The sequence below is a fragment of the Lutibacter flavus genome (genome assembly GCF_900188355.1).
Taxonomy (GTDB): domain Bacteria; phylum Bacteroidota; class Bacteroidia; order Flavobacteriales; family Flavobacteriaceae; genus Lutibacter; species Lutibacter flavus.
In genome coordinates, this window is record NZ_FZNX01000002.1 from 115,343 (window position 1) to 173,013 (window position 57,671).

General features: G+C 30.6%; 37 protein-coding genes (1 of these 37 cut by a window edge). 7 read left to right on the top strand and 30 right to left on the bottom strand.

Annotation, left to right across the window (positions count from 1 at the left end; translation table 11 throughout):
* Positions 1 to 118 precede the first annotated feature (118 nt).
* The 11 genes from CHB63_RS06710 to CHB63_RS06760 all read right to left on the bottom strand — a co-directional run bounded on the left by CHB63_RS06710 (position 119) and on the right by CHB63_RS06760 (position 28,951).
* Positions 119 to 2,719 carry a M14 family zinc carboxypeptidase gene (locus CHB63_RS06710; RefSeq protein ID WP_089377689.1) on the bottom strand — a complete coding sequence of 867 codons (2,601 nt, stop codon included), beginning with the start codon at positions 2,717 to 2,719 and terminating at the stop codon, positions 119 to 121.
* Between the two features lie 17 nt (positions 2,720 to 2,736).
* Positions 2,737 to 8,733: a LamG-like jellyroll fold domain-containing protein gene (locus CHB63_RS06715; RefSeq protein ID WP_089377690.1), complete on the bottom strand. Its 5,997-nt coding sequence runs from the start codon at positions 8,731 to 8,733 to the stop codon at positions 2,737 to 2,739.
* A 440-nt stretch (positions 8,734 to 9,173) separates the two neighbouring features.
* A complete protein-coding gene (locus CHB63_RS06720; RefSeq protein WP_089377691.1) occupies positions 9,174 to 14,231 on the bottom strand; it encodes a LamG-like jellyroll fold domain-containing protein in 5,058 nt (1,685 codons plus the stop codon).
* A 168-nt stretch (positions 14,232 to 14,399) separates the two neighbouring features.
* The gene (locus tag CHB63_RS06725) at positions 14,400 to 19,286 is read right to left on the bottom strand and encodes a LamG-like jellyroll fold domain-containing protein (protein WP_089377692.1); all 4,887 of its coding nucleotides are present in this window, start codon (positions 19,284 to 19,286) and stop codon (positions 14,400 to 14,402) included.
* A 113-nt stretch (positions 19,287 to 19,399) separates the two neighbouring features.
* Positions 19,400 to 21,853, bottom strand: coding sequence for a TonB-dependent receptor plug domain-containing protein (locus tag CHB63_RS06730; RefSeq protein WP_089377693.1), 2,454 nt, complete (start codon positions 21,851 to 21,853; stop codon positions 19,400 to 19,402).
* Positions 21,854 to 21,855: 2 nt separating this feature from the next.
* The gene (gene recO / locus CHB63_RS06735) at positions 21,856 to 22,572 is read right to left on the bottom strand and encodes a DNA repair protein RecO (RefSeq protein ID WP_176420289.1); all 717 of its coding nucleotides are present in this window, start codon (positions 22,570 to 22,572) and stop codon (positions 21,856 to 21,858) included.
* Between the two features lie 2 nt (positions 22,573 to 22,574).
* Entirely contained in the window at positions 22,575 to 24,851 is a 2,277-nt protein-coding gene (gene porZ / locus CHB63_RS06740) for a type IX secretion system anionic LPS delivery protein PorZ (protein ID WP_089377695.1), read from the bottom strand.
* A 369-nt stretch (positions 24,852 to 25,220) separates the two neighbouring features.
* A complete protein-coding gene (locus CHB63_RS06745; protein WP_089377696.1) occupies positions 25,221 to 26,552 on the bottom strand; it encodes a sensor histidine kinase in 1,332 nt (443 codons plus the stop codon).
* Positions 26,553 to 26,555: 3 nt separating this feature from the next.
* Positions 26,556 to 27,293 (bottom strand): LytR/AlgR family response regulator transcription factor, encoded by a 738-nt coding sequence (locus CHB63_RS06750; RefSeq protein ID WP_089377697.1) that lies wholly within the window; start codon positions 27,291 to 27,293, stop codon positions 26,556 to 26,558.
* A gap of 218 nt (positions 27,294 to 27,511) precedes the next feature.
* Complete coding sequence (gene trhA / locus CHB63_RS06755) at positions 27,512 to 28,168, bottom strand: PAQR family membrane homeostasis protein TrhA (RefSeq protein ID WP_089377698.1); 657 nt, start codon at positions 28,166 to 28,168, stop codon at positions 27,512 to 27,514.
* A gap of 45 nt (positions 28,169 to 28,213) precedes the next feature.
* Positions 28,214 to 28,951 (bottom strand): lysophospholipid acyltransferase family protein, encoded by a 738-nt coding sequence (locus CHB63_RS06760; protein ID WP_089377699.1) that lies wholly within the window; start codon positions 28,949 to 28,951, stop codon positions 28,214 to 28,216.
* 202 nt (positions 28,952 to 29,153) lie between these two features.
* Here CHB63_RS06760 and CHB63_RS06765 point away from each other — a divergent pair, with 202 nt between their 5' ends.
* The 3 genes from CHB63_RS06765 (at position 29,154) to trpS (ending at position 32,163) form a co-directional block, all read left to right on the top strand.
* A complete protein-coding gene (locus CHB63_RS06765; RefSeq protein WP_245856840.1) occupies positions 29,154 to 29,423 on the top strand; it encodes a GlsB/YeaQ/YmgE family stress response membrane protein in 270 nt (89 codons plus the stop codon).
* 6 nt (positions 29,424 to 29,429) lie between these two features.
* Positions 29,430 to 31,118, top strand: coding sequence for an LIC_10190 family membrane protein (locus CHB63_RS06770; protein WP_089377701.1), 1,689 nt, complete (start codon positions 29,430 to 29,432; stop codon positions 31,116 to 31,118).
* Between the two features lie 76 nt (positions 31,119 to 31,194).
* On the top strand, positions 31,195 to 32,163 hold the full coding sequence (gene trpS / locus CHB63_RS06775) for a tryptophan--tRNA ligase (RefSeq protein ID WP_089377702.1): 969 nt from the start codon (positions 31,195 to 31,197) through the stop codon (positions 32,161 to 32,163).
* Between the two features lie 85 nt (positions 32,164 to 32,248).
* Here trpS and CHB63_RS06780 read toward each other — a convergent pair whose 3' ends face one another.
* From CHB63_RS06780 to CHB63_RS06820, 9 genes are all read right to left on the bottom strand, one after another.
* Entirely contained in the window at positions 32,249 to 33,394 is a 1,146-nt protein-coding gene (locus tag CHB63_RS06780; RefSeq protein WP_089377703.1) for a glycoside hydrolase family 26 protein, read from the bottom strand.
* A 41-nt stretch (positions 33,395 to 33,435) separates the two neighbouring features.
* Complete coding sequence (gene ccsA, locus CHB63_RS06785) at positions 33,436 to 34,239, bottom strand: cytochrome c biogenesis protein CcsA (RefSeq protein WP_089377704.1); 804 nt, start codon at positions 34,237 to 34,239, stop codon at positions 33,436 to 33,438.
* Positions 34,240 to 34,242: 3 nt separating this feature from the next.
* Positions 34,243 to 35,490 (bottom strand): cytochrome c biogenesis protein ResB, encoded by a 1,248-nt coding sequence (locus CHB63_RS06790; protein ID WP_089377705.1) that lies wholly within the window; start codon positions 35,488 to 35,490, stop codon positions 34,243 to 34,245.
* A 106-nt stretch (positions 35,491 to 35,596) separates the two neighbouring features.
* Positions 35,597 to 37,087, bottom strand: coding sequence for an ammonia-forming cytochrome c nitrite reductase (nrfA, locus tag CHB63_RS06795; RefSeq protein ID WP_089377706.1), 1,491 nt, complete (start codon positions 37,085 to 37,087; stop codon positions 35,597 to 35,599).
* The gene (gene nrfH, locus CHB63_RS06800; RefSeq protein WP_089377707.1) at positions 37,080 to 37,694 is read right to left on the bottom strand and encodes a cytochrome c nitrite reductase small subunit; all 615 of its coding nucleotides are present in this window, start codon (positions 37,692 to 37,694) and stop codon (positions 37,080 to 37,082) included. Before nrfH ends, nrfA begins: the two co-directional genes overlap by 8 nt.
* Positions 37,695 to 37,716: 22 nt before the next feature.
* Positions 37,717 to 38,955 (bottom strand): alginate export family protein, encoded by a 1,239-nt coding sequence (locus tag CHB63_RS06805; RefSeq protein ID WP_089377708.1) that lies wholly within the window; start codon positions 38,953 to 38,955, stop codon positions 37,717 to 37,719.
* Between the two features lie 143 nt (positions 38,956 to 39,098).
* Positions 39,099 to 40,136: an NADP(H)-dependent aldo-keto reductase gene (locus CHB63_RS06810; RefSeq protein ID WP_089377709.1), complete on the bottom strand. Its 1,038-nt coding sequence runs from the start codon at positions 40,134 to 40,136 to the stop codon at positions 39,099 to 39,101.
* A gap of 62 nt (positions 40,137 to 40,198) precedes the next feature.
* Positions 40,199 to 41,515: a gluconate:H+ symporter gene (locus CHB63_RS06815; RefSeq protein ID WP_089377710.1), complete on the bottom strand. Its 1,317-nt coding sequence runs from the start codon at positions 41,513 to 41,515 to the stop codon at positions 40,199 to 40,201.
* A 206-nt stretch (positions 41,516 to 41,721) separates the two neighbouring features.
* Positions 41,722 to 42,909 (bottom strand): phosphoglycerate kinase, encoded by a 1,188-nt coding sequence (locus CHB63_RS06820; RefSeq protein WP_089378117.1) that lies wholly within the window; start codon positions 42,907 to 42,909, stop codon positions 41,722 to 41,724.
* Between the two features lie 145 nt (positions 42,910 to 43,054).
* On the opposite strand from CHB63_RS06820, the gene CHB63_RS06825 reads away from it, so the two are divergent.
* Genes CHB63_RS06825 through CHB63_RS06835 form a run of 3 tightly spaced genes read left to right on the top strand, consistent with a single transcriptional unit; the run spans position 43,055 to position 45,130 of the window.
* Complete coding sequence (locus CHB63_RS06825) at positions 43,055 to 44,197, top strand: DNA polymerase III subunit (RefSeq protein ID WP_089377711.1); 1,143 nt, start codon at positions 43,055 to 43,057, stop codon at positions 44,195 to 44,197.
* A gap of 2 nt (positions 44,198 to 44,199) precedes the next feature.
* On the top strand, positions 44,200 to 44,595 hold the full coding sequence (locus CHB63_RS06830; protein WP_089377712.1) for a hypothetical protein: 396 nt from the start codon (positions 44,200 to 44,202) through the stop codon (positions 44,593 to 44,595).
* A gap of 10 nt (positions 44,596 to 44,605) precedes the next feature.
* Positions 44,606 to 45,130, top strand: a complete 525-nt coding sequence (locus CHB63_RS06835) for a hypothetical protein (protein WP_089377713.1) — start codon at positions 44,606 to 44,608, stop codon at positions 45,128 to 45,130.
* 77 nt (positions 45,131 to 45,207) lie between these two features.
* On the opposite strand, the gene CHB63_RS06840 is transcribed toward CHB63_RS06835, so the two are convergent.
* The 9 genes from CHB63_RS06840 to CHB63_RS06880 form a co-directional block, all read right to left on the bottom strand.
* Positions 45,208 to 45,717, bottom strand: a complete 510-nt coding sequence (locus tag CHB63_RS06840; RefSeq protein WP_089377714.1) for an OmpH family outer membrane protein — start codon at positions 45,715 to 45,717, stop codon at positions 45,208 to 45,210.
* 229 nt (positions 45,718 to 45,946) lie between these two features.
* Complete coding sequence (locus tag CHB63_RS06845) at positions 45,947 to 46,807, bottom strand: class I SAM-dependent methyltransferase (RefSeq protein ID WP_089377715.1); 861 nt, start codon at positions 46,805 to 46,807, stop codon at positions 45,947 to 45,949.
* 63 nt (positions 46,808 to 46,870) lie between these two features.
* On the bottom strand, positions 46,871 to 48,742 hold the full coding sequence (gene mnmG, locus CHB63_RS06850) for a tRNA uridine-5-carboxymethylaminomethyl(34) synthesis enzyme MnmG (protein ID WP_089377716.1): 1,872 nt from the start codon (positions 48,740 to 48,742) through the stop codon (positions 46,871 to 46,873).
* Positions 48,743 to 48,776: 34 nt separating this feature from the next.
* Positions 48,777 to 49,190, bottom strand: a complete 414-nt coding sequence (ybeY, locus tag CHB63_RS06855) for an rRNA maturation RNase YbeY (protein ID WP_089377717.1) — start codon at positions 49,188 to 49,190, stop codon at positions 48,777 to 48,779.
* A 1-nt stretch (position 49,191) separates the two neighbouring features.
* Positions 49,192 to 52,512 carry a DUF4175 family protein gene (locus CHB63_RS06860; protein WP_089377718.1) on the bottom strand — a complete coding sequence of 1,107 codons (3,321 nt, stop codon included), beginning with the start codon at positions 52,510 to 52,512 and terminating at the stop codon, positions 49,192 to 49,194.
* Between the two features lie 48 nt (positions 52,513 to 52,560).
* Positions 52,561 to 53,205, bottom strand: a complete 645-nt coding sequence (locus CHB63_RS06865) for a response regulator transcription factor (RefSeq protein ID WP_089377719.1) — start codon at positions 53,203 to 53,205, stop codon at positions 52,561 to 52,563.
* 8 nt (positions 53,206 to 53,213) lie between these two features.
* Positions 53,214 to 53,990: a sensor histidine kinase gene (locus CHB63_RS06870; protein WP_141107279.1), complete on the bottom strand. Its 777-nt coding sequence runs from the start codon at positions 53,988 to 53,990 to the stop codon at positions 53,214 to 53,216.
* 3 nt (positions 53,991 to 53,993) lie between these two features.
* Positions 53,994 to 54,632 (bottom strand): hypothetical protein, encoded by a 639-nt coding sequence (locus tag CHB63_RS06875; protein ID WP_141107280.1) that lies wholly within the window; start codon positions 54,630 to 54,632, stop codon positions 53,994 to 53,996.
* A 5-nt stretch (positions 54,633 to 54,637) separates the two neighbouring features.
* The gene (locus CHB63_RS06880) at positions 54,638 to 55,069 is read right to left on the bottom strand and encodes a hypothetical protein (protein ID WP_089377722.1); all 432 of its coding nucleotides are present in this window, start codon (positions 55,067 to 55,069) and stop codon (positions 54,638 to 54,640) included.
* A 489-nt stretch (positions 55,070 to 55,558) separates the two neighbouring features.
* On the opposite strand from CHB63_RS06880, the gene gltX reads away from it, so the two are divergent.
* Positions 55,559 to 57,088 carry a glutamate--tRNA ligase gene (gene gltX, locus CHB63_RS06885; protein ID WP_089377723.1) on the top strand — a complete coding sequence of 510 codons (1,530 nt, stop codon included), beginning with the start codon at positions 55,559 to 55,561 and terminating at the stop codon, positions 57,086 to 57,088.
* A 128-nt stretch (positions 57,089 to 57,216) separates the two neighbouring features.
* On the opposite strand, the gene CHB63_RS06890 is transcribed toward gltX, so the two are convergent.
* Positions 57,217 to 57,671, bottom strand: the 3' portion of a protein-coding gene (locus tag CHB63_RS06890; RefSeq protein ID WP_089377724.1) for an acyl-CoA thioesterase. The gene runs 91 nt beyond the window's last position; 455 of the gene's 546 nt are visible here — the last part of the coding sequence; its start codon lies beyond the right edge, outside the window; the stop codon is at positions 57,217 to 57,219.

A 57,671-nucleotide genomic window follows, 5' to 3' on the forward strand; every position in this document is an offset into this window, starting at 1 on the left:
TTACAAAAAATAAAATAATTTAAACTATTAAATTTCAATAATTTAAATTACAAAAAAAGAAGGTTCCTGAGTTTTAAAAATCATATCAGAAACCTTCTTAAATTTATGTTTATAATAGTTATTGAATAACCAGTTTTTTTGTTGACTTTCCTAAATTTGTACTTACGGTTACCATATAAATACCTGTTTTAAAACCTTGTGTGTTAATTGTATGAGTTTTACTGTTATAATTCTCTATGATATTACTATACAGTTTTTGACCTAAAGTATTTGATATTACAATATTAAATGCTTGAATTTCATTAGGTACTTTTAACCTAACTTCACCAATATTTGATGGGTTTGGGTATAGTTGAAATGCACTTAAAATTTCATCTTCTATACCTAAAGAAGCATTAACTGTTGCCGTTAAGGAAAAATTATCAAAAGCCATATCGCTTCTAATTCCATCCCCTGTTATCCCAGAAATTTTTAACTTGATTACTTTACCGCTATAGGCACTTAAATCTATTGGTGTTGCTGATAAAGATACCCAACTATTAACACTAGTACCTGTTTTTTTAAATAATGTGGTGTATTCAACATCATCATCTGCTCTAACCTCAACTATTAATGAAGCTTGATCAATCTCAGATCCATACCAATAATAATCGAATGAAAACTTAGCATCAATATAACCAGATAAATCAAAACAAGGACTGTTTAATTCTGCTAAAGCATAAGTTGGAGTGGGAGAAGAAGATTCAGTAAACAAATAGTAAGTACCATTAGATGCTCCTGAAGGACCTGTAGAACTTGTTGGTGTTGTACCACTTCTAGTTAACCAGTTTATATCATCACTGGTGCTTTGTGTCCAAGCGCCCAAAGTATTTTCAAAACTTTCAGAATATGGGTATGAAACTATTGGAGTAACGCAGGTTAAAAAATCTAACGTAGTTAAAGTAGAGCTACTGTAAATTGAATTTTGAGACCCGCAAGTACTTCTAACCTCTATATCATAAGTAGTATCAGGACTTAAATTCGATAAATCTATAGTATTATTAGAAACGGTTTGTTCAATCCAACTAGAAGCTCCTACTCTATATCTAAAATCATAGGTGTTTGCACCTGTATCATCCCAAGATACAGTTGCACTAGTTAAAGCAATATTGGATTTTGAAATATTTGTAGGATCAGTTGAAACATAACCAGAAGATGGTGTTAATAATATATCTCCTAAATCAACTCTAGCTCCGTCTGCAATAACTTGACTTGGTAAAGTAAGCGATTGATAGCAATCAGCTTCAAATAAAATATTATAACTCCCCGCATTAATTGGTCTATAAAAATCACCTAAGGGTAACTCCGTTTCAACCCAAGAACCTAAGGCATCATGACCAACTAATGTTATTTTTGCCTTTATAGGAGTACCTGTGTTTATATCTTTAACAATCCCATGAAATCCATAGGAACCCTGTAAAAAATAATCAACTAATGCATCTCTATTATAATTCCAATGGTTTTGAATTTGAGTGGTTGGTATAATTTTCGTATTACTTAATTCAATAGTAACCTCTTTAGCATGTTTTTCAAAATTCATATAATCTTGTCTTCCTCCAAAAACTGTGTACCAATCAGAGCCGTTTGTTACTCCTGGCCATGGAGAATTGGTATACACAGCATCCATATAACCGGCAGCACCATCAGCCTGACAATTAACAGCATATTCTTTACTTATCAATTTATACCAATCATCATCAGGATGTCTAGTACTCGTATTGTCCCAAGGAAAATTCACAACTTCTGTCCCTCCATGAAAATTTGCAGAAATCACAAAATGATTATTATCTGCTAATTTCATAAAAGCAGTAGTCTCCACTTGATAATCGTAACCATCATAATGTGGTCCGGCAACATTATCTGGATAATTTCTATTTAAATCAACACCTTTTGCATTATACCTTCTTGAATTAGATACTGATGAATTATCGTCACTTAACCAATAAGTAGCATCTGGATTTGCTAATGGATTAATCCAAACTTCACTGTTTTCTAATAAGTTTTTTATTCTAGCATGATCAGTATGAGAAGTATTTTCATATGCTGTAATTAAGTAATCTATTAGAGAAAGCATCATTGGATAACCGGCAATTTCATCACCATGCATAGATGAAGTGTACATAACACGGGGTTCGACCTCTCTTGTTGGAGCATTATCAGATAATTTAATAAATAGTAATCTTTTATCACCTCCCGATACACCTTCAGTTGTGCCTCCGATATCTACTAATTGCGCTATAGCAGGATGATCAGTTGCAAAATCCTGCATTTGTTGTTCATATTGAGCATATGTTGGATAGGCCGTTAAAGGAAATGACAAAGCATATGCGGCATTTTTTCCAGAAACCCCTTTTTTATGAATTTTCGGATCAAACATTACAACATCCTTAGGTTCATTTAGTTTTATATCAACAGTAAAAGGTAAATTAAATTCTAAGAATTTATCAAATTCCTTTCTATTAGATATTGCATTTATTGTAAATGGATTTTCATGGTTTTGGCCATGATCAAAAGAAATTATATTTGCTAATTGTTGAATTTCATCAATATTATTTGCGGTAAAAGTAAAGGCTAGTTCACCTCTTTCATTCAAGTATTTGTTTGCTAATTCTTTATTACTTTGTGCGTTTAAAGATAACACACCTATTAGGTACAATACTAAAAGGAGCTTATTTCTCATTAATTTAGAGTTTTATATTATTCAATTATTATTTTTTTGCTAATGGCACCATCTGATGTATTAATTTTAATAATATAAGCACCTGTTGCTGCTTTTACAGGCAGTGAAATAAACCTTTCATCTAGCATATTTTCCCAAGAGTTTATTAACTGGCCTAAATAATTATATAAATTAACACTTTCAATTTTTGTATCTACTATTTTTCTTATTTCTAATTCAGAAATTGAATTATTCATACGGGTATGTATTCCTTCAATTAATGTGGTTTCTTGAAGCGTTCGCAATCTTGGTTTAAAAACCAATGAAAAACGATCTAAATATTCTCCTGTCTCTAAATTTATTTCAAAAGTATTTTGAGTAATATTGTAGGTTTCACCATCCAGATTATCTTTAATATAAAGTTCAAAATTATCATCTATATTTTCAAAGTCATCAACTTTTATACTTGCTAAACCAGATTCACTAATAGTAATTCCAATAGGTAATTCTTGATCTTTATTAAAATTGCTCACTCCCTGAATAACAAATTTTGCTCCATCAAAAGTCCAAAACATATCGTCTTTTCCAAGATCTCCTATAAGGGCATCGTATCCAATATCAAAATTATTTGTAGTGTTTTCATCAACTCCTACCAATAACTGACGTTGATGTCCCTTTGGAGAATTAAAAAGTAAGCGAATTTTTTGTCTTGTATCCTCATTATCTTTATAAGTTGTAGTTTTTGCTGTCTTATTTTTTGTGCTCCCTTTAAAAAATAGTGATCCAATATTACTACCTGTAAATCTCTCTAATTCAAACTTACGTTGGCTATTTTTAAACTGAATATTTCCCCCAGAAACTGTTGCAGTTGTTCCACCTAAAGCTGGATCTAAAAAAGCATGCACAAAAAATCCTTGATTTACCGGTATGTATCTTTCTGGAAATCTACTACCTACGGTATTATTATCATTAATACGAATATCATTAGATACGGCTTCAGCACCTCCTATTAAAGTATAGGTAGCATAACCACCTACATAATCTTGTAAATTATGGTTGGTTTTTGCAAAATGATGCCAAAAATACAAAGCTCCATTAAAAACATTAACTGTATTTCTTCCAGCTCCATCACTAATATTATCTAAAATAAACTCATTTGCATCCAAAGCAGATGGATATGGATTCCCTATTAATCTATCAAATCCATTTGTAAGTGGTAAGGTGAAATCACCATTATAAGGCTTTCCTGCGAATGAATAATTAAAATTATCTGTATTCGCTGAAGCACCAGACACCCCTTTCATGGTGAATCCTTCACCAGGCAGCATTGTGGTAGTTTCATCCATTGGACCCCAAGCATCGTAATCATCACTAATTCCATGAAATTTCCATAACCAATACCTACTAATAATTAGAGGTGGTGGTGTATTTCCATCTGCAGCAGCATAAGGGCTCAAATAAGTAATTGCCGCAGGAGTAGCTGCTGAACCATCAAATAATACGTCTTCTACAGTATAGTTTATGTTTGTGCTTCCAGCTCCTTTTGGACTTACAGAAGAACTCCAATAATTGTAATTATAACTACTTGCAGTACCTTGTTGGTCTCGTTCTAATTCCCCATTAGCTCCTGCTACTAAATCACTGTTGGTGGTTTGGATTAACTGTGATCCACCTTCTAAATCAATTTTACCATCTAAACCTAAATAATGCGTTACAGTTATTCCATTTCCTGTATCGGTTCCATCTGACATTGTTGTGGTTCCTTCGGAAGTTAATTCAAAAGTATCATCTACAATTAAACCTAAAACATTTCTATTTCCATAATTTGCGCCTGACAATGCTGTATTATTCATAGTTACATTAGAACTTATTTGCACAATATTCCAATCAACAGTATATCGATCATCTTCATCAATATCAAGATCCCCATCACGGTCAACTGTTGGAGCAATTATAGACTTAGCACCTGGTATTGTTTGAACATCACCGTTCGCCCAGGTTGTATCGGTATCCCAACCTGAATCTGCAGAAGAGACATAAGGTAACGGTGCGGTTTGTCTGTCAACAGTATCTAAATTTCTTAAAGCTCCTTGATTTCCATTACCAGACATATCATTTGTATTGGTATAAGTGTAGATAGATAATGGGTAATATCCTGCTAAAGCAGACCAAGGAATAGGGTTAATTTCATTTTTTGTAATAGTGGTTGGTATTACATAACCTTTTATTAATGGTAATGGTGATAACCCAGTTGTAATATCTTTATCAACCAATTCTTGATTCATTATATATCTTAATTGATCTACAGAAAGCGCAATATCCCAAACTCTAACTTCATCAATATTTCCTTCAAAAAAAGCTTCTGGTGTATTTTTACCTGCCGCAGCTATAAAAAACGATTGTGTCGTATCAACAGGTGCCGATAAAGTCGCTGTTTTATCTAAAACTCCATCAATATATAAGTTTGCAGTACCTCCGCTATAAATAACAGCTACTTGATGCCACTCGTCCACCGGAATAGTAGTTATTGAAGTTATTTTTTGGACTCCAGAATTACCCCAGGACATTTCTACTTTACCAGTACCATTAATTTTAAAATCGTAACCTTCAGAATAACCAGCATCTCTTTTAGAAAGGATTGATTTATTTGCCGAATTTGTTCCTCTTTTTATCCAAGCTGAAACTGTAAATTCTGAAGTATTTAAATTTAAGGCATCTTCCATATCAACATAATCTTGAGAACCATCAAAATAAATAGAACGCTCTACAACAGTTTGCGGAGCATATCCAAATGTGATGTATTTTGTGCCATCAAAATCATAATCCGTGTATAAATCCCCACTAATTTCATCCATTACTCTATAATCAGCGGTTGGACCAAAATTACCATCCGTAGAAATAAACATTAAATAACTTCCTGGTGGGCTAATGTTTCTAACAGCGCTTTTTGGTATGGATACTTTAGCCGTTGAAATATCCCCTCCGTTTTCCACAACTTTCCAAACGCGTTGCATTCCGGTAAAAAATACATCTGTTGTAAATGCAGGAGTAATACCATCACTCATGTTTACAACAATAGTGGTTGCAGCTGAATTTATATCTGCACCATTATTTCCCCAGACTAAAAACTCTTTATTATTAAATGTATTTACTGAATTGGTAGCAATGTTTTCATTATTTGTTGAATAAATATCCGTTAATCCAATAGTTAAAATCCCTTGTGTTGGACCACTTACATCAGATGCTTCATTGACACTTTTAGATTGTTTTTGATTTAATTCTGAGGCATCATCTCTACCAATTCCTGCAATATCAAAATTATACCCACTATTTACTGATTGATCCCAAATTACAGTTCCGTCTGAATCTACATAATCTTGGCTTGTACCGTTTATACCTAATGTAATTCCATATTTTACTGCTAAATACGATTGTATTCTATTGCGCTCTTGTGTTAAATCTGTATCATTTTTTCTTGTAGAATATGAGATAACTTCTACAACTCTTGCGTTTAATGATGATTCCCAGCCTTCACTACGCCCAATAAAATATCTAGTATCATTAGTATTCATCCACTCAGTAATATCATTTTGAGTGGTTTCAATATCATTTGCATTGTAATACAATTCTTGTTGAGCTAAAGTAGCATGTTCTCTTGTATTAATAATACCAACATTTGTATAACTCGATCCTGTTCCTATTTCTGCAACTGCATATCCATCACCAGCTTCACCGGTAGTGTACGTATCATGTGCATAACATATTATTTCCCCTGTTACTCTACCTGTATAATATCCAAAACCTATCCCGGTTGCATCAGCTGAGTTAACATTTAGATGTGCATCACCACAATAAACATCCATAAAACCAAAATTATTAGTAATTGGCGTTTCATCTGGAATTAAAACAATAAACATTTCCTGAGTATATAATCCATAATCACCCATCAAAAACTGACTACTTGTTGTTCTGTCATGAGAATAATCCGTGTCCTCAGTATAAGAACTATAAGGGTTATCAAATTCAACTACAGGGTTAAAATTTACGTTTTTAGTTAAATTATCTCTATAAGTAGGTGCTTGTGCTGCATAAAGAGCTCTTGCATCGCTTGCTAAACCTTGATCTTCCCATAAATTAACACTTTGTCCATCCGAATGAATACCATCATTGGCTTTCAGCCAAACTGATAGTCCAGCAGTAATACCTCCAGGAGCATAAATTGGATTTGGGTCATTATTCAAATAAACATTATCTATAGCCATATCACTTGTTACATTTGGGCCAACCACACCTTGAATTCTAATTTTTACAGTTTGACCTATATAAGCACTTAAATTTATGCTTACAGGAATCCATGAAGAATTATTACTATTTTGCACTGCTCCTGAATTACTCCATAAAACCGAAGAGTAAGTTAATCCTCCATCAGTACTAATTTCTACATTAATGATACCTGTGCTGCTACCATACATATGAAAGAAAAATGTAAATCTTGGATTTACAGTTCCTGTTAAATCAAAACAAGGGCTTACAAAATTTGCTGTATTATTTAAGTTTCCATCAGCCTCAGTATACATATAAAAACTGCCGCTAGATGCCTTTGATGGGCCTGTACTTCCCGAGGGTGTTCCTCCTGAATCTCTTGTCCAATCAAAATTATCACCCGCATCCTGTACCCAACTACCAATACCAGTTTCAAAATCTTCGGTATAGGGATATGTAGTTACTGCAGTTCCACATAAACTTGCAAAATCATAACCTCCTCCTTCAACATTAAAAGTATAAGGATTTTTTGTTCCAGAAGTATCCGTATTATTAACTGTAATTGTTGCTGATATTGTACTTGCTATACTAGGATCAAAGGTAATGATAAAAGTAGTTACGCTACTTGAAGTTATAGTTATCGGAAAAGAAATACCACTAATGGTAAAATCTCCATTGGAACTTGTAATAGATGAAATTGATAAATCTGAATTTCCATTATTTTCTATTGTAAATGTATGTGATGTTGATGCTGCCACAACATCTATATTTCCAAAATCTGTATCATCTGATATTGAAATTGCAGTATTTCCATCTGAAATATCAATAAGTGGTGAACCTCCCTGGATATTTATATTTGGCCCATTACCAACACCTTGTATATTAAATTCGTATGGGTTTTCATCTCCATCATCATTTACAATTGAAATTGTTGCAGTTCTTGTTCCTGCACCGGAAGGATTAAATTGTACTGTAAATGCTGTGCTTCCTGAAGCGGCTGCTACAGGACTTGTTGGACTTGTAGTAATACTAAAATCTGAAGCATTTGCTCCTGAAAATGAAATTGCTCCAATTGTTAGAGGGTCTGTACCTGTATTTAATATTACAAAATCTTGGGTTATTGGTGTACTTATATTTGTTGTACCAATAATTGTACCATCTGCAACAGCAGGTGTATTAGAGGCGTCTCCCGGAATTGCAATAGTATTTCCTTCAATACTTATTTCTGGATTTGAGGCTAGAATGCCATCAACTACAATATTGTCAAATCTAAAATATTCATCATTACTATTATTATAAGCTTTTATAATTATTTTTACACTTATTCCATTTAAACCTGTTTGGGAGGCTATTCTTGAATTCCAATCATTAGAATTGTTACCATTAGTGGTAAACAAAGTTTCTATACCAAAACCAGAACCTGTATCAAGTTGATAGTAAACATCAATATAATCACTCGATTCCATGTTTCCAATTTCATACAAATCAACACTTAAAGATACATTACTATAGGCTGATATATCAATAGCTTCAGTTGTAAATATTTGCACTCCATCTAAATCTTTACCTTCAAAGCGGTTTGACCTAACGTCAAACCAATCCAATCCGCCAGATGTAGTAGTTGTCCATCTACTTGCTGCTCCAACGGTTGTACCATCAACATAAGTTGAAAAATCCTCAGTCCAAATTTGAGAATATGAAACACCAGCTATAAAAAGAAATGCTAATAAAAAAACTGTTTTTTTAAAAGGTAATATAATTTTTTCAATCATAATTGAGGGGAGTTTAAAATATGACAATTACATATAAGGTTTATTTCTTTTAAATACTTATAATAAAGTGTATTAAAAGAATCTTGAGCTTTCAGCAAAAAAATGGATAAAATATGCAAATATAAACCTACAAAAAAAGTTAGGGGCGCATAAAAAATAATCAATGTTTGATATTTTATAGGGGTTAACATCTAGGGTTCAATAATTATTTACATAACAAATATACAAAAAAACAGTTATTAACAATAGTTTTTTTATATTGGTAAGTGTTTAATCTATTGCAGATGAATAAATTAAGTTTTAGATATTATAGTTTTATTGCGAGTTGTTTATTAAATCGCACCAAATATGATAAAAATCACACTTATTATATGTTTATAAAAAAAGGATTAAATTAAAATATACTTCCGTTAAGTAAATATTTAAAAAATATAAAGTGTTTAATTTTGGTAAAAATAAATGCCTGTTGATTTTTGAATTTCAAACAGTTGTTCCTGCTTAAAAGGACTAGATTTTATTATTCCGGCTTTTTGCCCAATGGAATTAAATAATTGAACACCTAATATCTCTGCTCCAATTTTATTGGTAATTTGTAGTTCTTTACTAGTGTTATTCATAAACACTAAAATACCGTTTTGTAAAATTTCTTCCTCAACAGCTAACGTATTTAGAGACTTAAATGTTAATGAAAATCTATCTTTATATTCACCAGCCGGTAAATTAATTTCAAAAGGTTGATCATTTATTTTTTTTGATTTTCCTGTATATGAATCTTTAATATAAAGCTCAACACTCGATTCAATATTTTCTAATGAATCTATTTTAATTCTTGTCAATCCAGTCTCATTAACTATCAATCCTAAAGGTAGTTCTTGATCTAAACTAAAATTATTAACTCCTTGAATTACAAATTTACTTTGATTAATTTCCCAATACATGTCTTCAGCATTAATCTCGGAAATTGGCGCGTCATACCCCAAATCAAAATTATTAGTTGCATTTTCATCAATTCCAACTACGATTTGACGGTGATAACCAGATGGAGAATCAAACATTAACCTAATTATCGGTCGGTCGTTTACATTAACCTTTTCAGCTTTCTCTTTGGATTTTAATCCTTTCATAAATACTGAATTCCCCGGTGTTTCTTTTTCAAATATTCGCTGACTGTTTTTAAAATTAATAGCTCCTCCTGACACAGATGAAATACCCGTTAAAGCCACATCCAGTGTTGCATACACAAAAAACCCTTGATTTACCGGAATATATTGTCCTGGAACTTTAGAACCTGTCGCACCAGTAGCATTAATACGTGCATCATTCGAGATTGCAGGAGCACCAGCTATTAAATTACGAGTTGCATATCCTCCAACATATGCTCCTAAATTATGCGAATCTTCTTTTCCAAAATGATCCCAAAAATATAAGGCTCCATTAAAAATATTTGAAGCTGCTCTACCGCCGCTATCACTTATGTTATCCAAAATAAACTCATCCGCATCAATTGCAGACGGGTAAGGGTTCCCTATAAGTCTATCATCTCCTAAGGCTATATTTAATGTAAAGTTTCCATTGTAAGGTCTTCCTTTAAAAACGTAGTTTTGTTCTGTAGCAATAGGAATAGAACCTGATGTTCCTTTCATAGTATAACCCTCGCCTGGTAATAAAGAAGTTAATTCATTAATTTTTATCCAAGCATCATAGTCGTCATGTGGGCCATTAAATTTCCATAACCAATAACCGCTTATTGTTATTGGGTCAGATGGTCCTGCATCTGCTGCTGTATGTGACGCTTGAAAATTAATTATTTTAGGAGTGGCAGAAGTTGTACCATCCAATAAAACTCCAGGAGTACCTCCAGCTAAACTTAATGTTTGAGAACTATTTGTGCTTTCAATTCCAGTTCCATTTGTACCTGATCCTGCTGAAACAATTGGACCTACTGAAGATGACCAGTAATTATAATTAAAACTATTTGCAGTTCCTTGTTGATCTCTCTCAATATAACCTCCACTATCTTCATCTAATATACTTTCATCTCCCTGCACTAATTGTGATTCCCCATCTAAATCTATAAAACCATCTAGCTCTAAATACCAACTTATATTTAATTCTGAATTATCTTGAATACTAAATTCAATAGGATTTGAGCTTGCGTCTTGGCTTTTTACAAAGAGTCCTAAATGTTTTTGATCCGCATTGTAGGTTATGTTTTTATGTTCAATTTTAACAATTGACCAATCATAAGTTAAGGCATCTATACCCAAAACCCCATCTGAAACAATATCAACTGCATTTGGAAGTGTGGTATCTCCTATTTGAGTAATAAATGGCAATGGAGCAGTTTGTATGTCAATAATTTTCATATTGTAAATTTTTGCTCCTGTTGCGATATCTATAGCTGGTGTAGTTAAATCATCAATAATATCATCTTTATAAGCATCCATTCTAAAATACCTTTTTAGATTGGCCCAAGGCAATATTATTGGAGTTGTTGTTGTATTTATATAATCCGTTACATCACGTGGAATAATAACTCCTCTTAGATTTCCTCCATTATCCTGTATCTCTTGGTAAATCATTTTTTGAATTTCATTTGCTGATAATGCTTTATCAAACACGCGTAATTCATCCATATAACCTTTGTAATAATTACCGCCTGCTGACGCTCTACCTATTGTAAAGTTTGATGCATCAGTAATTCCTCCTGAAGTATTGCTACCCTCTTCAACTCCATTAATATATAAAACTGTTCTCCCTGCAACTGTACTAGCCGCAATATGGGCCCAAATACCATCCGTTATAGCTGTTGTAGAAGTTAAAACTGTTCCTTCAACAACAACACTTATAGTATTTGCTCCACTATTAACTCTTAAATAAAAATCATTCTGACCAGCAACTACTCTATTATCACCAAGAGTGTTAGCACCATCTGATTTTATAAAAGACATGATTGTTGCACTTCCTGAACTAATAACATTTACATCTTCCCCATAGTCATTTCTACCGTCAAAATATAAATCTAGTTTTCTATCCAAATCTCTTGGAGAGCCAAAACCAACATCATCCGTATCAAACAAATCTACAATACCATCACCTTCTGCATCATTTGTGTCATCAATTATTCCGTCATTGTTACCATCTAAACTGGCATAAAGTGTGTGAGATATATCGAAAGTAGCTCCATTTGATGTTGTATCAATATAGTCTGGTATTCCATCACCATCTGTATCTTGAACGTAAAAAGTTGTGCCTAATCCTTGATTTTGATTCCCATATGCTGTAATATATGAAACCCCATTAAAATAGTCATAAACATCTAGGATTCCATCTGTAAAATATTCTAAAGTATTATCGGCATCAACATCTGTTTCTCTAAAAGCATCTGTATCTGGACCCTGCCCAACTCCATTTCCACTTACATCACCATCTCCATTTTGGTAATTTAAATCGCTTGAATTACCTGCACCGGATTCGTCAACATCAAATATAGAATCATTATCACTATCTAAATCTAAAAAATTTGGGGTTCCATCACCATCAGAATCTAAAATAATATGGCCTTCAATTAAATCATGCATCCCGTTCCCATTACTATCAATCCAGCCGGAAATATTTGTTAAAGTTGCTGTTCCTTCACTATAATCTCCTAAGCCAGCTTCAACCACATCTGGTATACCATCATTATCTGAATCTAGGTCAAAAACATCTGCGACTCCATCACTGTCTGTATCACAAAGAGTTTGTGAAATTACAATATCATCCAAAGCAAGATCATTTCCTAATCCTCCATTTTCATTATTATAAAAATACACGTAAAATTCATCTACATTAAACGTTAAATCAGCAGTAAATTGATGCCAACTTGCTGCTGGATCTCCATTTATTGAAGGTGGAATATCTCCAGTAACTATAGATGCCAGCAAATTATCATTTACATCTCTAAATTCTACCAAAATATCTGGTCTTCCTCTGGTAGCAATACCAGGTGCTGCCTCTGTATCCAAATTTATTACCCAAAAACTATAAGTAATTGGTACATTGGGTAATGCTCCTTTTATATTAGCAGTATAAAAAATCCCAGGTGTAAATACATCAATATTCTCAACTGCATTGAACATGGCCATTCTACCGTTGGTATCTCCAACAGTATGATCGTTTCCTGTATACCAGTATTGATCTGCCCAACTTGCAACTTCAGCATTTGGCGTTTGGTTAGTTCCATCTCCATTACCTGCAGTATAATAAACTGTGTATTCACCATCATTAAGACTGCCGTCATTTCCAGCTAGTGGAGGTAATCTACAAGGATCTCCACTTCCATCTTCATAACAATAGGATGTACTAGCAAAACCATAGGTTGTATTAATGGTGGTTCTATTTCCCGCTCCAAATGTTTCATTTAAAAATTTATAATTTGCCGAAATCGAAATTGAAGAATTTTCGCAGGCCATTTCTTCATCTATATCTAAAATACCATCGTTGTCATCATCAATATCAATATTGTCTAAAACACCATCTCCATCACTATCAAAAAAGTTTTCTTCTCCAATTATTTTAACGTTAAACTCATAAGAGCTTTCGTTTGAATCATTATTACTAATGGTTATTGTTTCTTGAAATGTAGCAATACTTGAGGGTATGCAAGTTAATGTAAATGTTGTTGTTCCACCTGGAATAACTGGTGTTACGAATGGAGTTCCAGTTATTGAAAAGACTAAACCAGATACTGAGATATTTGTTATTGTCAAATCATCACTACCATTATTTTCAATAGTAAAGGTTTTCTCTATAGGTCTTCCAACATTGTGAGCTCCGTAATCAGTATCATCGGATATATCTGGAATATTTGTTCCATCACCTATAATCGAAATGCCATTTCCTAACACATTAATTTCTGGTCCACTTGGTGCAACCCCATCAATTAAAATATTATCAAACGCAATATCACCCCTCCAACTATTTGCTCTGGTTACAACAAATCGAAATTGAACCGAGTTTCCTTGATAAGCTGTAAGGTCGATAGTTTCATTTAGCCAAGTATTTTGAGCATTTTGGCTTCCAGATCTTGTAAAGATTACCATATTCCATCCTCCACCATTTACATTAATTTCAAGATCCAACGTCCCAACATCAGTACTTGCACCACTGCTATACATATGGTAATCAAATGTTAATTGTGGACTGGTATAGGAAGTGAAATCTATTACTGGGCTTGTTAAAATTGCTATGTCTAAGTTTACTCTAGGATCTGACATTTCTGTATATAAATACCATGTTCCAGAAGATGCGTTATTTGGCCCTGTCCCCCCTGAACCTGTTGCCCCTGAATTTCGGGTCCAATCAAAATTATCCCCGGAATCTTGAGTCCAACCATCAAAATTAGTTTCAAAATCGGCGCTATAAATTACAACTTGTGAATAAGAAATAACAGGGAAAGCTATTAATAGTAAAAATACTATAATAGCTGATTTAACAGTGTGGGGTTGTATTGCCATAACGAGGGGTTTTATGGTAATGTTATCAAATTTAGTTAAAAGTTAGATGATTAACAAATATTTTGACTGTTAATTTATATTTAACTTACTGTATATTAATTATTTAATAATTTTTTGGGTAATGTAAATTTATTATTAGCATGTTGAAATAGCTGTTTTTTAAAACATTTATTCAATAATTATTTTCTTATTAATACTTCCATTTATGGTATTTATTTGAATAAAATATACACCTGTTGATAGGTTATTTATTGGTAATGAAATATTTCTTCCTTTTATATTGCTATTCCAGGTTCTCATATTTTGTCCTAAATAATTGTATAAATTAATATTTATCAACTCTGTATCTATTATTCTTTTAATTTGTAACTCGTCAATAGGATTGTTCATAAATATATGAATCCCCTCTTCTAATTCAATCTCTTCAAGTGTTTTTAAACGTGGTTGAAAAACCAAAGAAAACCTATCTAAATATTCCCCTGCCACTAAATTAATTTCAAAGTGTTTACTATTAATTTGATGCGTTTCTCCAGTCAGTTTATCTTTAATATATAATTTAACACTTTCGTCTATGTTTTCAAGTGCATCAATTTTTATAACTGCTAAACCATCAACTTCTAATTTTAAACCTAATGGCAATTCTTGATCTTCATTAAAATTATTTACTCCTTGAATTACAAACTTTCCACCGTTAAAAGTCCAAAATAAATCTTCTTTTCCTAGATCTGCAATAAGTGCATCGTAGCCAATATCAAAATTATTAGTTGCAAATTCATCCACTCCAACCAATAATTGTCTTTGAAAACCTTTTGGCGAGTTAAATTTCAACCTGATTTTGGCTCTTATATCACCTATTTTCTTAGTTTCTTTTGTCTTAGATTTTACGTTTGATTTAAAGAACAAAGCCCCATCATTGGTTCCTGTATATCCTTCTCTTACAAACACACGTTGACTATTTTTAAAAACAATATTTCCTCCATCAACAGTAGTAGTTGTACTATCTACAGCAACATCTAAAGTTGCATTTACAAAAAACCCTTGATTTGGTGGAATGTATCTTTCAGGTACTTTTCCACCCCCAACCAATGGAGTTGAATTATTAATTAGCTCATCTGTTGAGTACGCTTCTGTTCCTCCCATTAATGTATAGGTTGCATAACCACCAACATACTCAGCTAATATATGTGAATTTTCTTGTCCGAAATGATGCCAAAAATACAAGGCTCCATTAAATACATTTTTTGTATTTCTTCCATCATTAAAATTAATGTTTTCTTTAATATTATCAAGTATAAATTCGTCCGCATCTAACGATGAAGGATACGGGTTTCCAATTAATCTATCATTTCCGGGAGCAATTGCTAATGTAATATCTCCATTATTCGGTTTTCCTTTAAATACATAATTTTGCTGAGTTGTAATTGCTACATTACCAGAAGCTCCCTTCATAGTATAGCCCTCACCGGCCTCTAAATTTGTAGTCTCGTTAATTTTTACCCAAGAATCATAGTCGTCGTGAATTCCATTATACTTCCACAACCAATAGCTACTAACTGTTATGGGACTTGTAGGTCCTGCATCTGCAGCTGCATATGGAGTTTGAAAATTTATTGTTTTAGGAGTACCTGAAATATACCCATCAAATAAAAAGCCTTGAGTTGCTCCTACATAACCAATAGTATGAGCATTATTTACACTTTCAATTCCAGTGCCCCTTGCTCCAGTATTACCGCTTATTGGCCCAACTGAAGATGACCAATAGTTATAATTAAAGCTATTTGCTGTTCCTTGCTGATCTCTTTCTATATACCCACCACTATCAATATCTAAAGTGCTTCCTTCTCTTTGTATTAATTGAGATTCTCCAACTAAATCAATTACTCCATCTAATTCCAGATAATGACTAACTGTTAATCCCTGGCCGCCATTCGTTTCGTCTAAGGGGTCTGTTGCATTGGCTATTGTAATTTTTCCTCCAGTTAAAATTAGACCAAGTAAGGCTATGTCTCTATTTCCAGAGGAGATATTGTGCGATGTTTCTACAATGTTCCAATCTATATTAGTTCCGTCTAAACCAATTGAATGTGGTAAATTTTGACTCCCATTATTAGCCCAAGTACTTGTTTCATCCCAAGCTCCATCAGCAACTGAAAAATAAGGTAATGGGGCTGTCTGAGAATCAACTATTTCTTTGTCTTTTGTTAAATATTTTAAGCGTAAAAAATTTCTGGCATCAGTTAAACCTTCAACCGTTGACCCATAAAACGAATTAAAATCGTAATACGCTCTTAAATCACTCCATGGTATGGTTATTACTTCATTATTTATAATGTTTTTTGGAATTACTTTCCCACTTACCAAATCACCTGTAACTTTCTCTATTTCCTGATTCATTAGGTATCTTACTTGATTTTGAGTGAGTCCTATATCCCAAACATAAATCTCATCAATTTCTCCAAGAAATGGATTGATAATATTATTTTTATCAATATAAATTGCTCCAACTGAAAACCTATTAAAATTAGGAGAAGGAGGTTCAACTCCTTGAACTGATTTATCTAATATTCCATCCACATATAAAAATATGGATCCACTATTATATACAAAAGTTATTTGATGCCATTTGCTGTCATTTAAAATCATGTTTGAAATAAACCTTGGGGTTATATCATCATCAACCATTACTTCAATTTTGTTAGCGCTATTTAATCTTAGTTGTAATTTATTTCCCTTAGCCAGAATAGTTCTCCAATTTGCAATAGGCGCACTTTTAACCCAAGCAGAAATTGTAAATGAATTAATATTTAAATTAAGATTATATTCTCCAACTAAATAATCTTCCGATCCAATATTCATTGAGCGATTACCAGCTAATTTAGGTGCTTTTCCAAAAGTGAAAAACTTAGTATCATCAAAATCATACCAAGTTTGCAGATTGGCACCTCCATCTGATTTTAATGGAATTACATCAATAATATCAGTATCTTGAAAATTTTCAGTATCAGAAACAATTAAAACATATTCTTCATCAGAATTTTTAGAAAAACTACTAAACGCATCCGATGGAATAGACACAAATATATTTTCTACATCTCCTTGTATATTTTCTTTTGATTCCACAATTTTCCATTTACGGTCAATTCGTGTTAATGACGTTGTAATTCCTGCAGCGATTGTAACTGTATTGACATTTGCACCTGAAAAAGCACCATTATCACATCCCCAAACTAAAAAATCTCCATCTTTTTTAAACTCATTTGTGTTTTTACTATTGGTATCAAATATTAAACCTAAACCAATGGTAATTTCATTTGTTTCATTTAAACTTTTAGATTGTTTTTGATTTAAATCAGAAATTGAATCTCTACCTATCCCTGCAATATTATAATTATAACCCGCATTAAGTGATATATCCCATATTTTAGTTCCAAAAGAATTACTATAATCTTTTTCGGCTTGGGTACTTGATCCCAGTGTAATACCATATTTTATGGCTAAATACGTTTCAATTTTTGGTCTATCAGTATCAGGTACTCGTTCGGCAAAGGTCATAATTTCAGCAACTCTTCCATTTAGACTCCCTTGAACATCCAAATTTCTACCAATCCAATATTTAGTTCCTAAAACTATAGATGGTGGGCCTGGATCTATAGAACCAACATTTGCATATGAAATATCATCTATTGAAGAGGTTGTTAAAAGGTTTGAATTATATAATAATTCCTGAGCAGTTACCGGATTGGCATTATTCCTAACATTAATAATACCTGCATTGGTATAGGTTTTAGATGTGCTAATTTCCGCTTGGGCATTAAAATTCCCTGTAGTTTCAAAATTTTGAGAATAAGTTAATATTTCGTTTGTTAACCTAGAAGAATAATTCCCAAATCCAACACCTGTAATATCTCCTGTACCTCCAGTTGATAAACCTCCAAAAATAGTATTTCTACTGGTATTACTGGAAATTGGTACATCAGGAATCATAACAATAAAAATATCCTGACTGTAAAAACCGTTATTGGCGTTATACATATATTGCTCTATAGAACTTCCATTATTTTCAAATTTAATAACTGGATTAAAATTAATATTTGATGCTGCAGCATCTATATAAGTTGGCTGATTCACTGAAACTGGCTGTGATGCATCTTTTCCGTTTGAGCCCAAATCTTTCCATTCATAAACATTTGAGCCAGTAACTTTAACCCCTCGAGTTGTTTTTAGCCACAATCTAAAATCTGCAGTGATACCTCCAGGCCCTGGAATATTAAAATTAAATACCTCAGCACTAATATTAAATGTAAAAGGATTTGCTGTAATATCATTACTTGCAATAGAAATAGTTGAAGTGTTTGCCCCGGCCGTTGCCGGCGCAAGAAAAGTTACGTCAAAATAAAATGATGATCCTGATGCGATAGCATATGCAAGAGAAGCCGGTGTTGTTATTGTAAAATCTCCTAGCGAACTCGTAATGGATGTAATTGTTAAAGCGCAACTTCCTGTATTAGAAATATAAAATCTCCTTGTTTGTGTGAATCCTTCTTCCACAACACCAAAATAGGTACCATTTGCAGCCTTTGTTGTTGTATCTCCATTGTTTACATCAGCCATTGGATTTCCTCCTAAAACCGAAATTATTGGTGACCGATCAACACTCAGAGTAAATGTAAAAACCCCCTCACTTGAATTAATTGTCACCAACGTGTTATCAGTTATACAATCTGAATCATTTCTAGTAATAGTAAAATTTAAAAAATGTTTTCCATTACAACCATTAGGTTTAATATTTTCGGATAAGTTTGAGGGTGAAATTGAAAAATTGGCATTGTTTAACGTTACACTTTGAATCCTAATAGTACCACAATTACCTATAGCAGTGTTGATAATTTGAAAAGTTAAGGCATTTCCTGCAGTAATAGAGATTGTAGATCCTTGTGTTACAACCGAACCTCCTAAAATTGAAACACTCATATTCTGAGCACTTCCGTTAAATGTAAAGAAAAAAAGTGAGAGTACTTTTATATATAGTATGTTCCTCCACCTCATCTTTTTCATTCCGAAAATATTTAAAAATACTTTGTAAAGATACCGAATAAATTCTTAATCAACTAACAAACGGTATGTTATATATATTAAATAGTGATAAATATCATCTAAATGGTAAATTTTTAAAGATTTATTAAGGCGGAGATTGATAAGTTTCTACCAGGAGCACTTATTGAAGATGCAAACTCTTTAAAATGCACATCAAAAACATTATCAATATTTACAAAAAAAGTAAAACTATTACTTAGTTTATAGTTCGCATTTAAACTAAAAGTATTCCAACTTGGGCTCCCAAAATAGGTGTTTGTTAGCGGATTGTAAGGTGTTTGTTCGAGATTGTCAATTCCTTCAATTAAATTATAATCTTTGAGTCTTTTTTCAGCATTAAACTTCCAATTAAAATTAGCCTGCAATCGATTTTTTTCAAATCCCATTTCAAAATTTCCAAATAAAGGAGGGATGGATGATAAAGGTACATTAGTATCGTAGGTTTTGCCTTTTGTATAAGTTATTGATCCCTTTGTATGCCATGTATCATTTAAATTACCTTTAAAATTAAATGTGCTTCCAACTATATATGCATTATCTTTGTTGACATTAGCAACAACCTGCCCTTCTTCACCATCATACATAATGGTTGAAGCATTATTAATTTCAAAATAATCACGTGTAATATAATTATTTAAAAGTGTATAATAAATATTTAAACCTGTATGAAATTTTCTTTCATTAAAATATTTTAAAACACTTGTTTCAAAATTATAGGCATATTCCGGTTTTAAATTAATATTTGGTACCGTTACATTTCCTGATTTTTCTCTAATTTTACCAACATCATCAATATTTGGAGACCTAAAACCCGATGATATAACACTATTTAATTGCCAATTTTCAGTTGGTTTATATGCAAATCCTAAAGTAGCAGTAACAGCAGAATTATTTAACGAAATATCAAAATCTGGCAAGCTAATAAATGTGTCATCAATCCATTTTGCTTTTAAATTAGTATTTATAAATCTAGCACCCGTATTTAATGTGGTCTTTTTATTTATATCTTGTCTATAATTAACATATGAAGCAAAGCTTGTGTAAGAACTTCCACCATCAGGATAACGAGATTGAACTATAAAATCATCTGTAAAACCAAAAATTACATTGTTATAAACATCTAAAGTTTTTCCATAAGAATTAGAATCTACTTTATTATACGTTGTCTCAAACCCATAAGACAAAATTCTATTGCTACCATTAGTCATTGGAACAAAAAAATCGCCATTTAAACTAAAAACATCAACATCTTCATTTCTATATGCGCGATCTAAACTTGTAAATTTTCGTTGAACTCTCGATTCTTTAATGTTTTGAAAAGCTGCAGTTATAGTTCCCTTTTCTATCCATTTTTTATTTGGGTTTATTTTTAATTGTGATGATACTAATAAACGTTTTTGTGGTCCATAATACCATTCTGCGAACTTCAATTCTCCATCAGAATATTCTGATAGTTTGTCAAATCTATTAATGTCTGTTGATTTAGAGTATTGAAGATTAAACATTAAATCACTTGTTTTAGATATTGGGATTGCAATTTTTTGTAATAAATCTATTTGTTTGAAAGCTGTATTTTTTTGAATATTACTATTTGAATTTATTTGAGGGGTAGCGCTATAATAACTATTAGAATTGTTTGAATATTCAACCACTTTTCCCCAATCATCAAATCCATGGTTTCTATTTTCTCCCATTTTTAAATCTCCAAAACTACTATGAGAGATACTTGTAAAAGATGCCCATTTTTTGTTTTGTAATTCAATATTACCTTCTGTTGTAAATTCTTTGTTAATAGAACTAAATCTTGAAAATAACGATGAGTTTACTTGGTTTTTTTCACTTAATTTTGGAGATTTTGTATAATAATGTACAACTCCTCCTAAGGCATCAGAACCATAAACTACAGATGAGGGACCAAAAATAACTTCTGTTCTTTCTATAATATTAGGCGAAACAGTAATAGAATTTTGTAAATGACCCATTCTATAAATGGCATTATTCATTCTTACTCCATCAACTACCAATAAAACTCTATTTGCCTCCATACCTCTAATTACAGGACTTCCTCCTCCAAATTGAGATTTTTGAACTCTAACACCTGGTAAATTGGCTAATAAATCAGCCGAAGTTTGTGGTGCCAATCTTTTTATTTCTTCTTTTGATGTAATTGCAACATGTTCAGCTATTCTGCTTCTTTTCTCTTCTTCTTTTGAAGCAGATAACACAATTTCATCCAGCATTTCAGCTTTCCTGTTTAAATAAATAATAAAATCAACAACTGCTAATTCTCGTTTTAGTATCTCGTACTCTATATAGGACAAATGATTAAAGGAAATAATATCCGTATTTTTATAATTTGTAAGATCAGCGATTCCACTCTTGTTGGTATAAACAACTAAATCATTATTATCATTATAAATTGTAACATTTTCTATTGGGAAGTTTGTCCCTCTCTCTAAGACTTTAACTTTTTGAGCATTTGCCGTTAAAGCAAGTAAAATAACAAATAGTTTTCCTAGCGTTCTCATAGTTAATTAAATACAGACTTTAACACATCCATAGATTTTGGTTTTCTGAAACCACTTATGTGTAATTCGAAATATTGAATTAGTATTGAAAGTATCATTTGTCTATTTAGACTATTAAAATTCAACTCATGTAACACATCAAAATTTATGCCTAACAACCTCTTAAATTGGATTAACTTTTCCCCAGAAACAGAATTAAACTTACTTTTTTCATTAAACCTACCCTCTAACAAATCAAAGTACTGCAAATCTAAAGAATTTGTTTCAGGATAGAAGCCTAAATACTTAGTTAAATTTAATAAAAAAAGTAAATGAAAATTAGCAATACTATCATGTGTATCCAGCCATAAAAATGATGCTTCTAAATATTCGAAAAGTGATACATTTTGTTCTTCTTCCCTTATAGAATAGTATAAAACTTCCGCTAAAAATAGCGCTATTGATTGTTTTCTAATATTTGTATAAATAGAATGATAAAAATTTATAACTTCTATTTCTTTTATAGAATTTAAAGTGCCTTTATTGTTGTGATTAACTGTTAAATTTAACTGCATTAATGGTTGAAAATATGCCGTTTTAATTTTTGATTTTTTTGAATTTAAAACACCTTTTAGCATATATGTTTTTAACCCTTTACTCTGGGTATAACAAGTTGCTATTAAACTTGTATCGCCATATTTAATAGTACTAATAACTATTGCTTTGGTTGTTTCAATCATTATTAATTGATAATAGCAATTTTCGTTATAGAGGTATTCAATTTTTCGTTATCAATTAATAAAACAATATATACCCCAGAAGCAACTTTTCTACCAGAAAGGTTAGTTTTATTCCATAAAATTTTACCTCCAGATTGCTCTTGATTTTCATTTACGTTCGTTTCATAAACTAAGTTTCCAGCAGTATCAAGAATTTTTATGTTAGTTCCTTTTGGTAAATGAGTACCATTTCTTCCATCTATAGTAATAAACTCATTATTTCTAGTTGATGGATTTGGATAGGCATAAACTTCTGCTAAAGTATCTCCGTAAGCAGCTGTGTTGCTATTAAAAGCAACAATTCCCTTTGCGGTTGCAAAATAAACCTTTCCAGAATCTTTATCAACGGCAATTTTTAAAATAATATTAGATGGTAAAGGTGAATTACTTGTATTAAAATTATGTATTGTTGTTTTGCCATCGGGATTTGTTTTTAAAGCTCCACCAGTAGATGTACCGAACCATTTATTACTTGCCCCATCAATTGCAATTGAATTTATAGCTTGATCGCCTAATAGTTTTTTAGGAATTCCACTATCGTCTAAAATGATTATCGGTTCAGCGTCAACAGTATTTTCATTAAAAATATTTGCAGCATTGTAAAGAACAACCAACCCTTTTAATGTTCCAATCCATAGTCTATTATTGTCATCAACCTGTAAGGTTCTAACATTTGGATCTGGTAGAGAGCCTTTGGTGCTTTCACTTGTAAGTGCTCTTTTTCTATCACCATTTTCATTAAAAACCAATGCCCCATTTCTTCTTGTAGCAACCCAAACATTAGTTGCTTTGTCTACAATAAGCTCACCTAAACCTAGTGCGGGATTTGTCATTACCGAACTCATATCAAAACCAGACCAACTGCCATCAGCTCCATATTTTTTAATTCTTTTATCTACCCAAGCATTGGCAATCCATAAATTTCCTGCATCGTCAAAAGCAGACCCATTTATCCTGGTACGCCATTCTAATCCACTGTTTAAATGAGTCCATTTTGTAGTTACTTCATCATTTTCAACTATTATCATACCTCCACCATAAGAACTTATATACACTTTATTAATATTATTTGGATCAAAAGTTATGTTAACCAAATCTTTAAAGTTGAAATCACTATACGGTTTATAAACCCAGTTATCGCCATTAAAATGGTCAAATCCTCTCTGTCCTCCTCTTGGAGCATAGGCTGCATCGTGCCAGCCATAAACAACCCATAAATTATTTTCCTTAACTGATATTGAAAATGGAAAATTAGAAAAAGGACCGTCAGGATGAATCTCTTCAAAATTTGGCATATTTTCTAGTGAACTTTTTAAAATACCAAACTCCTGAGTTCCTAAAAATAATGTATTATCTTCAAAAAAAGCGGTGTTTAAATTATAATAAAATGGTTCGTTTGAATTAGTTTGATAACTAATTATTTCTTCCTCACTCTGGTTTAAGATATAAACATTTCTTTGGGTTGCAATTGATAAAAATTCATTAGAGGATTTTAAAGATCTTATCGCTTGTGGATACGTTTTCTGTAGTAAGATATTATTATTTAAAAATTTATACAGTTTTCTATCATTTGCAACATAAATTTGATTATTAAAAACTTCTAGTGAGGAAAAATCATCCGTAAAATAATGTGTCCAATTATTAAAATCAATTAAATTTTGGTCAGTTATATTTGAGGTATAAATTCCATTTTCGGTTGCCGCATAGATTGTGTTATCATGAATTTTAACTTGATTAACCTTTATTTCTGAAGATTGGTCTCCAATAAAAAAGGTATCTCCAAATTGCAGTTTATCAATGTCATAAACTATTATTGCAAACGAAGTTGAGAGGTAAAGTTTGTTGTTATATTCAGTAATATTATTAATTCTCTTATTACCCGAATAATTAAAATTAACTATGTCCTTTACAATTGTAATATTATTTTTGTTGTCTATAATTTCAATTAATCCGGTTTCATAGCCAATAATAAATTTATCAAAAGAATTGCTATAAAATAAAGCGGATGTAGATTCTCCCGAAAGACCATTTACTGATGAAATTTTAGTTATTTCACCATTATTTGTATCAAATGTAAAAATTGCATTGTCAACAATTGCATGAATTTTTTGTTCGGTTTTTATAAAATCTTTTACATTATTGTAGGAATAAAAATCTTCCCAATTATTGGAATAATCAATTTGCGCCCAAACGCTGTTAATCGCAAAGAATAAAACTAATATTTGAATAATTTTTTTCATAAATAAAATCAAATATATCCATTAAAATTTTAAAAGGAAAGGTAATGTTTAGATAAATTTTTAAACAAAAAAAACCTTAAACATTACAATACGTTCTTGCAATGTTTAAGGAATAAATAAATCAACCCCAAAGACTTATTTAATGTTTTTATGTACTGTGTCAAAACCCCTCTTGACAATAATACATATCAAATATACGCAGAAAATAAATTGAATAAATTTAAATAAACAAAATATTATAAAAAGTTAATGAATGGTATGCTTTTAGCAATAAATGGAAATTAAATTTTAATAAAAACAGTAATTATTAAAGTGTTTTTAAACTAACATACTTAACATCAATCTAATTAACAATAAAAATATTTTACTTTAACTATATAACAAAGGAAATTTAATTGAAACTTGTGTACCCGTTTTATCTTTAGAGGACACATCTTTAGTTGCTATGTAAACGTCTTTATTTTGATACAGCATTCTTATTCTGTTTTCTGTTGCTTCAGCGCCAAAAAACTTTCTTTTTTGACTCATATGAGATAATTGTTTCGCTTTATTTATTCCAATACCATTATCCAAAACAATACATAATACGCTTCCATTATCTTCTTTCACAGTTAATTCAATAGATTTTTCACCTTCTATTTTCATAATCCCGTGCCAAATTGAATTTTCAATAAATGGCTGTAAAAACATAGATGGAACCTTAATTTTATCTAATTTAATATTTTCATCAACGTTAACAATATAATCAAATCCGCCAGTAACACGCATTTGTTCTAATTTAACATATAGCGCTAATATATTAAGCTCATCTGAAAGTGATGAAGTAGGGCTCGAAGAACTATTTAAAATTACACGAATGAGTTTAGAAAATTTAGTAATATAGTCTGAAGCTTTTTCAACTTCATTCTTTAATACAAAATTATTAATAGAATTTAATGAGTTAAATAAAAAATGAGGATTCATTTGACTTTGAAGGGCAACCATTTTTAATTCCTCCATTTCCTTTAATTTAATTGCTAGCCTTACCTCTGCGTTTTTACTTCTTTGTTCAACTCTTTTAATTGTAAATCCAATAATTATTGAAAATATAATACATTGCAGGATAGCTCCTAGATATACAAAAAACATTGGCTCAACACCAAGTTTATAAAAGGGTTCAGCTCCAATAAAAATTTCTAAAAAACTAATATTTGCTAATAATAAATATAAAAGTGATCCTGCAACAAAGTATTTTGAAAAATTATCATTAATCTTAGTAAAAATTACATAATAAGATATTAGTGTGAATATAGATAAAAATGGTGCTACCAATGTAAATGCCTTTAATTGATACTCATAACCCATAAACAATTGAATTAAAACAAATATTGGGGCCAGAATTAAAAGTGACATTGTTTCTATTGCAAAATACCTGTCCCATTTAATAAGATGTGTTCTGGTTTCCAGTAAATTTCTTGCAAAAGCAACATAGGCTGCATAGGCTAAAAATTGAACTGAAAAATTAATGTACTTATAAAATTCACTAATCCAGCCCGTTGATATATCACCTAATAAATAAATGGTTAAGGCTAGAAGATAAAAACTGTAGTATAAATATAGTTTACTTCTATTTTGAAAAAATATTAATAAATGATAGATGAAAAGAACGAATAATCCGCCTCTAATCCATGAGTATATTTCAGAATGAAAGTCTAATAACATTCTTTAGTCCAAATAAAGTTTTTTGAATAATTCTGCTTTTCTATTTCTACTAATACTTGCGGTTAAACCATTTGTCATAATTAATTCCCCTCCTAATCCTTTTAAATATTCTTTCACATGATTTAAATTAATTAAGTAAGAATTATGAACTCTAAAAAACTGAGTGAATAAAAACTTCTTTTCAACCTCTTTTAATGTTTTAGAAACTACTATTTGTTGTTCTGATTTTAAATAAATTGTAGTATAACTTTTATCAGATTTCAACATTACAACATCATCTCTTTCTAACAAATAAACCTTACCATCTGCAGAAATATTAATTTTATCATTGCTATCATTAATATTATTCAGCAAAAACTGTAATTTATTCTCAAGTAAATCTCCTTTCTTAGATTTTTTGATTTTTTCCATTGAAGCCAATAATTCATCCTTATCAACAGGTTTCAATAAATAATCTATGGCTGAAACTTTGATGGCTTTAAGTGCAAATTCATCATGTGCTGTAGTGAAAATGAGATTAAAATCTTTATATTCCAACTTTTCAATCATTGTAAATCCGTCCATTTCTGGCATTTGAATATCCAAAAATACCACATCCGGTTTATCATTATTAATAATATCTATAGCTTCTATTGGAGAGTTACAAGTTGTAACTTCAATATTATCAATATAATTGTTAAGCTTCCATTCTAATGCTTCTAGAGCATCTTTCTCGTCATCAACAAGTAAAATTTGCAACATATTTATGGGGTTGATGTTTTAGGTTAATTAATCTGCAATATACAACATTTGAGTAAATGTTCAAAAAGTTAATTTTTTATTTTAAATACTTGATATTTTTCATTTCCATATTCATCAATAGCAGATATCATATTCAATACTTTTTTATTTGCTATTTCTTTTTCTTGAATGTTTTTAGTAGTTCCACTAACCTTAGCATCTCTAATCTAATAATATTTTTATTTTTTTATTGGTAATACATAAAAAAATACTGCCATAAAGTGGCAAAAACTCCCAATTAAAACAAAAATATGAAAAATCGCATGGTTGTATTTTATTCTTTTTATACTGTATAAAATTGCACCAATTGTATATGCTATACCTCCACCAAGAAGCCACAATAATCCTTCAATTGATAAACCTGAAATTAATGGTTTTATCGCAAATATTATTAACCACCCCATTAAAACATAGGCAATGGTGGAGATTTTATCAAATCTACCTGTAAAAAATAATTTCAAAATAATACCTGTAAGTGCTAATCCCCATGAAAGTCCAAAAATTGTCCAACCAACCCAACCGTTTAAAACTACCAAAGTAAAAGGTGTATAGGTTCCTGCAATTAAAACATAAATTGCAGCATGGTCAAAAATATTTAATCGATGTCGTAGTTTAGGTGTTTTAGAATAATGATAAAATGTTGATGCTGAATACAATACTATTAAACTTGCTCCATAAATACTAAAACTAACTATGTGCCAAGCACTGCCGTTTAAACTTGAATAAACAACTAATAATACTAATGCAATAATGCTAAGAACTAAACCAATTGCATGTGAGAGCACATTTAGTTTTTCTTCTTTTGGATCGTAATATTTAATATCTTTTTCTTCCATTTAATTACAACGAAAACAAATTTATTTAAGTACCTCAATTTAGTTTTATATGTCGGAAATTAATTCATTATAAATTAAATTGAATGTTTGCTTTTTTAATGAATCACTATTTTTAATAGTAAACCCTTCTGTTTGAATAAAACGGTGAATTTTTACACGTAATATGCCTGGGCTTCCACTAAAAAATGTATATGAAAATCTTTTTTTACAATCGTAAAATGTCATTGGCACAATTGGGATTTGATGCTCAATTGCCAATCTAAAAGCTCCGTTTTTAAATTCACTTAAAACTATACTTTCATCATCTGGTACTAATCCTTCAGGAAAAATACAAACATCCAAACCTTCACACATTCTTCTTCTGGCTTCATCAAAAACAGCTTTCCGGCTTTTTGAATCACTTCTGTCAACAATAATACAAGTTCGTTTGTAAAAAAAACCAAATACAGGAATTTTAGTTAACTCTTTCTTTCCTACAAATACAAATGGATTTTTAGCTACTGAAAGCATCACCATAATATCTATCATAGAAGTATGGTTTGGACAAAACATATAGCTCTTCGTATTATCAAGCTTTTCTTCTTCATTCAACTCTACTTTAAAACCCATTACAAAAAGAATTGTATTGGCCCACCCTCTTGCGATTTTAAAAAAAGCAGGATACAACTTCTCAGATGATGTTACAACTAATAAAACCGGGAATACCGGTACAATACTAAAAAGTACCCAGCCATAAAACCAACATCTCCAAAATATATAAAAGGGGTATTTAAATAATTTCATGTGTTTATGATTATTGTTTTTTATAAGTCACACGTTGTTCGCTATTAATGGTTTTTTTAAGCAACAAAATTTTAAACATGCTCGTTTCATAAGTTTCAAATGTATATATTTTGTTTGACAATTCAATTATTCAAAAAAGGGAGACCCTATTTATAAAATTTCTTACATTTATAAAATATTAACTATTTAACTTTAAATTATTATGTTATACTCAATTATTATTGGAGGAATTGCTGGTTGGCTTGCTGGAAAATTAATGAAAGGTGGTGGTTTTGGGCTTTTTAAAAATATTATCTTAGGGGTATTTGGAGGTTTTGTTGGGGGTTGGATTTTTAATAAATTAGGTATCCCTTTTTTTAATAATCTATTTGATGGTATTGTTGGTGATTTAGTTGAAGGTGTTATTGGAGCGGTTGTTATTTTATTTATTGCTGGTTTAATGAAGAAAAAAGAACCTGCTTCAGAAAACTAATTATAAATGTTTCTTATATTATTAAGTTGGATTTACATTTTTTTAACAACACTAAACTTTGGAATTCTATTTAAAAAAATAGTTCGGATTAAAGATTGCCATAGTGTAATTCATCACGTTTTAGGTTTATTTCTTTATACAATTTTTACAAGTATAGCGGCATTTTTTATAAGAATAAATATAGAGCTTTATGTAGCTGTTTTAATTATAAACCTAATCGTTTATTTTACAAATAGAACTGCTTTTATTAGTAATCTTAAGTCTTTCTCAAATTCAATAAAAAAACTTAGACTATTTTATAAAATAGTTTTTATTAACCTTTTTACTATTACGCTTGCTCAAAGCGCAACTAAACCATATCTTCTTGATAATGAGTCTTATTACATACAAACTGTAAAATGGATTAATGAATTTGGTTATGTAAAAGGATTGGCAAATTTGCATATATTCTTTGCGCAAAATTCAGCCTGGCATACTTTACAAGCCGGATTTAATTTTTCATTTATATCTGACCTTTTTAATGATTTAAATGGTTATTTATTTGTTTTAATTAGTTTTCTCGCAATAGAAAAAATAAACAATTATAAATCTAATTTAGACTTGCAAAGTTTAAGTTTTGGATTGATACTCTTATTTACGTTATTTTTCATGCAGTTTATAAACGCACCATCTCCAGACCTTTTTGTTTTTACATTAACACCTTTTGTATTTTACCAATTCATCACAAATTTTAAAACTATTGAAACAGATACATTTAAGATGATCTTAAGCTTGGTTCTTTTTTTGTGTTTTGTAAAAGTAACAACCGCAGTTTTAGTTGTTTTAGTTCTAATTTTATTTTTTAAAAACTTTCAATCATTAAAAAAACATTGGTTTAATTATACTTTATTATGCTCAGTTGTTTTTATTGTTTTCATTTCCAAAAACATTATAATTTCAGGATATTTACTTTTTCCAATTGATGCTATAGATTTATTTAATTTTGATTGGAAAGAGCCAAAACCTTTAGTTGAATTCTATAATTACGGAACTTATTTAGCAGGTTTTGATAACCAAGATGTGTCACAATTAACTATTCTAGAACGTTTTTGGTTTTGGTTAAATATTTCAAAATTACATGGTCTTTTTAATAAATTATTTGTTTTATTATTAACTATTTACCCTTGGTTTATTTATAAAAGTAAAACCAAATCAGCTCTAAGTATTATTTATGTTTTGGCAGTATTACAATTAATTATACTTTGGAATGGTTCGCCTCAATATCGGTTTTTCTTTGTTTTTATTATGTTCTTTTCAATTCAGGTATTTTTAGCAATCTTCAAACAGAAGAAGCTAATTTTATTTTTTGTACCGGGAAGCGTTTTTTTAAGCGCCATTCCAATATTTTTAGAAGTCAATTTAAATGCTATTACAAAAAATCCATTTGCAATGAAATTGAGCACATTTAATTCAAAAAACATACTTATTCCCGAAGGAATATCAAAAACTACAACTGTTTTTACTAAAGAAAATAGTAATGGTTTTGAATTTAATTCACCAGGTGATGATGTCTTTTTTTGGGCTACTGGAAATGGAAATTTACCTTGTGTAAACAAACAGCAAATTGAGTTTGTGAAAAATTCATACAACTATGTTCCACAATTAAGAACTACAAATCTTAAAGATGGATTTAAATCTATAAAAATTGAAGAATAAATAATGATAGATTCTCTTATTCTAAAATTTAGATAGTTAATCCTAAATATGTATTTTTGCCACAAATTTAAAATAAATGTCAAGAATTTTAACTGGTGTTCAAAGTACAGGAACACCGCACTTAGGAAACTTATTAGGAGCAATTATTCCTGCTATTGAAATGGCAAATAATCCTAAAAACGAATCATTTTTATTTATTGCTGATTTGCATTCACTAACACAAATAAAAAACGGAAAAGAATTACGCGAAAACACTTATAGCACAGCTGCTACTTGGCTTGCATTTGGGTTAGATGTTAACAAAACTGTTTTTTACAGACAAAGTGATATTCCTGAAGTAACTGAACTTTCTTGGTATTTAAGTTGCTTTTTCCCATACCAACGTTTAACCTTGGCGCATAGTTTTAAAGATAAATCAGATAGATTAGAAGATGTAAATGCTGGTTTATTTGCATACCCAATGTTAATGGCTGCTGATATTTTATTGTATGATGCGGAAATAGTACCAGTTGGAAAAGACCAATTACAACATTTAGAAATTTCTAGAGATGTTGCCAATAGATTTAATCACCAAATGGGAGATACATTGGTACCGCCAGAAGCAAAAATCCAAGATGGAACTATGTGGGTACCTGGAACTGATGGAGGGAAAATGAGTAAATCTAGTGGGAATATTATCAATTTATTTTTACCAGACAAGCAATTACGTAAGCAGATCATGAAAATTCAAACGGATTCTACCCCATTAGAAGATCCTAAAAATCCGGATACTTGTAATTTATTTAACTTATATAAATTATTAGCTTCTGATGAGCAAATTACAGAAATGAGAGCTAATTATGAAGGTGGAAATTATGGTTATGGCCACGCAAAACAAGCATTTTTTGAATTGTTAGTTGATAAATTTTCAGAAGAAAGAACACGCTATAATTATTATATGGAAAACTTAGAAGAAGTTGATAAAGCGTTGGCAATTGGCGCTAAAAAAGCCAAAATAGTTGCGTCAGATGTTTTAAAAAGAGTAAGAGAAAAATTGGGGTATTAAATAGTATTTGATATCTAAAAAATAGTAACCTATTGATTTAATAAATCAATAGGTTTTTTTATTTTAATAAGTTTTCTATAAAAAATTACTCCATCTTTATTTTATAAATATTATTCAAATCTTTCTCAAAAAGAGTGAAAGGATCGTTATAAAATTCAATAAAGTTTGGAACACTTATATGTCCTGGAAATGGAGCGTAATAATGCGTTGTACTCTTAGTATCATTTCTCCAAACCAACACATAAGAAAGTCTTAAATCATCAGTTTTCATTACTTTCAGTAATGTGTCTGTCCACCATGAAGTGTTTGGTATCGATTCTAGTCCGGTTTCTGTAAAAGCGGCCAATTTCCCTGCTTTAATTGCATAATCTGAAACTATTTTTAATTTTCTTAAAGCTCTTTCTAAATTATAACCATCTCTACCCATATCCCCATAATTATCCATTCCGACCATATCCACCCATTCATCACCAGGGTATCTTTCTAAAAACTGGGCTTCATTATTAAATTTATTATCCGGTGAAAAGGCATAAATAAAATTATGTACTTTAAGTTCATCTCTTAAATATGAAACCGTAAATTTCCATAAAGTTTTAAACTCATCAACTGAGCAATATGGTGCGCCCCACCAAAACCATTCACCATCAAATTCATGAAAAGGTCTAAAAATAACTGGTACTTGCTCTCCGTTTTCTCCTTTAATCCTATGCGCCCAATCTGCCACATCCCTTAAAATTTCCTTATATTTTTCATGGGCATCTCCTCCAGGAATAATATGTTTAACTGCCGCCACCGAAATAGAATCTCTCCAATAAAAACCTCCTTTTGATAACGGATTGTGAAAATGCCACGCTACAGTTGTAACTCCTCCTCTATTGTAAGTTTCAACTACATTTTGTTTTAAACGTTCTTTTTCATCTTCAATATCCTTTCTTGTTTTGTTGAGACCTGAAAATCCACTTAAATCAACTCCAATCATTGCGGGATGACTTCCAACAACAGATTTTACATCAGACCTGTCTTTATCTCCTACCCAACCATGTCCATATTCTGTTGCATGTTGATGTGCAAATAATGTATGATTTTTAGATAATTCGCCTAAATTATAGAAAAGTGTTTTTGTTTCTTCAGTAGCCTTTTCATCTATTAATTGTCCTTTTTGAGCCGAACCTAAAATAGAAAATATTAAAAAAAACACTAAAAGTAAAAGACGTTTTTGTAAGAGTTGCATTGTGCAAGTTTTAAAATAAAAAACGAAGTTAATCTAAAAATTTAATACTGAGTATAAGTATGTACACTTGTATTTGCAACTGGCAAATAGTTAACACCAAACCAACAAACCAATAAGACTACAAATGCCAAAGCTAAAATTGTAAGTGCTCGTTTAGAGTTCTGGGTATGAAAATAACGGTAATGAATATAAATTAAATAACCCATCCAGGTTAAAAACGCCCACACTTCTTTTGGATCCCAAGTCCAGTAATGCCCCCAAGCTTCTTTTGCCCATAATGCCCCAAAAAGCAATCCTAAAGTTAAAAAAGCAAAACCAATATATACTAAATTATCAGCTAGTTTTAAGGTTTCAATTTTGAAATTTCCTTTGTAACTATCATACAAACCTTTAATGGCTACAATACTTGATGCTGCTAAAACTGCATACGAAAATAAGTACACCAACACATGTGGTATAAACCACGGACTTTGTAATGCCGGCATTAAGGTTTTTGAATAGGTTTCCGGATTTAAGTAATTGATAGTTAAGAACATAATTGCCATAGCTATACTGTACGCTAAAAACCATTTGTATTTCCAACGAATATAGGTAACAAAACCAATTAATGGTAAAAAGGTTGCATACCAAAGTCTGGTTTCACCTAATGTTCGCATTGGTGGACGATCTAGCTCTAACCATAATTTTACAACAAAAAGAATCATAACTGCCCAACCTGATACAAATAACAAATTGGCAATTTTTAAAGCGGCTTGTTTTTTATATGAAATTAGTAAAAATACCAAACCAATAATCCATAAGATTACAATGATTGAACTATATAAAGGAAAATCTATCCAAGTCATTTTTTATTGATTTTTAGTTATTTTATTTCCCATCCAAAACATATAAACGGCTCCTGCAATCATCATAAAAATTCCAATATAGATTAGTGGTAGCCAAGGATCTTTTACAAGCTCTAAAACACTTAAATTACTCCATTTTCCCATTTTATCGTCGTAGCTTAACTGATAAATTTTCCAACCTTTGTGTTTGAATGGTTTATTAACTTCTAAAACAGTGCTAATACGTTCACCTTCTTTTGTTAAAATATCAATATCCGAACTAAATTTCTTTACTTCAGGAATGGTCATTACTACTGAATAATCTTCACTAATCTTTAGTGATTCGTATGGATACCGAAAACTTCCACTACTTATCCAAGCTGTTTGTATAGAATCATTTTCAATGTTTTTTACTGAAATTGACGCAGATGGTGGAGATCCTAATTCGTTTACTGGTTCATATCGTGCTCCAATTCTTCCAGAATTTGGCAGAAAATCGTTAATTGTTACTTCAAAATTTTTGAAATAGTAGGTTTCTCCTTTTTCAACTAAATATAAATTTTTGCCATCGTTATGTGCAATGCTTCCTGTTTTGTTATCAACTAAAGCTAATTTTGGATTGTATTCATCAATTAAAAAGTCTTTTAAATAAATTGCAAAAGGCAATTCAATTTTTTGGTTATTTATATTAGTAGCTACCCAACTTGGTTTGCCTTCATATACATCTAAAGACAATCGTTGTAAATCTCCAGTTCCAAGAATTCCTGCAATTAATGCTAAAAATAAACCAGTATGATTTAAAATAAATCCGAAATTAGACCATTTAAATTGTAGAATTCTTTTAATTGAAATTAAACCTAAACAGGTTAAAAATTGAAACAAGATTAATAAAAATGCCCAATTACTTGTAATATGATTCAAGCCTAAGTTAGTTATAATTTTACTTTCTGAAGGAACCTGAGGTATAATTCCCATTACCATTACTAAAACTGTTACTAAAACAATACTTGAAATGGATGCAGGTACTTTGGTTAACCATCTAATTAATTGGGTAGTTGTAAACCACTTGTACATTACAAATAGCAATACCACATAGCCAATTAAAAAGTACAAATTAAATGGGTATGAAAGTGTAAATGCGCTACCAGAAGTACTAAATACTTCTAAAAAAAGCCCGGTTATTATTAAACCTATTCCTATAAAAAAAGATTCAACGTAACCCCAGGGATTTTCCCAAAGATTACGTTGAATCTTTATATTATTTTCACTCATATAAAGTCAAATATAATGTTTTTTAAAATATGAGAATTTAAATGTGAAGTTTTGTAAATTTTAATCATAGACTCACATGTAAATACCAACTACTCCATACTATATTTTAATATGTTGCTTCTCTTTTTTTAGCAGCTTCTTGCCATTTAGGACGCAATTCTTTTAAGAATTTTTCTTTTTCCGCTTCTAATTTTTCCATTGGTAATCCAATGAATTTTTGAGCCGCTTCTTTAGTTTCTATTGCAGGATAAGGTACATCTCCGTTAAATCCTAAAGTCATTAATAACTTCGCTAATTTAATTCTAGTTTCTTGCGTAATGTCGATACCTTTACCAATCACTCTACCTAATTCAACTGGTGCGTGGAAAGAACCTCCGTGAGATGCTGCAGCATAATCCCATCTCCATTGTCCTAAACGAATTCCGTGTAAAATATCTTTCATTTGAGCTTCTGTAGCTCCTAACTCCCAACACTTACCAGCTTCTACGTGAGCACGAACTAATAAACGTTCTAATTGATCACGATTTTCAATGATACGATCTTGGTTATCAAATACGTTTTTGATTAACTCTTCTTTTTCTTCACGGTGACAAACCTGACAAGAATTAGCTACGTTGTTTAAAGGAGATTGAATATGGTGATCTGTAAATTTTTGTCCACCTTCAGTTTTGTAAGGCATATGACAATCTGAACATGAAACACCTCTTTGTCCGTGGATACCCATTTTAAATACTTCGTATCCTGGATGTTGAGCTTTTAACATTTTTGCTTTACTAATTTTGTGAGTCCAATCTACGTGACCAACATTGTCATAGTATTTCTCCATGTCTTCAACTGTTTGTCCTTCATCCCAAGGGAATACTAAGTAAGGAATTCCTTTACTCTCTGGAAGATTTTTATTGAAATAATATTCAGAGTGACATTGTGCACATACTAAAGATCGCATTTCATTATGAGATGCTTTAGTAATGTCCTTTCCTTGGCGCGCAAATGCTTCAATTAAAGCGGGTTGTGTAATTGTTAATTTCATTGATTTTTCACTGTGACAGTTTGCACAACCAATTGAGTTTACAATTTCCTCTCCTTTACTTGCCCATTTTCCACTATAATATTCATTAACTCCAATTTCGTTAATTAAACGTGGAACATCTGGAGATTTACATGTCCAACAAGTGGATGGCATAGGTCCATCATTTGGTCCTGTTGGTCCACCTGTTCTTAACGAATTTGAAAGATCGTCTATAGCATGTTGATGACCACGACTTTGATTGTAATCTTTTGCAAAACCATAACCAGCCCAAAGCACCACCAAACGAGGGTCTACTTCTAACATATCAATCTCTGCAGAACCATTGTATTTCGATTTAAAGTCACTTTGTTCCGTTTTAGACCAAGATTGAAACTCACGTGGAAAATTTTCTCCCCAAACTTCATTTCTAGGTTCTAATTTTTTAATTTCCACCATTGGAGTATAAGCAAATTTAGCCTCCATTTTACGCTCTGTTATTGAAGAAACTAAAAGTCCTAACAAAAACACTACTACTAAAGATGCTAAAAATAGCACCCAGTTTTTCCAAGGTTTTCTTGTGTTACTCATCTTTTTTATTTTTTTGATTATCTGATTCTTTTAAATATTTACTTAACCACGCCGGTACTGTTTCCTGATGTTCTTCGTCTATTTTACCATAATATTTTACAGAAGATAAACTATGAATGCTTCCGTGTGGCACTTCCTGGTGACAGGTCCAACATTTTCTTTCGGTCCTGTTCTCTTTATGGTCTTCAACCAAACCACTTAATCTGGCATCTGTTACTTGATCTTCGTGGCATCTAATACAGTTACTTTGTACTACTTCAACACCAGCTTCCTTCATTCTAATTACTTCAGGTTCACCTCGTGTTAAAAATACCGATGCATGATACATTCCATCCTTAGCTTTAAACAAATACTTTTTAAAGACGTTATCTTGTGGAACATGACAATCATTACATGAAGCCCATTCTCTATGAGAACTATTTTGCCAAGTTGCATACTGAGGAGTCATTACATGACAGTTAGCACACGTTTTTGGATCATCAGAAAGATATGATACCGCCTTAGATTCGATAAGTGCATACAATGTAAGTCCAGTCATAGCACCCATTAAAATTAGCACTGGTAAGCGCCATTCAGGTGGTGGAATTAATTTTTTAAAAATGCTCATAATCTTGAATTTAAGGATTCTATTATTTTGATGAAAATAATGTTGGTTTAATAGTAAGCATCAACCAAGCCCAGTTATTTCCATTACCATCTGCATTATTTTTTAATACTTCTAGCCCTTCTTTCGCAAACATTTGAGAATATCCAGCTGCAATACTTACATCTTTATTTAATTTGTGCCCATATACTAAATCAAGTTCAGTTCCTAAATTTTTATCTACACCATTTGCAATTTCTGATTGTGCTGAAAAGCTATGTAAAAAAGCTGTTAAGCTAGATTTTTCACCTAATTTAGTTCCAACTTTAGCATAAATATCAATTAAACCAACACTGTTTCCATGGTTCCCAACATAGAAATAATCCATAAATCCGTTAAATTTGTGGTTTGTTCCGTAGAAAGGTGTAAAAGCTTTGTTTTCAGAAGCATCACCATCATAATCATTACCCGACTGCATTTCAAAACCTAAACCTAAGTTTACTTTTGAAGAAGCTTTATATCCTAAATCTAATCCTACTAAATAAGCGCTTAAATCACGATCTGCAACATCTTTTCCTGTTTGCAAATAAACATTTGCATTAACACTTAAAGCATTAGATGCTTTAAAATTAAGATGAGTTCCAAAAGTTTGGCTATAACGAGTTTCTTCAGCAGCTACATTTTGTAAACCGTTGTTTAAGAATAAAAAACTTGCTTTAAAATTATTGAAATCTTTATGAAACCAAGCATATTGCATAGCTTTGTAATTTCCTGCTACGTTATAGATATTTCCAAATAAGGCTTCTCCATTTTGATTGTATGCAATACCTAAATCTAATTTGTAGTTTTCATTTCCAAATTTGAAGATTGCTGCATCATGGCTACGACCTTGTTGCGCCCAACCAACGTTTCCAAACATACGGCTATCATCGTAAATAATTTCTTGGCGACCTAATTTAACCGCGAAATTTGGGTTAAACTTTACCTGTCCCCAAGCTTCGTGTAAAGCTAAACTATTACCATTGTCTGCTAATTGTTTTACATCTCCCCATACTCTTACATCTTGCACGCTTATAAAAAATGTGTAATCTTCAGAAATAAACCAGGTGTTTAAACGAGTACGCTGTGACACAAATAACGCAGCATCGGAACCATCTGCAGTTAAGGTTTTATATCCATTTCTATATTCTGTTCTAGGTCTTAATTCACCACTAATGGTTAATTGAGCAAAACTATTTACTGCCGATAAAATAAATAAGGCAACTATTAAATTTTTAATTTTCATTTTAAGTTTGAATTAATTGTTTTAAATCAAGGACAAAAAAAGATAAAAATTAAAACATAAATTATGATTAATATCAGCTATTAAGATATTTTTATCTTTTAATAGGGATAATGTCAATAAAAGGTAATTATTACTTGATTTATTTAAGGAGCAGGATTGGGTTGAAGTTCTTGTATTTCATCTATTTTTTGAAGCGTTTCATTGGAAAGTTCCACGTGAATACTTTCAATATTTTCTTTTAATTGTTGCATTGTAGTTGCACCAATAATATTTGCAGTTACAAATGGTTGTTGATTTACAAAAGCTAAAGACATTTGAGCTAGACTTAAGCTCAACTCTTTTGCTAATTCTGCATACATTTGAGTTGCATGTATAGATTGCTCACTATTATACCTTGAAAATTGAGGAAATAATTTAATACGTGAGCCTTCAGGCATTTTACCATTTAAATATTTACCAGATAATCTTCCAAAAGCCATTGGTGAATACGCTAATAAACCAACATTTTCACGTATTGAAACTTCAGCTAAATTTACTTCAAACAATCTGTTTAGTAAAGAATATGGATTTTGAATTGTTTTACAACGTGTTAAATTATGTTTTGAACTTTCAGATAAGTGCCGCATAACACCCCAAGAAGTTTCATTAGAAACTCCATAGTGACGAATTTTTCCTTCTTGTACTAAACTGTTTAATTTTTCTATAACTTGTTGAAAATTATCTTCCCATTGCTCGTTTGGATTGTGTGCATAATTTCTTTTTCCAAAGAAATTTGTATTTCGTTCTGGCCAATGCAATTGATAAACATCTATATAATCTGTTCGTAAACGCTTTAAACTTTTTTTAATCGCATCATCAATTGCTTCATTTGAAAACCCCATGTTTTCTCTAATATAGCTAAATCCTGGACTTGGGCCAGAAATTTTAGTAGCTACAACAAGATCTTCTCTCTTTTGATCTTTTAACCAACTTCCAATAAATCTTTCTGTACTTCCTTGAGTTTCCTTTCTTCCCGGAACCGAATATGCTTCTGCTGTATCAATAAAATTAATTCCTTGTTCAACAGCATAATTTAATTGTTCATGAGACTCTTGTTCAGTGTTTTGCTCACCAAAAGTCATAGTTCCTAAACAAATTTTACTAACTTTTATATTTGTATTTGGAATTAAAGAATATTTCATAGTATATATTAAAATTTGTACTTATTTAACAAGCGAATTTAAAAAATTAAAAAGAAAAAAAACTATACAAAATTGCTTAAAATTAGAACTCCAATAATTCCAGTTACAGAAACAATTGTTTCCATAATAGACCATGTTTTTAAAGTGTCTTTTACCGATAAATTAAAATACTCTTTAAACAACCAAAACCCAGAATCGTTAAAATGAGAAAACATTAAACTTCCTGAACCTGTTGCTAAAACCATTAAACTTGGGTCTGCCCCTGTTTGAGCTATTAATGGAAAAACAATTCCAGCACTTGTTAAACCCGCAACTGTTGCCGAACCAACACAAACTCTAATTACGGCTGAAATTCCCCAAGCTAATATTAATGGTGATGCATCTAGAGTAATTAAATTATCAGCTATTATTTGACTAACACCACTTTCAATTAAAATTTGTTTTAATGCTCCTGCTCCACCAATAATTAACATGATCATAGCAATTCCTTTTACCCCTTCTAAAAGAGATTCTGAAACCTCATACATTGTTTTATTTCTACGAATTCCCAGAATATAAATAGCAACTACAACCGAAATTAGCATTGCAATAAATGGATCTCCTAAAAAACTTAAAACTTTTCCAATTACTGAATTATTATCAACAAAAAAACTAAACCCAGCTGTTACTGCTAATAAAATAACAGGTAATAATGCTGAAAACACACTTACTCCTAAACTTGGCATTTCATCTTCTTTTAAAACTCTAGGGTTAAAAAAAGCTTCCAATGGTTTTGGATTGTATTTTTTTAAAGTTCTAGAAAAAACAGGGCCTCCTAAAATTATTGCTGGAATTGCTACTATAATTCCATACAATAATGTGGTTCCTAAATCAGCTCCAAAAGTTTCTGCTAAAGCAGATGGTGCAGGGTGTGGAGGTAAATATCCATGTGTTACAGAAAGGGAAGCCAACATTGGTAAACCCACATATAAAAGCGGCAACTTTGTTCTTGCCGCAACAGAAAAAACCAAAGGAACAAGAATTACAAATCCTACGGAATAAAACATTGGAATACCAACAATAAATCCTGTTAAAACCAATGCCCATTGAATATATTTTTCTCCAAACGCATCAATTAAACTACTTGTTATTCTTTGTGCTGCGCCACTATCAGCAACTATTTTCCCCAACATTGCTCCAAAACCCAAAATAATAACAAGAAATCCTAAGGTATTTCCAATTCCAGTTTTTATAGCGTTGGTTACGGTTGAAATATCCATTCCAAGGGTCAAACCAATGATAACCGAAACAATAATAAAAGTTATAAATGTGTTGAGTTTAAAATATCCTATTAAAAAAATGAGCAAGACAATTCCAAGGAGAACAATAACTAGTGACATAAATTTTATTTGATTAGTTGGTTTAGGTTGTTAAAAATAGTATTTATTTTTTTAGAATTTCCTTTTCTTACAATTCTTGAAGGAATTTAAACTTCTCTAAATACATCTAAAAATATTTAAACAAAAAAAACCATTTTCTAAATTAATAGAAAATGGTTTGAATATAGTTTAGTCAGATTCTTCGCTAAGCTCAGAATGACATTTTTTTATTTTAAAATAGCTTCAATACCTGGTAAAGTTTTACCTTCTAGGCTTTCTAACATTGCACCACCACCAGTTGAAACATAACTTACTTTATCAGCAAAACCAAATTGTTTTACAGCTGCAACAGAATCTCCACCACCAACTAGTGAGAATGTTCCGTTTTTAGTTGCATTGGCAATTGAATTTCCTAATGCAATTGTTCCTCCCGCAAAACTTTCCATTTCAAAAACACCAAGTGGCCCGTTCCAAAGAATAGTTTTAGATTCATTTACTATTTTATTAAATAATTCTCTAGATTTTGGTCCGGCATCAACGCCTTCCCAACCATCAGGAATATTATAAATATCACAAACCTGAGTATTTGCATCGTTACTAAAATCATCAGCAGCAATTACGTCTACCGGAATATGAATTTGAACTCCTTTTGCTTTTGCTTGTTTTAAAATATCAAGTGCTAATTCTTGTTTATCATCCTCACAAATTGAATTACCTATTTTTCCTCCTTGTGCTTTAACAAAAGTGAAACTCATTCCACCACCAATTATTAAATGGTCCACTTTATCTAAAATATTTTCAATAACGGTAATTTTTGAAGAAACTTTTGCTCCTCCTAAAATTGCCAATACTGGTTTCTCACCTTCTTCTAATATTTTTTTAAGACTCACAATTTCTTGTGCTAATAGTGCTCCAAAACATTTATTTTCTGGAAAAAATTGAGCAACAATAGTAGTTGATGCGTGTGCTCTGTGAGCAGTTCCAAAAGCATCGTTTACATACACATCTCCTAATTTAGAAAGTTGCTTTGCAAAAGCTAAATCTCCAGATTTTTCTTCACCATGAAAACGTAAATTTTCAAGTAATAAAACCTCTCCCATTTTTAATTCAGCAGCAGCTTTTTCCGCAACCTCACCTACACAATTTGAAGCAAATTTTACATTTACACCAATAATTTCAGATACTTTATCAATAATATGTTTTAAAGAATATTTAGCTTCAACTCCTTTAGGACGTCCTAAATGAGACATTAAAACAACGGCCCCTCCATCTTCCAAAATTTTTATAATTGTTGGTTTTGCAGCTTCAATTCTTGTTGCGTCTGTAACATTAAAATTTTCATCTAAAGGTACATTAAAATCTACACGAATTAATGCCTTCTTTCCTTCAAAATTGATGTCTTGTATAGTTTTCATTTTCATTATATTTTGTTTAACAAAGGTAACTCAAATTGCGATATTACATAAAGTTTTTTACGAAAGCGATTTCATTACCAGCTATAAATAGTTTCAATAATTAAATATTATTCTTATTTGCCGAAAATGTTTTACTTTCGCTTTAATGAATTTTTCAGCAATTTTAGGACAGGAACATTTAAAAAGTCATTTGATAAAATCAACTGATAATGGAAGAATTTCTCACGCACAATTATTTGTTGGTAAAGAAGGTTCTGGTGTTTTGTCAATGGCAATTGCCTATGCCAAATATATTTTATGTAGTACAAGTAATGACAAAGAAGCTTGTGCAGTAAAATGTGAAAAATTAATGCATCCAGATTTGCATTTTGCTTTTCCTGTTGCCTCAAATGATACTATAAAAAGCAAACCTGTAAGTAATTTGTTTTTAGAAGACTGGCGTAAATTTATCAAAATAAGTCCTTATGGAAATTTATTTGAATGGCTACAATCCATAGGAATTGAAAACAAACAAGGTCAAATTGGAGTAGATGAAGCGGAAGAAATTGTTAAAGCCCTTCGATTAAAAAGTTATGAAGGTGGTTATAAAATTATGATTATTTGGATGGCAGAAAAAATGAATACTTCTGCTGCAAATAAACTATTAAAACTATTAGAAGAACCTCCAAAAAAAACAGTTTTTATTTTAGTTGCTGAAAACGAAGAACAAATAATAACTACCATAAAATCTCGCTGTCAGGTTTTACATTTTCCTTTATTGTCTGATGCAGATATTGTAAAAGGATTAGTTGAAAAAGAAGGTACAGACAAGCCTATTGCAGAACAAATTGCACATCAGGCAGATGGGAATTATAATAAAGCATTGCATTTATTACACAATGATAATTCTGATGAACAATTTGAACAGTGGTTTATTACTTGGATTAGAGCGGCTTTTAAAGCAAAAGGAAATGCTGCAGTAATACAAAATTTAATTAGCTGGAGTGAAACCATTGCTAAAAGCGGTAGAGAAACACAAAAACGTTTTTTAAATTATTGTTTACAGTTTTTTAGACAGGCATTATTATATAATTATAATGCAGATTCGCTGGTTTTTTTATCGCCAAAAACACCCGGTTTTAAATTAGAAAACTTTGCTCCTTTTATTCATAGTAATAATATTTTAGATATTACAAATGAGTTAAATGAAGCCATTTATCATATTGAAAGAAATGGAAATGCAAAAATTATTTTACTAGATTTATCTATTAAATTAACTCGTCTATTACATGTTAAAGAAACTACTTAGTTATGTCAATTTTCAATAATAATTCTGCTGAAATATTAATCTTAATCTTTTTTTTAGTCACTTATTGTTTATCAATACTTGAAAAATTAGCAGATTGGAAAGGAACATTAGCGTACTATACAAATCATTTTAAAAACACAATACTCCTTAAAATGATTCCTCTTCTATTAGTAAACATTTTAATTTTTGAAATTGTAGTAGTATTTTTACTTGCTGTAGGTCTCTACTTTTTGGTTGTTGATGGTGATTTTTTAATAGCAAAAGTAGCTCTGGAAGTTTCGGCAATTATATTATTACAATTTTTAGTTGGACAACGTTTAGCAAAAGATTATCCAGGAGCAATGAATATTACTGTTTACTTTATTTTAAATAGTATTGGCCTATATTTATTAACTTAAAATATTGATTATGAAATTATTAGGAATAGGATCTCGAATTAATCACCCTGAATATAGCTTGGGTGTAGTTACTAATGTAACGTCTAAACATTATTGGGTTACTTTTATAGAAAATGGTTTGGAAACAATTGATCTCGACAGCGAATTTGAAGTAATCGAAGCTGTTGAAGATGAGGTAGATACAATAAGTTTTTATGAAGTAGAAACTACATTAAAAAACATGTTAAAACAATGGTCAGATATTTCTGAAATTATCCCAATTGGAGATCGTTGGAAAGGTGGAAAGCTAATTTTAGAACCAAATGATACGAGCTTAGCAAGTAAAGAGATTCCAATAGATACTTTTTTCCATAAGATTGTTATGGTTAGAGACAGAATTAGGGTAATGGAACAAAAAATAAATTCAAGTAATTTAGATGATCAGGATAAGGTTGATTTACAACAATACATTACCAGAATTTATGGAAGCTTAACAACCTTTAATATTCTTTTCAAAATAAAAGAGCATCAATTTTCAGGAGCCTCTTCAAAATAAATTGTCATTTTAATTAAAATAAAAGCCTTTAACAAATGTTAAAGGCTTTTATCGTATTTATAATTTAAAGATTAAATCTATTCTTTAGAGAAATCTTTATTTAATATTTCTAAAATTGCACTAGTTACATTTAGATTATCGTCTCCGTACATTACGGTACCGTTACCAGATGTTCCTAAAACCAAATTCAATCCATTTGCCTTTGCATAATCAGAAACAAAACTATCCACTTTTTTAGTAATAGCTTCGCTTAATTTTTGATTTTCTTGTTGAAGTAATTGCCCTGCTTGTTGTTGTCTAGCTTGCAAAGCTTGTTGCTCTTGTTGCAATGCTTGTTCTGTTTCAGCTCTTTTTTGAGCAGACATTTTTTGGGCCTTTTGATAGTACTCTTGAACTTTTAATTGGAATGGTGCAGATACACTATCCAATTCTTTTGCCATTTCTTCTTGTTTCCCTTTCAAAGTTTCTTCTAACGCTTTTGTTGCGTCATAATCTTTCATTAAATCTTCAACATTAATGTATGCAATTTTTGTTTGATTACAAGAAGCGAATACAATTACAAAAGCTAATAATATTAATTTTTTCATTTTTAAAAATTTGATTGCTGTTTTAAAATTCCTGCGAATATATGAACAAAATAGATATTATTTATAAATAATTATAACTATTAGATTTATTTATCATCAATCAATTATTTATAATTATATTCTATTAAATTTTAATTGAATTAACGAAATAACAAGTCTTTTTATCAAAAATTAAAGCAACACTATGCTTTACGGATAAAAACCTCGTTAAAACGCCTTAAAATCGATTTTAAGTGTTTTTTATGATGTAAATAAGAGAGGAATACTCTTTTGTACTTATTGCTTTAAGATTTGACCTAAATCCAATATAAAAAGCTTTCAACATATTAGATTTTGAAGTTTTATACTTTTCACTTAATAATGAAACATAAAATGAATCGAACTTCATTGGAAGAATTTTATTCACCTTTAAATTTTCTTTTGAAAAGAGTTTCTTAATTGATGTTTTTGAAAAATGCCATAAGTGTCTTGGCACATCAAAAGCGGCCCAATAGTTTTTATAATACATAGCATCAAAACTTTTATAATTGGGTACAGCAATTAATAAAACACCATTAGGCTTTAGTAATGATTTAAGTTTGGAAATATATTTTGTTAAATTAGGAACATGTTCCAACACATGCCATAAAGTAATTACATCAAATTGTTGTGCTGTTATTTCATTTATATCAGACAAAATTATAGAAGAATCATTTTTATTAAGTTTTGAAATTGCCAATTCTCTTGCATTTAAATTTGGCTCTACTCCTATTACATTCCATCCTCCCTTTTTACAAGTCAATAAAAATTCACCTGTACCACAACCAACATCTAATATATTTTTCTCTTCCGTTTGAAAAGAATCAATCAGTTTTAATTTACTTTTTAAAGCATAGCTTTTTACAATCTGATACAATTTATCAGTTAGCGATTTTTTAGAATCTGTATGAGAAATATAAGCTGAACTTTCGTAATATTTTGCTAAATCCTGCCCTATTGGTTGAGGGAAAGTTTCTAACATGTCCAGTTCTGAATTATATAATAAATCAAATTTTTTATTTGAAACGGTATAATCGTTACACGTTAAATACAGCTCTTTTTTTAAATTCATTTCTATAAATTTCTTGAATTTTTTTGACTTTCTTAAAACGTTCCACGTGGAACGTTTTAGAAATTATCTACCCATATACACCAACAAAACAGAAATATCACTCGGAGAAACTCCACTAATTCTACTTGCTTGTGAAATGGTAATTGGTTTAATTTTTGCTAATTTTTGACGTGCTTCAATTGATAACGACTTCACTTTTGTATAATCAAAATTAGATGGGATTGATACATTTTCCAGTCTGTTTAATTTATCAGCCTGATTCTTTTCTTTTGCAATATAACCTGCATACTTTACATGAACTTCCGTCTGTTCTATAATTTCATTATCTATATTATTCTCTAAAATAAAAGCTGCAACAGATGGTATTTTTTGAATGTCATGAAAGTCCAATTGTGGTCGGGCAGCAATCTTAAACATCTTCATAGATTGTGAAATAACGGCTGTATTATTATCTTCTAAAATCGGATTTATAATACCTGGAGTTACACTAGTTTCAATTAAAAACTTTACAAATAAATCTGTTTTTTCTTGCTTCTCAATTACACGATCCATTCTTTCTTTGGAAGCTAAACCTATTTCAAAAGACAAAGGAGTTAAACGTAAATCAGCGTTATCTTGCCTTAATAAAGTTCTATATTCAGCTCTAGACGTAAACATTCTATAAGGCTCTTCTGTGCCTTTTGTAATTAAATCATCTATCAAAACACCAATATAAGCCTCGTTCCTTTTAAGGATAAAAGGTTCTTTTCCCTGAACATTTAAAGCTGCATTTATACCTGCCATTAAACCTTGAGCAGCAGCTTCTTCATATCCGGTAGTTCCATTAATTTGACCTGCAAAATATAAACCCTTTATCAACTTAGTTTCTAAAGAATGGGTTAACTGAGTTGGCGGAAAATAATCGTATTCAATTGCATAACCATATCTGAAAAATTTAACGTTTTCAAATCCTGCAACTTTACGTAATGCTTTGTCTTGAATATCTTCTGGCAATGAAGTTGAAAAACCATTTACATACACCTCAACTGTATTCCAACCTTCAGGTTCAACAAATAATTGATGACGATCTTTGGTTGCAAAACGATCAATTTTATCCTCAATAGAAGGGCAATATCTTGGACCAATACTTTGTATTCTACCATTAAACATTGGCGACCTATCAAACCCAGTTCTTAACAAATCATGTACTTCTAAAGAAGTATAACTCATATAACAAGAACGTTGTTTTTCCAAAGGTTTAGTTGAAGCTAAATATGAAAATTTTTCCGGATTATCATCACCCGGTTGTTCAATCATTTTAGAATAATCAAGTGATCTTCCATCCACTCTTGGTGGAGTTCCGGTTTTCATTCTACCTGACTCAAAACCTACTTTTACCAAGTCTTCTGTAATTCCTATTGACGCACTTTCACCAGCTCTTCCTCCTCCAAAAGTTTTATCTCCAATATGAATTAGACCATTTAAAAAAGTCCCAGCAGTAATAATAACAGTCTTTGATTTTATTTCAATTCCTAAAGAAGTTTTAACACCAACTATTTTATCACCTTCAAATAATAAACCTTTAACCATGTCCTGAAAGAAATCTACCTTTTCGGTTTGCTCTAACATGTTTCTCCAAGTTTCAGCAAAACGCATACGATCACTTTGAGCTCTTGGACTCCACATTGCAGGCCCTTTAGATTTATTCAACATTTTAAATTGAATAGCCGTTTCGTCAGTTACAATTCCACTATATCCACCCAATGCATCAATTTCACGAACTATTTGACCTTTCGCAATTCCACCCATAGCCGGATTACAACTCATTTGCGCAATATTTTGCAAACTCATTGTAATAAGCAATGTTTTCGCTCCCATATTTGCACTCGCAGCTGCAGCTTCTCCACCAGCATGACCACCACCAACAACTATAACATCATAAACTGTACTAAACATAATATTTTCTATTTTGTTCCACGTGGAACACCTATTAAGACTTTAATAATTCTAAACATTTTTCTTCTTCAGAACGCATTTTACTTTTATCTTCAGCAGACTTGTCTTTAAATCCCAAATAATGTAAAATTCCGTGAATAATTACTCTATTTAACTCACTTTCAATTGTTTGGTTGAATTTTTGAGCATTTTCAATAACTCTTTCAATAGAAATAAAAATATCACCGCTTATTAACTTGCCCAACGTATAATCAAAGCTAATAATATCGGTTAAAGTATCATGTTCTAAAAATTCTTCATTCAATTTCAACAGATACCCATCATCACAAAAAATGTAATTTACTTCTCCTTCAGTAAATCCATAAGTACTAATACATTCTGAAATCCATTTTTGAATTTTCACTTCATCCTTTAGTTTGAACTCAGTTTCATAATTAAATTCAATCATACTATTGCTCAGTTTTAAAATACTCTTGTACCTTTTTTTTATAAATAGTGCGCAAAGGTAATGATTGTCTGTTTAATATTTCATTATAATTAAAATACTGATTTTGTAGTTTTAGCTTATCAATATTTCTTTTTTCAAAAGATCGAATATTTGTTTCTGATTTACGCTTTTGATCCTCACCTTGCTCCTTCATAGCCTTTTCAAGTTTTAACAACTCATAGCTAATTTCTTGCATTTTTTGGACAACAGCATTCGTAAATCCTTTTTCTAACATTTCCTTTTCCAACGCTTCCATTTTTTTAACAACATCACCAGAACCATTACCTGCCTTTTTACCATCTTCTCCCAACATTTCTTGTAATAATTCCCTCATCTCAGCCTGTTGCTTATACATCTCATAAAGTTCCCCATTCATTTTTTCTCCATCATCACCTTCTCCTTGACCTTCTCCTTTTTTTTCTCCAGATTTATCTCCTGGCTTTTCACCCTTTTTCATTCCCTCTTTCATTTTCTCTGTTAACTCACTTTGCTTTTTAATAATATCTGGAAGACTAAAACTTTTACCTTTTCCACTACCACTTCCCATTTTTGCCGAAGCATTCATCATACTTTCCAATAAATCACTTAGCTGATTTGCTAAATTATTAACTGCAGTAACAACAAAATGCTGGTTAGAGATTCCTTGGTTAATTCTGTTTTCCGAAAAATTAAACAAGGACTCATCTATATTAAAATGAGCATCACTTACCTCCTTTTGTATATCACCACCCATTTTAACCAACCGAAGAGACAACATATAAATACTATCATCTATATGTTCAAAATATTCTTTTAAAATATGTTGGTCTTTTAAATTTTCAGGGAACTTAGGATGGTTATTATCGATATTAGAAAAACTTTCTAAAACATCTTCTTGTTTAAAAGAAAACCCAATTAAATTTTCTACAATTTTTCTTAAGTCATCGATGTTCTCATCTATCGATTCGCCCTCCATCATTTCCATAGATTGCTCCATTGATTTACTCAACTGCTTCATTTTTTTTGCAGCAGATTTCTGACTTTTTTTAGCGCTCGATTTACTACTTTTATTTTGTTCTTCACTTTCTTCAGAATCTTCCTCTTTATTTAATTCTTCAAGAGCTTCATTTAAGTCTTTATCTATTTCTTCCTTTTCATCAGAATTTTCAGGCAATTTCATTGGGCGTTTTAAATCATTATTTTGCTTGTCTAATTCTTCAAAATCTTGTTTAATCTGATCAAATTCTTTGTTAATTTCTTCTTGCTTTTCTGAAGTATTTTCCTCGTCTGCTTGTTTTGTTAATTCTTCTTCCTTCTTTGCTAATTCACTAAGCTTTTCTGAAATTTGATTTGCTTTTTGTTCAACATAAAACCGTTTTGTTAATTCTAAAATACGTTCTAAACTTTGCTCATTTCGTTTGTTCTTTTTAGCAAGTTTATTTAATTTTTCTGTAAGATCCTCCTTATTTAATTTTTTTGAAAGTTCTTCTAACTCCTTCAGCATTTTTTCTTGATCCGATAATTTTTTAGTTTCTTCAATACGTTTTTTAAGGTCTTCTTTCTTTTCACTTAAATTTTTAATATCAGGTTGCTCACTCAAATTTTGCTCTAGCTGTTCAGTTTGTTTTTTAAACATTTCCTGATATTGAGATTGCCGTTTTACAAACTGTTCCAATTTTTTAGTATCATTCCAATTTATATCAGCTTTTTTTTGCAATTCATTTTTAAACTTTTCAACTTCAGAATTAGATTGTTTAGATTTTTCCAATGTTTTTGAAAAACTACTAATGGTCTCTTTTTGTTCTTTTAATAGTTCCTCTTTTAATTCTTTCTCTGTTTTATTGTAATAATTGAAAATTCTACTCTTGGTTCTCTTAGATCCATTAACTGCATCATTATCAAAAACCTCAAAATATAGTTCGTAATTTAAACCTTCATCAATTAAAATACCCTCAGGAAAAACATAATAAAAATCTGTAAATGAACCTTTTGAAATCTCAATTGGGTGTCTTTTAGGTGCAGTTGGGTTTGATTTATCATAATACACTAACTGAAGTCTTTTTAGCCCATAATCATCACTTAATTGGCCTATAAACTGAACCGGACCTCTGCTAATTGAATCAATATCCGACTTAACAATAATTTTTGGATGTTCATCAGAAACTACATCAACTTGAAAATTCAATGATTCATGATTTTTTAAATTTTCATTTGAAGATGCAATTCTATAATTTATAGTTTTAAATAATTTTTCTGAATAGCTAAAAAAATCTTTGGTGTTTTGTTTAAAACTCGTTGAATTATTATCTTCTAAAATAAACGAAATATCAGTTGCCTGATGCGTTTCTAATTGCCAGGTAATTGTGGTTCCTTGTGGCACAACCGCATTTCCAGTATTTTGAATTACTTCATTTCTTTTACCTGTATAATTTGGATAATTAACTACCATTTTTAAATTGGTAATCACTGGCGTGGCAACCATATTTATTTGATAATTTTTTGAAACAACTCCATTGGATTCAACAAAAAATTCAACGGGTTCTTTTATCCTTGTAAAATCAAATTCAAACAAACCTAAATCCACATTCTGTAGGTAATAATTCTCATTATTAAAATGAATTTTAGCATCTTCAGGCAATGTATTTCCAATTGTTTCAATATACAAGGTAAATGGTTCGCCTTCTATCACTTCTAAAGTTTCATTTAAAATTTTAAAAGAAAACGGTGCAGGTGGCTCATATGCAGTATTGTAATGCACAACTCTCGAAAAACTATCATTTAAAATTGTACTATTTCCGGTAACATAAACTAGCAGCCAAATTACAATAGGAATTAACGCATACTTAATATATTTTTTATTGCCAGAAAAATCAATGGCTTTTTTAAATGGAATTGGCTGAAGCTCTCTAGATTTTTGTTCAATACTTGCCTCAATTAAATCAGAACTGGACTCAATATTCTTTAACTGAATCATATTCAGTAGTTTATCACTAACCTCTGGAAAATGTTTTCCAATAATTTTTGAAGCATCTATTTCAGAAATACCTGTTTTTAAGCCATAAATTTTAGAAAGTGGAATAAAAATATATTTAGCCAACAGTGTTATTTCTACTAAAATAAATACCCAAAATAAAATGGTTCTAGCAAAAGGATTTAGCCATAAAAAGTATTCTATAAAAAGGGTAAAAATTAAATATAAAAAACCCATTGCAATAAACAGCAATATCCCTTTAATAAGTTCATTTTTATAGTACTTATTAATAAACTCCTTAAGTTTTGATTGTATGTTGTTAAAATTGTCCAATTCTTTATTTAATAACCTTTATAACGGCTAAAAATAATGAAAAATACTTTATAAGATTACTATTTTTTCTTTAATAGCATATAAAACAAGGCCAATACGTGTTCTAGCCTCCAACTTTTCAAATAATGCTTCTCTATAATTTTCTACAGTTTTAGGACTTAAACACATTACATCTGCAATTTCTCTATAAGTTCTTTCCGTACAAGCTAGTTTTAAAAACTCCAGCTCTCTTTCTTTAAGTTTTATGGAATTTGGATTTTCCTTCTTATTAATAGAATTTAATAATGTATTTGCAACATTTTCAGTGTAATAAAATCCGTTAGAATGCACTTCTTTTAATGCGTGTTGTAAAATTGAAGGATGAATGTCTTTTAACAAATAACCTTTTGCTCCTCCTCTTAGCATTTTTAAAATTGTTTCTTCCTCACATTCCATAGACAACGCCAAAACCTTAATTTCCGGATGGTGTTCTTTTAACCATTGTGTAGCCTCAATACCATTCATTATTGGCATTTGAATATCCATTAAAACAATTTGAGGTTTCGGTTTTTCTTCTAAAAAATAGTTGACTAACTCTTTTCCATTTCCCAAAACAGCAATTACATTAAATTCTTCAAAATTAGAAACCAATCCATTTAGGGCTTGTGAAAAAAGTAAATGATCATCTACAATAATTATATCAATTTTGCTCATAAGGGCTTTTATTTGGGACAACTAATATATAACTTAGTTCCTTTATTTTCCGAAGAAATCAACTCTATTTTTGCTCCAATTAATTCTCCTCTGCTTTTCATATTTATTAAACCAATACCGTTTTGCTTTGAGAGGTCGTTTATATCAAAACCAATTCCGTTGTCTACTGCAATAATAGTTAATAAATCAGGGTTATAATTAAGCTCAATTTCTAATTTTTCAGCTTTCGAATATTTTAGAGTGTTATTGCAAAATTCTTGTAATATTCTGAATAAAATAATTTCCTTTTCGTTAGTTAAATTATAAGGTTCATCGGTAATTATTAACTCAGCTTCCACAAAATTTAAACGATTATAGCGATCAATTTCTAGTTTAATTGAATCTAAAAGACCTTTATTTTTTATGGTTTCTGGATTTAACGACTTCGCCAAACCTCTAAGTTCCTGTAAACTTTTACTAACAATTTCACCAGTTTCAATAATTTGATTTTGTTCTTTTTCAGGCAAACTCATTTGCACCATATTCAATTGCATTTTAGCAACAGATAATAGCTGACCAACATTGTCATGTATTTCCCAACTAATGTTTTTTAAAGCTTGCTCCTGAATTTCTAATTTAGATTTAGTAATTTCTTCATCAAACCGTTGCTGAATTTCCCGTTGCTTTAATAAAAAAGCTGTTTTTTTCTGCTGAAAATATGAGAAAAAGAAAATTAAACTAACTGCTAAAATAATTACAATTATTGTAGCAATTAAAACCATTATTTGTACTTCTTTTTGTTCCAAACTTTAATTATTAAATTCTTTTTTACTTAATATAAAACCCAATATAAAACATGTATGCATTATTAAATTAAGACCCAAAGTTATATATTGAAACATCCCATAAACCGACGTATATTTAAATAATGCCATTGCAGGTAAAAATGCTATATTATATAAAAACACTCCTAATGCTATCCAAAAGAATAATGAATTTTTAAAATTTAAAATCTTATCGTTTTCCAATACTTCAGTGAAATAAATAATAACAACACCAACAACAAGTGTTTTTGCGAATAAGTTATTCTTCATTAAAGGATATTCAAATATACCAGCATAAAATAACACATTTACTAATGTAGTTATAATGAAAATTGCAACTAAAGAATAAATTATATTTCGCTTAAATTTATTTGTAACCTGACTTAATAAAAGATAAGAAACAAATAACATATTAATAATATTCCAAAGATTATAAACAACATTATTCTTTACAATTAAAATTCTGCCAACATAAACTCCAACTAATTCTGAAAAAAAAGTATAAATTAAAAAATAAAGAAATAATTTTAAATACTTATTGTGAGAAAAATTTTTATAATTGAAAACACCCACTAATATACTCGATAAATATATTAATGGGTATGTAAAAATAGGAATTGTCATAAATTTTAATTAGGATATTCCGCTGAAGGAGGATTGCCTAGTGTGCCATCATTTAATCCATTCAAATCAGGTATATCTGTACCACCTCCTTCTGGATCTCCTAAGCCATCTTTCTGCAAAGAACCACTTTTAGGTTGTGTTGGCACAAAAAACACCGTAGATAAATCTTTCTTTGATTGTTTTTTATCTGTATTGGAATAGGCGCCAAAATAAACTCTTAACCCATTTGCATCTGGAGCATTACTCTCTACATAAGCAATATAATTTTTTATTTCTTCAAGAGAGAACCAACTTGAAATAGCATCTTCTTTTTTAGGATTACCAGACTCTTTTTTGACTATTTTATTTAAATCTTTAGAGCGTGTTTTAACAAATTGTTGATTTAATTCTTTTGCTTTGTCGGGAGAAATAAGCCCCTTGGGTAAATCTAATTTCATAATTAATTAACCTTTATTAATGTTATCGATAAAGTTACTACTTTAAATTAAGGTTAAAAAATAAAAGGGGAAATATCCCCCTGCAAAACGCGGTATTCTCCTTGGTAAAAAAACCAACAGCTAACGTACTTTTGAATACTAAGTTTAACCATCATGACCGTAAGTAAAGATTTTTTTAATAAATATTTTAAACTTCTTTTTATTGTTTTTTTCGCAATAATAATTAGTCTTAATTTTTATTTATTAAATAAAGTGATTAGTAAGTCAAGCACTGTACAACGTTTTGAAAACAACATTAAGATTTAAACTTATTAAAATATAATTGTTGATTAATTCCTCACGAAGGCTCTTTCTTTGGGCGAAGACTTAGAGCTATCAAAATCAAATATTGGGTTGATTTTAAAGGCTGCTATTAAGCAGCCTTTTTTTTTGTAATAAAACTCACTTATTTACATTGATAAATTATCTTTGCACTTTAAACAGAGAAAAATGAACAATGTTAGAGTAAGATTTGCTCCAAGCCCAACTGGACCATTACATATTGGAGGTGTTAGAACAGCCCTTTTTAATTATTTATTTGCAAAAAAATACAACGGAACATTTGTTTTACGTATTGAAGATACGGATCAAACTCGTTATGTGGCAAATGCTGAACAATATATAATAGATGCATTAAACTGGTGTAATATTCCTTTTGATGAAGGGCCAAATAAAAATGAAAAATTTGGACCTTATAGACAATCAGAACGTAAAGAATTATACAAACAATACGCTGAAGAGTTAATTGTCAAAGGAAAAGCTTATTATGCATTTGATACTGCTGAAGAATTAGATTTTCATAGAAAAGATCACGAAGAAAAAGGTAAAACCTTTATTTATAACTGGCATAACAGAGCAAAATTGACAAATTCTATTTCTTTATCTGCTGAAGAAGTTGAAAAAAGAATTGCCAATGGAGCCAACTATGTAATCCGTTTTAAAATGTTTCAACCAGAAATTGATGGTGAGGATGAAACAATTTCAACTAACGATTTAATTCGTGGAAATGTATCCTTTAAAAAAGAAATTTTAGACGATAAAATTTTATTTAAAAGTGATGGAATGCCAACGTATCATTTAGCAAATATTGTAGATGATCATTTAATGGAAATTAGCCACGTAATTCGTGGTGAAGAATGGTTGCCTTCTGTTCCTTTACATATTGCATTGTATAAAGCTTTTGAATGGAAAGCTCCAGAATTTGCGCATTTACCTCTAATTTTAAAACCCGTTGGAAAAGGAAAATTGAGCAAAAGAGATGGGGATAAATTAGGCTTTCCTGTATTTCCTTTAGAATATAAAAACGAAGAAACCGGAGAAGTTTCAAGAGGTTATAAAGAGGATGGTTATTTTGCTGATGCTTTTATTAATATGCTAGCTTTATTAGGTTGGAATCCTGGAACAGAGCAAGAAATTTTTACTTTGGAAGCATTGTGCAAAACATTTAGTTTGGAGCGCGTAAGTAAAAGTGGTGCAAAATTTAATCCTGATAAAACTAAGTGGTTCAATCAGCAATATATGCTATTGAAATCTGATGAAGAATTGGCAGAACTTTACAATTCTTTATTAACTGAAAAAGGCATTTCTGCAGATAAAAAATTCACTACAAAAGTTGTTTCATTAATTAAAGAACGCGCTACATTTGTTTCCGATTTTTGGGAGTTGAGTAGTTTCTTTTTTGAAACTCCAACTGATTATGATGCAAAAGCTTCAAAGAAAAACTGGAAAGAAGATACTCCGGAATTAATGCAAGAATTAATTTCAATAATTGAAACTATTGAAGATTTTGATTCTCAGAACATTGAGAATGTGGTTAAAGAATGGATTACTTCTAAAGAAATTGGTTTTGGAAAAGTAATGCAACCTTTTAGATTAAGCTTAGTTGGAGCAATGAAAGGTCCTCACCTATTTGATATTGCAGAAATGATTGGGAAAGATGAAACCATAAGTAGAATTAATAAAGCTATTGAAACTTTATAATTTAATTGTCATTCAGAATGAAGTGATAACGAAATGAAGAATCTTAATATTAATTAAATGAAAGATTCTTCGCTAAGCTCAGAATGACAGTATTTAAATACAAAAAAGGAGCTAATTAGCTCCTTTTTTTATATCTCAATTTTTACATTGTAATCTTTTAATACATCTCTATACTTTTCAATTTCAAAATTATCAGAGCTAAATTCAATTTTACGCTCATTTCTCATTTTAATATGTTTTATAGAACGCAAAAACCTTCTAACTCCATTATTATCTGATATTATTAATCCTGGAACCTTCACTCCTTTTCCATTTTCATCTTTAGCAACCATAGAAAAATACGATGAATTACAGTGCTTAACTTCACCTGTTCTAATATTTTGAGATTCAACTCTTATACCAACAACCATAGAAGAATTTCCAACATAATTGACTTGTGCGTGCAATGTTAACAACTCACCTACTTCTATAGAATTTAAAAAATCTACTCTATTTACAGATGCTGTTACACAATAATTACCAGAAAATTTAGAGGCAGAAGCAAAGGCTGCTTTATCCATTAAAGATAGAATAAATCCACCAT

What these genes read in the sequence shown, in the direction of transcription:
- CHB63_RS06865 (WP_089377719.1), bottom strand. Translation starts at nt 53,205, where the DNA reads ATGAGCAAAATTGATATAATTATTGTAGATGATCATTTACTTTTTTCA.
- trhA (WP_089377698.1), bottom strand. Translation starts at nt 28,168, where the DNA reads ATGGAAGAAAAAGATATTAAATATTACGATCCAAAAGAAGAAAAACTA.
- trpS (WP_089377702.1), top strand. Translation starts at nt 31,195, where the DNA reads ATGTCAAGAATTTTAACTGGTGTTCAAAGTACAGGAACACCGCACTTA.
- CHB63_RS06845 (WP_089377715.1), bottom strand. Translation starts at nt 46,807, where the DNA reads ATGAATTTAAAAAAAGAGCTGTATTTAACGTGTAACGATTATACCGTT.
- CHB63_RS06760 (WP_089377699.1), bottom strand. Translation starts at nt 28,951, where the DNA reads ATGAAATTATTTAAATACCCCTTTTATATATTTTGGAGATGTTGGTTT.
- ccsA (WP_089377704.1), bottom strand. Translation starts at nt 34,239, where the DNA reads ATGACTTGGATAGATTTTCCTTTATATAGTTCAATCATTGTAATCTTA.
- nrfA (WP_089377706.1), bottom strand. Translation starts at nt 37,087, where the DNA reads ATGAGTAACACAAGAAAACCTTGGAAAAACTGGGTGCTATTTTTAGCA.
- CHB63_RS06805 (WP_089377708.1), bottom strand. Translation starts at nt 38,955, where the DNA reads ATGAAAATTAAAAATTTAATAGTTGCCTTATTTATTTTATCGGCAGTA.
- CHB63_RS06820 (WP_089378117.1), bottom strand. Translation starts at nt 42,909, where the DNA reads ATGAAAACTATACAAGACATCAATTTTGAAGGAAAGAAGGCATTAATT.
- CHB63_RS06835 (WP_089377713.1), top strand. Translation starts at nt 44,606, where the DNA reads ATGAAATTATTAGGAATAGGATCTCGAATTAATCACCCTGAATATAGC.
- porZ (WP_089377695.1), bottom strand. Translation starts at nt 24,851, where the DNA reads ATGAAAAAAATTATTCAAATATTAGTTTTATTCTTTGCGATTAACAGC.
- gltX (WP_089377723.1), top strand. Translation starts at nt 55,559, where the DNA reads ATGAACAATGTTAGAGTAAGATTTGCTCCAAGCCCAACTGGACCATTA.
- CHB63_RS06825 (WP_089377711.1), top strand. Translation starts at nt 43,055, where the DNA reads ATGAATTTTTCAGCAATTTTAGGACAGGAACATTTAAAAAGTCATTTG.
- CHB63_RS06840 (WP_089377714.1), bottom strand. Translation starts at nt 45,717, where the DNA reads ATGAAAAAATTAATATTATTAGCTTTTGTAATTGTATTCGCTTCTTGT.
- CHB63_RS06770 (WP_089377701.1), top strand. Translation starts at nt 29,430, where the DNA reads ATGTTTCTTATATTATTAAGTTGGATTTACATTTTTTTAACAACACTA.
- CHB63_RS06790 (WP_089377705.1), bottom strand. Translation starts at nt 35,490, where the DNA reads ATGAGTGAAAATAATATAAAGATTCAACGTAATCTTTGGGAAAATCCC.
- CHB63_RS06730 (WP_089377693.1), bottom strand. Translation starts at nt 21,853, where the DNA reads ATGAGAACGCTAGGAAAACTATTTGTTATTTTACTTGCTTTAACGGCA.
- CHB63_RS06765 (WP_245856840.1), top strand. Translation starts at nt 29,154, where the DNA reads ATGTTATACTCAATTATTATTGGAGGAATTGCTGGTTGGCTTGCTGGA.
- CHB63_RS06815 (WP_089377710.1), bottom strand. Translation starts at nt 41,515, where the DNA reads ATGTCACTAGTTATTGTTCTCCTTGGAATTGTCTTGCTCATTTTTTTA.
- ybeY (WP_089377717.1), bottom strand. Translation starts at nt 49,190, where the DNA reads ATGATTGAATTTAATTATGAAACTGAGTTCAAACTAAAGGATGAAGTG.
- CHB63_RS06780 (WP_089377703.1), bottom strand. Translation starts at nt 33,394, where the DNA reads ATGCAACTCTTACAAAAACGTCTTTTACTTTTAGTGTTTTTTTTAATA.
- CHB63_RS06810 (WP_089377709.1), bottom strand. Translation starts at nt 40,136, where the DNA reads ATGAAATATTCTTTAATTCCAAATACAAATATAAAAGTTAGTAAAATT.
- recO (WP_176420289.1), bottom strand. Translation starts at nt 22,572, where the DNA reads ATGATTGAAACAACCAAAGCAATAGTTATTAGTACTATTAAATATGGC.
- nrfH (WP_089377707.1), bottom strand. Translation starts at nt 37,694, where the DNA reads ATGAGCATTTTTAAAAAATTAATTCCACCACCTGAATGGCGCTTACCA.
- CHB63_RS06725 (WP_089377692.1), bottom strand. Translation starts at nt 19,286, where the DNA reads ATGAAAAAGATGAGGTGGAGGAACATACTATATATAAAAGTACTCTCA.
- CHB63_RS06830 (WP_089377712.1), top strand. Translation starts at nt 44,200, where the DNA reads ATGTCAATTTTCAATAATAATTCTGCTGAAATATTAATCTTAATCTTT.
- CHB63_RS06720 (WP_089377691.1), bottom strand. Translation starts at nt 14,231, where the DNA reads ATGGCAATACAACCCCACACTGTTAAATCAGCTATTATAGTATTTTTA.
- CHB63_RS06750 (WP_089377697.1), bottom strand. Translation starts at nt 27,293, where the DNA reads ATGTTGCAAATTTTACTTGTTGATGACGAGAAAGATGCTCTAGAAGCA.
- CHB63_RS06710 (WP_089377689.1), bottom strand. Translation starts at nt 2,719, where the DNA reads ATGAGAAATAAGCTCCTTTTAGTATTGTACCTAATAGGTGTGTTATCT.
- CHB63_RS06715 (WP_089377690.1), bottom strand. Translation starts at nt 8,733, where the DNA reads ATGATTGAAAAAATTATATTACCTTTTAAAAAAACAGTTTTTTTATTA.
- mnmG (WP_089377716.1), bottom strand. Translation starts at nt 48,742, where the DNA reads ATGTTTAGTACAGTTTATGATGTTATAGTTGTTGGTGGTGGTCATGCT.
- CHB63_RS06880 (WP_089377722.1), bottom strand. Translation starts at nt 55,069, where the DNA reads ATGAAATTAGATTTACCCAAGGGGCTTATTTCTCCCGACAAAGCAAAA.
- CHB63_RS06875 (WP_141107280.1), bottom strand. Translation starts at nt 54,632, where the DNA reads ATGACAATTCCTATTTTTACATACCCATTAATATATTTATCGAGTATA.
- CHB63_RS06745 (WP_089377696.1), bottom strand. Translation starts at nt 26,552, where the DNA reads ATGTTATTAGACTTTCATTCTGAAATATACTCATGGATTAGAGGCGGA.